The following is a 57,671-nucleotide window of genomic DNA, read 5'->3' on the forward strand; positions in this document are numbered from 1 at the left end:
CGGACGCCGCCCTTGTCGCGTACGTGACCTGCCCAAGCGGCTCGGCCGACGTCACCGCGCTGCGCGACCGGCTGGCCGAACGACTGCACGAGCGGCTGCCGCACTACATGGTTCCGGCGTTCCTGGAGATCCTGCCGGCCTTGCCGTTGATGCCCAGCGGCAAGGTAGACCGCAAGGTCCTTCCACCGCCCCAAAGCAAGCGGCTGGTCCGGGCGTCGGCCTCGCACGCCGTCCCGGAGACCGAGGGGGAGCGCAAGATCGCCGAGGTGTGGGCGCGGGTCTTCGGCGTCGACATCGCCGAACTGTCGGTGACGGCGGACTTCTTCACCGACCTCGGTGGCCATTCCCTGCTCGCCGCGCGGGCCGCGTCCGCGTTGCGGCAGACCGATTTCGCCGGATCGCTGTCGGTGGCCGATCTCTATGCGTACCCGAGCGTGCGCGAACTCGCGAAGTTGATCGACAACGCCGACGTCAAGACGGTCCGGCTGGCCAAGACGCACCTGCGCTGGCCGGGACCGCGGCACCGGCGCCGCCCCCACCGGCGCCGGGTCCTGCCGACCGGGGTGATGCAGTTGCTGATCGGCTACCTGCTCCTGTTGGTCGTCGGCACGCCGGGCGCGGCGGTGATCGGGGCGGGCGGCGGAACGGTCACCGCGTCCCAGCTGTGGGACCTGGGCGTGGTGGTGGCCGCGAGCGTGGTGGTGGGCCGGTGGGCGTTGCCGGTCGTCGGCGTCCGCCTGCTGTCCATCGGACTGCGCCCGGGGCGTTATCCACTGTGGAGCCGGACCCACCTACGGGTATGGACCATTCAGGCGCTGATGGCCGTCGCGCCGTTTTCGACGCTCAGCGGGTCGCCGATGATGGCGCCCTACCTGCGGCTGCTGGGTGCGAGAGTCGGCAAGGACTGCCACATCGCCACCGCGGCGCTGCCCACGTTGTTGCCGGCGATGCTCTACCTCGGCGACGGCGTGAGCATCGGCTACAACGCCCAGCTGCCATCGTCCTATGTGGAGCATGGCTGGGTGACCGTCAAGCCGGTCACCGTGCGCGACAACGCCTTCATCGGTGCGAACGCGGTGGTCCAGGCGGGCGCCGAACTCGGCCATGGTGCCGCGCTCGCCGATCTTTCGCTCGCCGCCGAGGACCAGATCATCCCGGCCGGTGAGCAGTGGTCCGGTTCGCCGGCCGCGCGGGCCCCGCGGGCCGACCCGTTACTCGAAGAGCTCGGCCGCCGTCCCCGGCCGGAGCGCGGCTGGTCGCTCGGTCACCGGATCGGCTTCGCGATCGGCCTGTCGGCTCTGGAGGTGCTCACCTTCGTCCTGCTCGCGCCGGGGCTGGTGTTCGGCGGCTGGGCACTGCTGGCCTACGGCCCCCTGACCGCCACGGCCGCCGTGGCGCTGACCGGGCCGGTCTATGTGGTCATGACCTGCCTGGTCGTCGCGGCAGGCAAGAAGATCGTGCTGCCCCGCACGCCCACCGGGGTCCACCCGATCGCCTCCGGCGCCGGGCTCCGCAAGTGGTTCGCGGACAAACTGTTCCAGACCAGCCTGACCACGACGAACTCGCTGTACTCGACGCTCTACGCGGCGCCCTGGCTGCGTCTGCTGGGGGCCAGGGTCGGCAAGCGGTCGGAGGTGTCCACCGCCGCGCACCTCGACCCGGATCTGCTCACCCTCGGCACCGAGAGCTTCATCGCCGACATGGCCAGCGTGGGCAGTGCGACCTATCACAACGGTCACCTGGCCACGGGCCGCACGGTGGTCGGCGACCGCTCGTTCGTCGGCAACGCCGCGCTCCTGCGTTCGGGCACCGTGATCGGCCGGTCGGCACTGCTCGGCGTGCACAGCACGGCACCGGTGGACGGTCTCCCGCACGGCACCGACTGGCTGGGGTCACCGGCGATCCGGTTGCCCCGGCGGGAGGAGAGCGAGTCCTTCGGCGACGAGCTCACCTACCGGCCGTCACGGGGGCGCGTGGCCGAGCGGCTGGTGATCGAGTTCTTCCGGATCGTGCTCCCGGGAACGATTCTGGGGTTGGCGGCCTACCTGTTCCTGCTCTCGGCCGAGATGGTCGCCGGGCGGTTCGGTGTGACCGCGGAGGTGTTCCTGGTGCCGGTGCTGGCCAGTGCCAGCGGACTCGTCGTCGTACTCACCGTCGCGGCGCTGAAGTGGTTGGTGGTCGGCCGGTACCGGCCCCGGGTGGAGCCGTTGTGGAGCCGGTTCGTCCGGCGCTCGGAGTTCATCACCGCCCTGTACGAGGCCGCCGCCGTACCGGCCATGATCGGCCCCCTCGCCGGTACTCCGTGGATCGCGCCGCTGCTGCGCCTGTTCGGGGTCCGGATCGGGAAGCGGACGTGGCTCGGCACGACGTTCCTGAGCGAGTTCGACCTCGTGCACATCGGCGACGACGTCGCGGTCGGCCCGGCCACCTCCCTGCAAACGCACCTGTTCGAGGACCGGGTGATGAAGATGTCGACCATCGACATCGAGTCCGGGGTGAGCATCGGCGCGCGCACCGTCGTGCTCTACGACACGACGGTGGGCTCCGGCGCCACGATCGACCCGCTGTCCCTGGTGATGAAGGGCGAGCACCTGCCCGCGGCGACCCGCTGGCGCGGAATCCCGAGCCGCGCGGTCCACTAGCTTCGGTAACCGGGCGCCAGGAACGAGACGTGGGCCCGCCTAAGCTGCGGATCCGAAGGGATGCCCGATACTGACCGGGCGAGTCATGACCCGGACTGGCAGCCTGGGCGTGGGCACCGCCTGCCGTCGCCCGTACCGCGGCCGCCTTGACCGCTGTCGGCGGCCTGGTGCGGCAGCTTCACGAGGCCTCCCGTGACTACGTGCCCGCCAACACCGAGTACCGTTTCCACCCGCATCCGCCACGCGCGGGGAGATCGTGTCGCACGGTGACCTCGGCCCGTGGAACACCGTCTACCGGAACGGCCTGCCGGTGGCGTTCATCGACTGGGATGCCGCCGGACCGGTCGATCCCCTGCTCGACCTCGCCGCGGCGGCATGGGCATTCGTGCCTCTAGCCCCGCCCGAGCAGCTTCGCGAGACAGGATTTCACCCTGTCCCTGATGTCCCGGCCCGGCTGCGACTGTTCGTGGACGCCTACGGCCTCAGCGACCGGCGTGCCATCCTGCTGGCCCTGCACCGCTGCACGTTGCTGGCGGCCGAACGCATCAAGTACTTCCCCGGTTACCGCCGAGGGGGCGGCCGACTTCCTTGAACACCACGCCGGCGCCTTGCGATGGCTACACGCTATGGTTCCAGAACTCGAGAGCGCACTGTGACGCGTCACTGAACGGCCATTCGTTCGTGCCCAAATGTGCGAACATAAGTTTGATAAACCGTTCGAATTCGTGGGGATTCGCGAAGAGCCGTGGAGTCCATATCGGCACGGTGGCGTTGCCGCTCCTCTACCGGTCACCGAGTTCGGTGGGGTCGAGCACGTCGACCACTTGCGACCGCTCCGCGTCCGGTTGTTTCCACCATCCGCTACAGCCACGGATACACGGATGTTCCTGTTCGCGCAGCACACCGTTCTCGTCGGGCTGCATCCATTGGATCACCCCGCTGCCCTCGCACAGGTCGCATTTGCCATCAGGCAGGGATGTCACCGATGCCGCCGCAGGTCGGACAGGCTCGTTTTCGCTCCGGGTCGCCTGGGTCGAGTCCGGATCCCAGGCAACGGGGGCACTTTCGCGTGGGTGGTCCACCACCTGTTCTCCCGGTCGGTTCTGGTAGCACATGCTCAGCCTGTCTGCCCAGGTTGATCCACTCAAGCCGGTGCTATGGGCACGATAGCGCTTTCCCGGGTGGATCGAGAACTCGCGGGTTGCGGCGTGTCCGACCGACCCCACCACGGTGGAGCCGGGATCAGCGACAAAACGTGCGGTTCGCGCGGAACTGGGGGACCCCGTGGCTCCACTTGAAGCCTCTCCTGACTTCGAAGGCCGGCCGTGGTGAGGGGAACTCCTCCCTGATCGATCCGTGGGTGAATTCGTCCTCGGACGCCGGCATAACCTGCGATCTTCCTCTGGGTACGAGGGGCGCAGGTGGCCCCATGGCTCAATTTGTCGCGGCCGGTGCCTGGGACGGCTGCCGCTACCGCATCGCCAACCCGCAGACCGGCACGGTGGAACTCGTGACCAATCGTTGACTCGTTTCGGTCGGTGCTGGGGAGAAGGATGCGCCCCCGCGCCGGCCGAAACGCGCCACGACCTTGTTTCACGTGGCATGCTTGTGGAGTTTCCGGCGGTGGTTCGGTTCCGGCGCGCCCGGTATTACCGGCATTGGGAATCGTGACCGGAGCCAGTTGTGCGCTTTCGGACAGATTGTTTGCCCTCGTGGTCATGGTGGGCCGAGTGGCTATGGGCCGCCCGCGGTGGGGCGCTAAGGTGCTCGTCGCCGTACCTGAACATGACGAGGAGCCAATCTTATGCCGGAAAACGGCTCAGGCCGGTCATCGCGCCTGATCCTGCCCGTAACCGCGATGCTCGCCGTCGCGCTGACCGCGTGTTCGGGTTCGGGCGAATCGGCGGGCGCTGATCTGCGAGCCCATTTCACCGCGGCGGCCAGTGAATTCCACGTTCCGGAAAACGTCCTGCTCGCGGTTTCCTACAACATGACGAACTGGCAGTTCAACGGGTCCGCCCCGAACGCGATGGGCGGCTATGGCCCGATGGGCCTGCTCGGCGGTGGGCCCGCCGGCGACACCGCTGACAAGAGCGGCAAGTCCCGTCCCGCCGAGGAGGTCGAGGCCAACTCGCAGCTGGCGCTGGCCGCGCGGGCACTGGGTGTGCCGACCGAGTCGGTGCGCACCGACTCGGCGCAGAACGTCCGGGCCGCCGCCGCGCTGCTGGCCTCCGACGCCAAGGACGCGTCCGGGAAGCTGCCCGGCACGACCGGCGAGTGGGCCGCGAGCCTCGCCAAATACTCCGGATCGCCTTCGGCGGCCGGCGGCCAGGCCTTCGCGGAAGACGTGCTGGGCACGCTCCACAAGGGTGCCACGGCGCGCGCCAGCGACGGTGAAACGCTGACCGTGCCGGCCGACCCGACGGTGCCGGTGCGCGCGCACACGGCCGGCACGTTCAGGGCCGCCAGTCCCACCGCGCAGGCGCCGGACTGCCCGAGCACGCTGGACTGCCGCTTCGTGCCCGCCGCCTACGACTGGTCCTCCGCCGACCACAGCGACCCGAACAACTACGGGAACTACGATCCGGCCGATCGCCCGGCGGACGGCGACGACATCCGCTACATCATCATCCACGACACCGAGTCCTCCTACGACGCGGCGATCGGGGCGTTCCAGAGCGCGGCGCACCAGGCCGCGTCCCACTACGTGATCCGGTCCTCGGACGGCCAGGTGACCCAGATGGTGCCCAACGGGGACGTCGGCTGGGACGTCGCGAACTGGACGATGAACCAGCACTCGATCAGCATCGAGCACGAGGGCTACGCCACTCAGGGCGCGAACTGGTACACCTCGGCGCAGTACCGCTCATCGGCCGCGCTGGTGCGCTACCTGGCCGCGAAGTACCACGTCCCGATCGACCGGCAGCACATCATCGCGCACGAGGACGTGGCCGGTGAGCTGACCGCCAAGCAGGCCGGGCAGCACTGGGACCCGGGTCCGTACTGGGACTGGCAGACCTACATGAAGCTGCTCGGCGCACCGATCGCGCCGACCGGTTCACCGGCGTCCGGCATCGTCACCATCAGCCCGGACTTCGCGGGCAACCAGCCGCCGGTGACCTCGTGCCAGGCCGACGGCTCGTGCGCCCCCTTGCCGGCGCAGGGCGCCAACTTCGTCTACCTCCGCACCGCACCGAACGAGAACGCTTCCCTGATCACCGATCGCCTGGTCTACCCGGACCGCTCGGCCGGGAGCACGGATGCCAGTGAGTGGACGGACAAGGCGGTGGCCGGGCATCAGTACGCGGTGGCCGGCCACGACGGTGACTGGACGGCGATCTGGTACGGCGGGCAGAAGGCCTGGTTCTTCAACCCCGGCGGGCGTAACGCCGTGCCGGCCGACGGTCGCCTGGCACGGCCGCGAGCCGGTGCGGTCGCGCTGTACGGGCGGGCGTTTCCGGACATGTCGGCCTACCCGTCGAACATCACCGTCGACCCGGCCTGGGCACCGACCCCGCTGGACACCTGGAGCTTCCCCGCCGGCCAGTCCTATGTGGTCGTCGGCAGGTTCCAGGCGAGCAACTACTACGCGCGCTTCGATCCGGTCAACGTTCCCGGCAACCACACCCTGGTTTCCGGAAAAACGGAATACCTGCTGCTCGACTACAACCACCGCTATGTGTGGGTGAAGGCGGACGACGTGTCGGTGAACTGACGCTGTCGGTCACAACGCCAGGGAAACCGGAGGTTCGAGTCCGAGCAGGACTCGGTCGTAGTCCTCTTCGGTGACGTAGGAGTTGAGGCCCTGATACCGGGTGCCGACCGACAGGTCCCGCCAGAAACGTTGCAGCGGGTTGTCGTCGGCAAAGCCGCTCGCGCCGTGCGCGTCGAGCAGGTGTTCGATCGCCTGGCGGCATTCCCGGGCGGCGGACACCAGGTGCATGCGCAGCCGTGAACGTTCACGCACGGACACGGAGTCGGTGGGGACCATGGCGTCGAGTTCCCCGGCGACGTCGAGGATCCGTCCGACGGCGGTGTCGACGAGGTGGGTGGCCTGTCCATAACGGTGCCGGGCCAACGGCGAGTCCGTGAGCCGCCGGTAGGTGGTTTGAGAGGGCGCGTAGTCACCCGCGAACAGGTCACCGGACGTGGCCGAGGATCGGTTGCCACGTAGGGGTCGACGCTGGTTCAGACCGGTGGTCGACGGGTGCCCGCGGCGGCGAGGCGAACAGCGTCAACCGTTCCCGGGGCCGCGGTGAAGAAGATGAACCGCAGATCACCGTCGTCGAAAGCCATCGTGTCGAGGTCGACGTCGATTTCGCCGACATCATGATGCCGCACGACGACCTGTTCCGCGCGGATACTCGTGCCGTCGCCCTTCATCCAGAGGGCACGGAAACGCCTGCTGCACGAGGTCAGATCGGCCACGAGGCTGCTCAAACCGACGTCCGCCGGATACTTCGCGACCGCCTTCCGCAGGTCGGCGACGACCGTGGCCTCGAACCGCTCCGTTTGCCCGGAGGAACGGAACAACGCGCCGGGCACGCCGGCGAAGAGGCGCCAGGCCACGTTGCGGTCTCGTCCCGGGCCGGGTGCCGGACCACAGCCCATCACCGAAGCCCAGGCTTCGTTCCACAGGATGACCGTCCACGCGGCGTCGCAGACGCACACCGGTATGTCGGTCAGGCGGCTGAGCAGACGCTGTGCGCCGGGACCGACGTGCTGTGGTACGGATCCGTCGGCCACCGGTGAATATCCCGCGAGGACACAGAAATACTCGTAGTCCTCACGGCTCAGCCGCAGCGCGCGGGCGAGCGCTTCCAGCACCTCACGCGACGGGCGCCCGTGCCCCTGTTCGAGGCGCCTGATGTAGTCCGCGGACACCCCCGCCAGCAGGCCCAGTTCTTCCCGCCTCAGTCCCGGAACTCGCCGTCGTCCGCCATGGCTGATTCCCGCGGTCTCCGGGGTGATGCGATCCCGCCACAGGCGGAGCACCGAGCCCAGCCCCTTGTTTTCCGACACACCCCGACCTTAACCGGGAAGCCCGTCCCCAGCCTGGCCCAAATACTCCCAGGAAGGTGATCGCCTGGTCACCGGGCGGGCAAGCGCGTTGCCCATTCCGGCATTTCCGCAGGCCGGCGCTCGGCTGGGCGGCCTGGCGAACGGTGCCGCCCCGGCTTGGCGGCGGTGCCAGTCCTTCGGGCAACCGTGCCGAAAAAGTTCCCTTGTTGGGCTTCGGTCCCTTGCCGGGGACGCGAAGACTGGATTGACTCCGGTTGGGCGGTAATATCCAGAAAGGTCGAACCCGGCTCATGTCATTCCATTCCTCTTGCGGTCGCCGTTGCGCTCGTGCGCTCACCACGGCAGCGGTCGCGTTCGTGCTGCTCGGCTTCGGCACGCAGGCCGTCGCCGCGGAGGCGGACTCCACAATGGACTCTGGGGCGATGCCGGGGATGAATCCGGCCCAGGTGAGCACCGGCAACGAACACGGCGACCAGAACCCGGCTGACCAGGACACGCCCTACGGTCCGCTGTCCCAGATCGACCGGAACCTGATCATCAATGTCCGCTGGGCGAATCTCTGGGAGGGGCCCACCAGCGGCCAGGTCGCCACGCGTTCTCCGAACGCGAAGGTGCGCGCGGTGGCCGCCCAGCTCTCGCGGGAGCACCACGAACTCGACGCGGTGACCGACGAAACCGCCGCTCGCCTGAACGTCCCGCTGCCGGGTTCGCCCACGCCGCTCCAGCAGGCGTGGATGAAGGAGATCCTTTCGAAGACCGGCGCCGACGCCGACAACGCTTTCGCCAACCTCACGCGGGAAGCGCACGGGACGATCTTCATGCTGATCTCCCAGGTGCGGGCCCAGACACGCAACGACGTCATGCGTGCCTTCGCCCAGAGCGCCAACGAAATCGTGATGCGCCATATGACCCTGCTCGAAAGCACCGGCCTGGTCCGGTCGACCTCGCTGGTCGTCGGGTCCACCGACAGTGCGCCGTATCAGGTTTTCCCCACCTGGAGCAGGGTGCTGCTCGGCATCGTCGTCGGATGTTTCGCCCTCATCGGCACAGTCGCGGTCGTCCGCGTATGTGCCCGGTACACACCGAGGACTGTTGCCGAATGAGTACGTTTGTGTTGGCCGCCGCCATCGACGCGCACGACGCCGGGGTGCGTCAGATGACGGCGATGTCGGCCCGTTTCGCCTACCTGTTCATGTGCCTGACGCTGTGCTGGGGTGTGCTGACCGCGACCGGATGGGTTCGCCGGGTCAGCGGGCACCAGGCATTGCGGGGCGGCCACATGATGCTCGCGGCGTTCACTCTCGCCGCCGCGGGCACGCACGCGCTGGCTTTCCTGTTCCTGGACGAGCGGGTGCTCAGCGGCTTCCAGATCGTCGTTCCGTTCCTGGGCGGCGCGTTCCGCCACGGGCTGGGCATCATCGCGTTCGACCTGATGGTCGCGATCACCGTGACGGCGGGGATGCACCGGTTCTTCCGGTACCGCAACTGGTTGCGGTTCCACCAGTTCGCCTACCCGGCGATCGGGCTGGGCATCGTCCACTCGTGGCTCGGCGCCTGGGCCAACTCGGACATCGACCTGCTGTGGCTGGCCGGAATCACCGTCGGCGTGCCGCCGCTGGTCTTGACCTTCCTGCGCGTCAGCCCGCCGAGGCTGCTGGTGAGCATGGGACTCATCGACGGTGAAACGGGGCCGGCCAAACGTCTCGACAAGACCGCGCCGATGCGCGTGAGTGTGGACAATCAGCGTTGCCACCGTTACGGATTCTGTCAAACCGAAGCGCCGGACGTGTTCCAGCTGCGTGAGGACGGCAGGCTGGCCTACCGGCAGCATCCGGACGTCGACCGGAACGCCGATGTCCGGTCGGCCGCTCGCGCGTGCCCGATGCGCGCCATTCAGTTGCAGGGGGCGCAAAGATGAACCGGATCGTCATCGTCGGCGCGGGCCTGGCGGGCATGCGCGCGGCGGAGCGTTTCCGCGAACTCGGCTACACCGAAGAAATCGTGATCCTGGGTGCGGAAAACGCCATGCCCTACCACCGGCCCGCGCTGTCGAAGCAGTTCCTCACCGGCACGCTGGGCGCGCCCGACCTCGAGATCGAGCCGCTCGACGAACTGGACGCCGTCTGGCGCCTCGGCACTCCGGTATCGCGTTTGGACACCGGCCGTCGCGTCCTGGATCTCCCCGGTGGGGAGGAACTCGCCTACGACGGTCTCGTCATCGCGACGGGCGTCGAAGCACGGCGGGTCAACGGCGGGCCGCACGGGCATCCTCGTGTCGTCACGATGCGCACCATCGGCGACGCCAAGCGGCTGCAGCGCGCGCTGTCCGGGAACCGCCTTCCCGTGGTGATCCTCGGCAGCGGATTCACCGGTTGCGAGATCGCCTCGAGCCTTCGGTCGATGGCGCGGGAAGTGACAATCATCGGCCGCTCGAAGAGTCTCATGGCGAACCTGCTCGGCCCCGATCTGGGCGCTCAGCTGGCCGATCTGCACCGGCATCATGACGTCGATCTCCAACTCGGCGTCACGATCGAGGACTGGGCACTGGACAGTAGCCGGAGCGTGGGAATCAAGTTGTCCAACGGGACGGTCATCGACGCCGCGGCCGTCGTCGTCGCGGTCGGCTCGGTGCCGTCGGTCTCGTGGTTGCGTGACGCCGGGGTGGAGATCGACGACGGCCTGGTCTGTGAACCGAGCTGTCACGTGGTGGGGCTGGACGACGTGGTGGCCGCGGGTGACGTGGCGCAGTGGCCGAACCTGCGGTTCGACGACCGGCCGCGGCGGACCGAGCACTGGACCAACGCGATCGAAATGGGCCGGGCGGCGGCGGAGAGCCTGCTCGCCGGGCGCGAGTCGGCGGTGCCGTTCATGCCGATCCCACGGTTCTGGTCCGAACAGCACGGTCTGCGCATCCAGGCGGCCGGCGTGCCGGCGCTCGGCAAGGAACGGGTGATGCTCGAACCCCGGTCGGGCGATCGTTCGGTGACCGGTTATGTCCGGGGGCAACAGATGATGGGGATAGTCGGGTTCGACTCGTCCTCCGCGGTGCTCTCCTACGCGGACGAACTGTTCCACCGCCGGCCGGTGGACCACCGCGATCCACCGGCCCGGCAGGCACGACACCGTCGCGTGTCGTTCCTGGAAGCGGTCCGGAGCCATTAGAAACCGGCCGGACAAGGGGCGCGGGAAAGGATGTGGGCATGAAATTGAGAGTGGTTTTGCCGCTGCTCGGCGGTCTGGGGGTCGCGGGTCTTTTCGCCCTCGAACAGTCTCCGGACGGTAACGCGGCCACAGCGGCCCGCATCGTGCAGGCTCCGCCCACTGCCGCGAACGGCAAGACCGCCGCCGGATCTGGATCGTCCACTTCGGACAGTGGGAGCCAGAACGACGGGGACCGGGTCGCGGTGGGTTTCACCACGGTCGGTGGAAAGCTCTATCTGGTCACCGCGGAGAACGCGGGTGCCACGCGGTTGTTCAGGGACACCACCGTGGCCGGCAAGCCGCTGGGCTTTCAGTGCGCGGCGGGCTCCCCGGGCGATTTCGCCGCCTGGGAATTACGGAGCTACGGCGGCAGCGGTTCCCTGCCACCGCTTTCGAAGGACGGCCGGCTGCTGACCGCTCAACCGGATGGCAGCCGGTTGCCCTGCACGCTGACCGAGGTCGAACAAAAATGAGAGCCGACCCCCGCGAGGGAGCCCACGTGAGCCCATCCGACAATCACAAGACGACTCGGCATCCGGAAGGACGAGGCGGAACCCGGTTCGGCGGGTGGTCCGACTACGGGGAATGGGCCGAGCACGACTTCCGTCCGCGGACGGCGGCCGAGGAGGGCACCGCGGGTGCCTCGTCCGTTCCGGTCGTGGAAGTCCTGACCGACCTCGCGCCCATCACGGTGCGGGAGCCGGAAGATCCGTCCGGGACCGGTTCCCGTACCTCGTGCACACTGATGCCTTCCCCGCGCGACGCCGAAGCGGGCAGGGATCCCGGCGCCGCGCACCTCGGCGAACATCTGGCGGTCATTCTCGACGACGACGTGGAGCCGATGCTGGTCCGGCCCTATGTCCGCGCCGGCGGACGGGCCGAAGCGAAACACCAGCTCGAGTTCGAAACCGTGGTGAGCTCGACCGGACTGCACGAATCCTGGCCGGGGGAACGCGAGCTCAGCGAGGATCAGCTGCTCATCTGCGAGCACTGCGACTCCCCACGGTCGGTCGCCGAAATCGCCGCGGCGATCAACGCGCCGATCGGGGTGGCCCAGGTGCTCATCGGTGACGCGATCGACCGGGGGCTGCTGGTGTTGCACGAGACCGCGCCGGTCTTCCAGGGACGGCCGCCGCTCGCGTTGCTCAAGCGGGTCCACGCCGGTATCGCGAAGCTCGCCTAGCGCGAGCGGGACGAACAGCAATCGAGTTGATGAAGGTTATGCCGAACGTGAGACGGGAAGTCACGGCCAAGGTCAGCGGCTTTGCCGGGAACGCACCCGCGTTCTTCCGCGCACTGCCGAGATGGCGTGAATGGAACATGACGGTGAAGTTCGCCGCCATGCTCGTGGTGCCGGTCGTCATCGCGCTCGTGGCGGGTGCCGGACTCCTCTGGCGCAGCGCGGACACGCGCGCCGCCGCCCGGCGGGACGAGCAGATCGTCCACATCGGACACCAGCTCGTCACGACCGTCGCCGCGGTGGAGGCCGAGCGCGCGGCGACGACCGGGGCGATGCGGCAGGGGGGCGTCTCCGGTCCGCTGGAGGACGCGCGTGCCGAGGTGAACTCCGCGATGGCGCAGCTCGGCAGTCTCCTCGGCGAGGTTTCCGGCGACCGGGCCGCGGAAGTCGCGGCCGGACAGTTGGCGCGGCTCGACGACGCGCGGAACAACGTCGACCCGGTCGCGATGAACGCGCGGTATTCCGCGATCGTCGATGCGCTGATCGACCTCGACGCCACGCTCGCGGGCAAGATCACCGACGGCGCGACGGCGGCGCATCTCACCGCCGCTCACACGCTGTCCGAGGCACGGGAATACGTTGCCCGGCAACAGTCCTTGCTCGAGATCGGGCTCACCACCGGCGGACTCGGCCACGCCGGGCTCGGCGATGCGCGCGACGCGACGGCGCTCGCGGCGAACCGGCTCGCCCGGTTCACCGCATCGGCTCCGGGCGAGGACCTGGCCGCGTATTCGGCGGCCGTGCCCGCCGACGCCATCGGCGAACGGAACAAGCTCGTCACCGCGATGCTCGGTGATGACGGTGGCTTCAAACCGTCGGTCAGCGTCCAGCAATGGCGAGCCGTCGGGCAGCCGGTGGCCGACAAACTCGGCGCGGCGGTGTCGAGGCTTTCCGATTCCGTCTCCGCCACGGCGTCGGCGAAGGTCACCGAAGCCGTTTCCGCCCAGCGAAACCTGGCCATCGCACTGGTGGCCGCGGCCCTCGCGGCAAGCACGCTGATCATTGTCATCCTGCGTTACCTGCGGGCAACAGTGCGGTCGCTGCGGGTCGCGGCGCTCGACATCGCCCAGCGGAAACTGCCGGAGACGTTGCTCGCGGTGCGCGACGGGCGTGATGGCGGCGTGGACCGGCCACGGCTGCCGGTCTTCGCGGACGACGACTTCGGGGCGCTGGCGCTGGCCTTCGACTCCGTGTGCGGCGAGGCCATCACCGCGGTGGGCGAGCAGGCGAAGATGCGTTCGGGTTATGCCGAGGTCTTCGTCAACATGTTCCGGCGGACTCAGTCGCTCGTGCAGCGGCAACTCCGGGTGCTCGAACAGCTGGAGGAGAAGGAGAGTTCCGCCGAACAGTTGTCGATGTTGTTCCAGCTCGACCATCTGGTCACCCGGATGCGCCGCAACAACGAGAACGTCCTGGTCATTTCCGGAACGGAACTCGTCCGCAAGGCGGCCAAACCGATTCCCTTGTCGAGCGTGTTCCAGGCCGCGCTTTCGGAGATCGAGGCCTACCAGCGCGTGGAGGTGCTGGACCCGCCGTCGGCGAAGATCATCGGCAACGCGGCGACCGACCTGATCCGGATGCTGGCCGAACTGCTCGACAACGCGACGTCGTTCTCCCCGCCGGAGAAGACCGTGACGATCCAGGGACAGGTCCTGCGCGACGGAAGCCTTTCGATCGCCGTCGTCGACAACGGCAGTGGCATGTCGGACGAGGAGGTCCAGCGGGTCAACGAGCGCCTCACCCAGGTCGGTTCCATGGACCTGGCCCGGTCGAGGCGGGTCGGGTTGCTGGTCGTCGGGCGGCTGGCGGGCAAGCACGGCTTCGGCGTCGAACTGCTCGGCGGAGACGCCTCGCCCGGCGTCACGGCACTGATCTCGGTGCCTTCCGAACTGGTGATCGAGGCGGAGCGGCCCGGCTGGGCGGATCGCCGGATGGCGATGAAGGCCGCTTCACAACGCGGAGCGGAGGCGACGAAGGCCGAACAACTCGCCACGGTGGGCGGGAACGGCCGGGGTTCGAGGCGGTTGGTTTCGGTCTCGAACCCCGGCGCCACCCCGGCGGTGGAAAGCGGCGTGCCCACCGGGGCCCCGGTGGGCACGCCGGACACCGTCGTGGACGAGCGCACCCGGGAACGGTTGGTGGAACAGGCACACGCGAACGTGCCGGAGGACCTTCCGGTGCGGGTTCCGAACCGGCGCATCGGCAAGGCCGGTGCGGACGGCAAAAGCGCGGCGGAACGCGCCGCGTCGGCCTGGTTCCGCGCGCGCGACACCGCGAGCCGGCCGCGCGAGGTTTCAGTGGCCCCCGAACTGGAGGGCGAGGCGCCGCCGAAGAACTGGTTGTCGGCCGCGGACGAGGGATGGAGCATCGTAGAAACCGTTTCCCAGACCGCTCGCTACACCTATACCGAAGACGGTCTTCCCATCCGGGAAAAGGGAGCGCACCTGTTGCCCGGCAGTGCCCGGTCCGGCGGGAGCGGCAAGCGCGCACCCATCGAGCGCGACCCCGCCAACACCCGGAGCCGGATTTCCAGCTTCCAGCAAGGGGTGCGGAAGGCGAAGGACTCGGACGGAAGCGCGCCCCCGAGGAAGCCGGGTGCCTGGAGGTCACTGAGCAGGAAGCAGTGACCGCCCGCGGGTCGTTCCGGCCCGAAACCACCGATCAGCGCGCGGGAAGCCCGCGGAAATCGCGGCGAGGGCGTCTCGCGAGAACCGAAAAAATGGAGGAACCATGGAATCCACGCCGTCGAACGAGAACGACTACGGCTGGCTCATCAACGACTTCACCGAGCGGGTGCCCGGCGTCGCGCACGGCGTCGCGGTGTCGTCCGACGGGTTGCTCATCGCCGCGTCGGACAGCCTGCCGGAGGACCGGGCGGACCAACTGGCCGCGGTCGCGTGCGGGCTGGTGAGCCTGACCGACGGCGCCGCGCAGTGCTTCGAAGCGGGCAACGTCAACGAGACCATTGTGGAGATGGACGAGGGAACGATGTTGCTGATGTCCATCAGCGACGGCTCGTGCCTGGCGATTCTCGCCGATTCTTCGCACGACATCGGGCAGATCGCCTACGAGATGGCCCTGCTCGTCGACCGGTTCGGCCGGATGCTGACGCCGAACGCGCGCGACGACCACGACATCCGGGCGAAGGTCGCGGCCGACCAGGGCGCCCGGGCGTGAGGGCGCCGGAGAGAAACGGAGCTTGACGACGATGAACACGTCCACGGCGGAAAAGGGAGCTGCTATGAACCCGACCGGTGATCGCCGGCGCCACAAGGCAGGCAAGTCGGTCACGTCGGTGAAGATCGTGGTCGCCGGTGGTTTCGGGGTCGGCAAGACGACGTTCGTAGGGGCGGTTTCCGACATCAAACCGCTGTCGACCGAAGCCGTCATGACCACGGCCAGCACCGGCCACGACAACACCGCGCGGGTGCCGTTGAAGTCCACCACGACGGTCGCGATGGACTTCGGCCGCGTCGAACTCGAAGACGACCTGCTGCTGTACCTGTTCGGCACACCGGGACAGGAACGGTTCTGGTTCATGTGGGACAACCTGGTGCGCGGCGCGATCGGCGCCGTCGTGCTCGCCGACACCCGGCGGCTGGCGGACGCCTTCACCTCGATCGACTTCTTCGAGAACCGGCAGATTCCCTACATCGTCGCGGTGAACACCTTCGACGGAATCCTGCACCACTCGTTGGAGAGCGTCCGGAAGGCGATGACACTCGACCCGGCCGTACCGATCTACAGCTGTGACGCCCGGGTACGGCCCGAGGTGAAGGATGTCCTGCTCCGCCTGCTCGAGTACGTGATGGCCCAGGTCGAACAGGACCAGCCGTCCCTGGTCTGAACCTCGCGTTCCGGGCCACACCACCGAAAAGATTGGTCAGCGGATATGCCGGACAGCAGTCAAGACCTGATGATCCTCTCCACGGAGCAGTTCGCGGAGGTCATCGCCGAACACGACTTCCTGATCATCAATTTCGGTGCGCGGTGGTGCGGGCCCTGCCGGGTGTTCAACCGGGTCTTCACCGACGCCGCGGGCGAAAACTTCGATGTCGCCTTCGCCGTCGTCGACGTGGAGGAACAGCCGGAGCTCGGCGCGGCCTTCGCGGTGCGGTCCGTCCCGACCATCGCGGTGTTGTGCGCCGGTGCCCTCGTGTTCTCCCACGAGGGTTCCCTGAGCGACGAAGCGCTGGAGGACGTCCTCCGCCAGGTGCGCGCGCTCGACATCAAGGCCGTCCGGCAAGCGGCGGCCGCTCAACGATGAGGTGAACATGGCTGTCGGCGTGCGTGTCCCCGTGGTCGAAACGGGCATCACGATCAACCCGAAACTCCTCACCGCGCAGACCTCGTGCGCGCCTCCGGAGCCCGATCCGCAGGCGCCGGTCAAGACCACGGCACTCCTGGCCTCCGGCGCGCTCGCGGTAACGCTGACCGCCGTCGTCTGGACGCTCCACGGCGCGCGATTCGGTGTGTACCTGACGCTGGGACTCCTGCTGGGGCTGGCCTTGTACCACTCGAGGTTCGGATTCACGACCGGCTGGCGGCAACTGGTGGCGGTGGGCAACGGCCAGAACATCCGTGCGCAGTCGGTCATGTTCGGCACGGCCGCGACGGTGATCGCCCTGGTTTCCTCGACCGGGGTGGGCTTGTTCGGTGCCACCCCGCGCCCCGCGCCCGCTCCGCTCGGGCTGGCTCTGGTCGCCGGCGCGGTGCTGTTCGCCGTCGGCATGCAACTCGCGGGATCCTGCGCGTCGGGAACCTTGTTCGCGGTCGGGACCGGCCAGTCCACGATCCTCCCGACCCTGGCCTCCTTCATCGCCGGGGCCGTGTTCTATACCTGGGCCTATCCGGTGCTCGGCAAGCTGCCGCGGGCGAACGGCATTCTGCTCGCCGACCAGGTCGGCTGGCTCGGCTCGTGGGCGGTCACGATCACGCTTCTGCTCGGCATCGTCGTCGTCACCTGGTTCGTGCAACGGCGCCGCAATCCGCCTCCGATAGCACCGGCGCCGACCGCGCACGGCTTCGCCCGGCTGTACCGGGGCTCCTGGCCGATGTTCGCGGGCGCGATCGTGATCGGCGCGCTGGCCGGGGGAGTGTTCCTCGTCTCGGGAGGCGTCTGGGGCGTCATGAACGCCTTTTCCTTGTGGGGAGCCAAGTTTCTGCAGCTTGTCGGCTTGCATCCGGAAACCTGGGAGTACTGGCGGGTCAGCGCGCAGGCACCGGCCCTGGCATCCCCGGTGCTCACGGACCGGACCAGCCTCACCGACTTCGGCATCATGATCGGCGCGGCCGTCGCCGCCGCGGCGGCCGGTGCCTGGACCCTGCACACCCGGCTGCCCCGTCGCACCCTGCTGGCCGCGGTGATCGGCGGTTTCCTCATGGGAGTGGGATCGCGGATGGCCGAAGGCTGCAACATCGGTGCCTACCTGGGCGGGGTTTCGATGGGCAGCGTGAGCGGCTGGGTGTGGGGCGTCTGCGCGCTCGGCGGGACCTGGCTCGGCGTGCGGCTACGCCCGTTGTTCGGTCTGACCAACCCGAAACCGGACAACGGTATCTGCTGAAGTCCGTACCCGTCGGAATCGCCGGCGGGCCGATTCACCGATTCATCGATTCGCTGATTCACTGATTCGCTGATCAAGGAGTGACCATGACCGTTCCCCACCGTTTGCAGGTAATCGTCGGTAGCACGCGGCCCGGCCGGGCCGCGGACCAGGTCTTCCCGTGGGTGGTCCGGCGGGCGAGCGAGCACGGGCGGTTCGAGGTCGAGTTGATCGACCTGCGTGACTGGCCGCTTCCGATGTTCCAGGAGACCATGGAGAGCGTCGGCGATTTCGCCGATCCCACCTATTCCGAGCCGATCGTCCGGGAATGGAACCGCAAGCTCGCCGAAGCCGAGGCGTACCTGTTCGTCACGACCGAGTACAACCACAGCGTTCCGGGTGTGCTCAAGAACGCGATCGACAACGTTTTCGTCAGTTACGCGATGAGGAACAAGCCGGCGGCGTTCGTGGGGTACAGCGCTTCGCTGACCGGTGGTGCGCGTGCGGTGGAGCACCTTGCCCACACGGCGATCGAGGCCGAGATGGTGCCGCTGCGCAACTCCGTGCTGATCGCTGAGGTGGGGAAGGCGATGGACGCCGAGGGCAACCCCGTCAACAGCCTCACCGACACCGCACTTTCCATCACCCTGGACGACCTCGCGTGGTGGGCGGGCGTCCTCTCGCCGGCGCGGCAGGCAGGGCAGTTGCCTCCAGGCACGCAGCGGTTCTTCGCGGCGGCGTTCGCCGGAAAGAACTAGGTGTACTGACTTGTGAGGTTGGGAACGCGGGTGGCGGGTGGGTGGCCGTCGAGTGCGGTGTGGCCGCGGTGGTGATTGTAGGTTTGTAGCCATTGTGGGAGGGCTTCGCGTCGTTCGGTTTCGGAGTGGTAGGGGCGGGTGTAGGCCCATGGCTGGTGCAGATTGTGGTGATCCACACCAAACCCGGAGGTCCTCCCTCATGCCAAGATCATCCGACTACGTGTCCCCCACGTCCACAACCTCCCGAGGCAGTACAACTAGGCCGCGTTTCATCGTCTTGACCCCTGCGGGCCTGGTGATCGACGAAGGGCGAAGGCTTTGAACGGTCCACGGCTTTAGATGGTGTCTCATGTGGCCAGTTTCTGGAGGTTCTTGAAGCAGGTGGTGGCGGCGCCGAGGGTGAGGAAGGCGAGGAAGTGGGTGGCTTTGCGTTCGTAGCGGATGGTCAGGCGGCGGTGCCCGAACAGCCAGGCGATCGACCTCTCGATCACCCAGCGGTGTTTGCCGAGCTTGTCGACGGAATCCGCCGCGTCGCCGAGTGATTCCGTTCAGGCGTCAGCGCGCCGACCGTGGCGCGAGCAGGACCAAAGCGCCCCGGTGCGGCGGCAGCGTGATGGTGTGGGTTCGTGCCCGTTCAGGGCGCCATGAACCTGGCCGCAGACCGAACCGCCGGAGAATCTCGCGCAGCACCACGACAGCCGCGGCTTGGGCGAAATGCGCCCCCAGGCAATGCCGCGCGCCACCCCCGAAGGGAGTTTGTGACGGCTGCCGTCCCAGGAAACGTTCGGGCCGGAACTCCTTCGGAAGGTGATAGATCCCAGGGTCGGAATGCGCCACGCCGATGGCGGCCAGGACCGGGGTGCCTGCGGGCAACCACCGGCCGCCGACGTCGACGGCGGTGGTCAACGTGCGAGCCGTCGGAGGGAAGACCGGATGCAACCGGATGCTCTCGTGGAACACGGCGGCAAGGTAGGCGTTGTCCCCGTCGTCACTGGCCTTCTGCGCCGCCTTCAGCACGGAAGGCCGACGGGCGATCTCGTAGAGCGCCCAGGCGACAGCCGTGCCGGTGCTGTCGTACCCGGCCAAGAAGAGCGTGACGAGTTGGTCCCGGAGATCGACGTCGGTGGCCGCCGGGTTGTCGGCGAGCATCCTGGAGAGGATGTCGTGCCGATCCGAGAGGCCGCGTTCGGCGCGACGGTCCGCGATCTCGGCGTAGAGCAACGCGTCGGTGGCGTTCATCAACGCTTCGAACCGCCGATACCGGGCAAGCCCCCGCAGGCTGGGGTACGCCCCGCAGAGCAGTGTCAGGCTGTCGACGGCAAGCATTTCGGACAGCAGGGTCCGGAGCCTGGCGCGGCGTCGTCCGGCGGCGATCCCGACTATGACCCGGAGAATGACCTCCAGGCTCAAGGCTTTCAGGCGCGGATACAGCGCGAAGGGTTCCCCGAGGGGCCAGCGCCGGACCTCCTTGGCGGTCAGCGCGCTGATGACGTCCACATAGTGAGTCAAGGCCGCGTCATGGAGAGGGAACACCTTGCCCTCTCCGGCGAAGATCTTCCGGAGGATTTCGGGATCCGAGACGACCACCGTGCGACATTTGCCGGGCGACAAGGTCAAAGTGAACATGCCGCCATATCTCGCCGTCCAGTGCGGAAACAGTTTTTCCTGGTGCCGGAGCGTCAGCAGGGTCTGACGAGCACCGGAAGCCGGGGGCCGCGCGGCAACGAACGTTCCTGCCTTGTGCGGTCATCCGCGATCCGCTGTGGACGGACTTCGAGGTCGGTCATGATCGGGACATCCTTTCTGCCCAAGCAATCCCTTTTCCGCGTCCGTCCACTTGAGCCCCCTCCGTTCGTCGCTCCCGTTGAGACGAAGTAAAGGCTCGATCGAGGGTGGTATGGCGAATTCGGGGCGCAACGCGGCCAAAGGGGGACAAGCCCTCACGAAGGCCGTTCCTCGCGCGGGCGACCGGGAGTTCCGGCCTGCGTGCTGCCTCTTCGGCTCGCGAGGGTCAGGACCCCAAAGGCGGGGGCGATTCCGGCGCGGCGACGACCATCGGGCTTCGTGCTGCGCTGAACGAGTTCGACCGGGTGGTGATGGTGCGCTCGATCGCCGCCGCGCAGTCCTTCAGGCGCGGGAGGATCACGGTGAACAGGGTGTCGTCGTCGACCTGCCCGGTGTGGGTGCCGATCGTGAGGGCGGCGACGACCGCGCCCGCGGCATCGTGGAGCGGCACCGCGACGCTGCGGACACCTCGTTCGAGCTCCTGGTCGATCAGCGCCCAGCCCCGTTCGCGGGCGTCGGCGATCCTGCGTGCCAGCTCCGTGGTGTCGGTGATGGTCGCCTCGGTGTAGGGGAGCGGTGGGAAACGTTCGAAATAGGCGGCGAGCTGGTCGGGTGTGTGCCCGGACAGGAGCGCGCGCCCCACCGCCGAGGCGGCGGCCGGCACCCGGGCTCCGGGTGCCAGCCTGATCGACATCACGCGCCGGACCGCGGCGCGGGCCAGAAAGACCGCGGTGTCGCCGTCGAGCACGGCAAGCGAACACGAATGGTCGACCGTGTGAGCCACGTCCTCGAGGTAGGGCTGCACCATCTCGGGAAAGCTCTCGGACCCGATCGTTTCGTAGCCGAGTTCGAGGACTTTCGCGGTGAGCCGGTAGCGCGAGCCGACGCAGTCGACGTAGCCGAGCGACTCCAGCGTGCGCAGCAGGCGGCGAGCGGTGGCCCGGTCGAATCCGCATTCGGACGCGACCTCCGTGACCGAGAGGTCGGGCCGCTCCGCGGAGAAACACGTCAAGACGTCGAGTCCGCGGTCGAAGGTGCGCACGAAGGGACCGAGACGCTCGGCCATGTCCTGCTCCCTTCACTCAGCGAGTCCGGGCTCATTTCATCACGGTAGGGCACCTGCCGACTTGCCGGACCGCCCGGCTCCGGTCGCCACCGGGGTCCGGTCACCGGTCTCCGGACTGGCGAAAACGGCCGTGGCGGAGACCAGAGCGGTCGCGACGATGAAGACGCCGACTCCCCAGTAAGAACCGGTCAGCGCCAGCAGGGCGGTGGCGATGAGCGGGGTGAATCCGGCGAGCGGGTCGGAGGCCGATCGAGCAAGGCTCACCCCGCTGTTGCGGACCCGAGGGTCGAACATCTCGGCGAGGTAGGCGCCGGACACCGACAGGGCGATCTCCACTCCGACGCCGAAGAGCACCACCGCGGAGACGACCAGCGCCGGGTTGCGGGTCTGGAGCAGCCAGAAGAAGGGAAATCCGAACGCCGCGACGAAGAGCAGGCCGGTCAGGAAGGCGGGTCGTCGGCCCCAGCGGTCCGCGGCGCGGCCGGCGAGCGGGATGACGACCAGGCCGACCAGATGGGCGACCGTGACGCCGGTCAGCGCGGTGACCGCGGGCATCCCGAGTTTGCTCGTGCAGTAGGAGATGACGAAGACGTTCAAGATCTGGCCGCCGACCGCGTCGGTCGAGCGCGCCAGCGCGGCGAGCACGGTGTGCTTGCGGTGGCTCTTGAGCAGTTCGCGGATCGGGCTGCGCGTTACCGTGCCTGCCTTTTTGAGCCTGGTGAACTCTGGTGACTCGTCGACCCGCAGGCGGATGTAGAGACCGACGAGAACCAGTACGAATCCGACGAGGAACGGGATCCGCCAGCCCCACGCGAGGAACGCCTGTTTCGGCAGACCGGACAGTGCGGTGAAGACGCCGGTGCCGAGCATGATCCCGAGGGAGACGCCGAAGGCGGGCGTGCTCGCCAGCAGCCCGCGCCGGCGCTCGGTGGAGTATTCGGCGCTCATCGTGATCGCGGTGCCGTACTCCGCCCCGGCGCCGATGCTCTGGAGCAGCCGCAGGAGCACCAGCAGGATCGGCGCGAGCGCGCCCACCCGGGAATAGGTGGGCAGCAGGCCGATGCAGCCGGTGGCCAGTCCCATCAGGACCAGGCAGATCACCATCACGTTCTTGCGGCCGATGGTGTCGCCCCAGCGGGCGAGCACGACACCGGCGACGGGGCGGAGCGCGAAGCCGATCGCGTAGGTGGCGAACGCGGCCAGTGTCCCGGCGAGTGCGTTGGAGGAAGGAAAGAACAGTGAGCCGAACGCGAGGGAGGTGGCGGTCCCGTAGATGTAGAAGTCGTACCACTCCAGGACGGTGCCGATCAGGTTCGAGGCGATCGCGCGGGTCCGCCCTCGGACGGGCCGACGCGCTGGGGACGAGGTGGAACTGGTCATCGTTGACCTCCAATTGCGGGCGAGGTGTCAGATCGGGGTGGCCACGGCCGATGCGGGCTGTTCGAGGTGTGGCGGGTCGACGATCGCGTCCTGGGCACGGAGTACGGCCCGGACCCGGCCGGCCGGCACTTGGCGGGGGAGTACGCCGAGATCCGCGGCGAGCGCGGCGGCGGCACCCGCCGCGTGGCCGGTGGCCATGGCCGTGCCCATGTGCCGCACCGCGCCCATCGCGGACTGGGTCGCGGAAAGGCACCGGCCGGCGACGAGCAGGCCGTCGACGTCCTTCGGCAGGAGACTGCGGTAAGGAATCGCGAACGGCGCGGGAGGCTCGACGAGCGTGAGCCCGCTCGCGTTGTCGTGCACGTCGAGCGGTCCGCCCGCTTGGGCGACGGCGTCCGGGAACTGCCGGCCCGCCAGGACGTCGGACTCGGTCAGCAGGTAGTCACCGGTGATCCGCCAGGTCTCCCGTACCCCGATCCAGGGCGCGATCGCGGAGAGGTGGGCGTTTTCGAAGCCAGGAACGGCGCGGCGCAGGAAGGCGAGCACCGAGCGCACCTGGTCTCGTCCCAGGGTTTCGGCTCGGGTGAGGTCGCGACTGTCCGAACCGTCCAAACCGGACACCCGGGTCATCAGGATGAACGCGTCGTTACCGGAGGGAGAGCTGACCAGGGAAAGGAGTTGCTGGGCGAGTTCGCCCGTCTCGACGCCCAGCCTGGCGAGCCGCCGCTTCTCGTCGCGCGCCAGACCACGAAACCGCTTTATGTCCACATCGGACAGTCTGGCCATCATGGTCATCGGCTGCCGGTCGCGACGGCCTTCCGCGGAGTTTTCCGTGTGACAGCCCGACTTGCGGCTGATGACCGCGTTGCCGGTCGCGTCGACGACGACGGAGGAACCTATCGCTTCGGGCCCGTCGAGGTTTTGCGCGATCAGCCCGCGGACCGACCCTTGAGCTGTCACGGGGGTGACGGCTTGTGCGTGCAGCCGGATTTCGACCCCGGCTTCCGCGGCCATGTCGTCCATGACCAGTTTCAGGATTTCCGGATCGAAAGGGAAGGTGCGCACGCGAAGCGGTTTCTCGCTCGCCTCGGCGAGCAGGTAGGGGGTGAAGCCGCTCGCGCCGCCCGCGTCGATCAGCCGTTGGGTGATCTCGTGGCCGATACCACCACCTACCGGCAGGTCGCGCCAGTAGAAGCCCATGAAGCTGGCGACCATCGCGCCGGTCGCGGTCCCACCGAAGAAAGGGGCACGTTCCACGAGCAGCGTGCGTGCACCGGTGCGGGCGGCCGCGATCGCGGCGCAGAACCCCGCCGGTCCCCCGCCGGCGACCACGACGTCGGCGCGAGTCGCGATGGGGAGGTCGACGGACGGCACGCTGACCGTGTTCCCGGTCGAAAGCTGCGGCAGCGAAGTCATGCGATGGTTCCTCCGGCGAATCGGTGCATCGTTTCCGCGGCGTGCCGGATGGCCAGTGCCGACCATCCGCCCTGGCCTGCCGCATCGCCGACGGCGACGACCGTCTTGCCCGGGGCGGCGGCCCGTACCCCGGTCACCGGGTTGACCGCGTCGGCGGCGTTCACGGACACCAGAACCGGACCGGAGGCGCGCAGGACGGTTCGTTCCCCGGCGGCGTCGCGAACGTGGATCAGGCCAGGCTCGATCGCCGTCACGACGGCGTTGAGCACGAGGCGAACCCGGGGATTGGTGGCGAGTCTGGCCAGGGGAAGGATCTTCGCCCTGGCGCCGACGTCGTGGGCGGGTTCCGGTTCGGTGCCGATGAGGGTGACGGCCGCGCCCGCGGCCGCGAGGTGGTCGGCGACCGCGGTGCCGTCGCGGTCCGCGCCCCACACCACGTAGTCGTCTTCGAGTTCCCGGTCGAGTCCGTCGGCGAGCCAGGCGAGAAGGTCGTGCACTCGCGCGGACAACGCGCCGGGCAGATCCGGTACCGACCGGGCCGTTCCGGTGGCGAGGACGACGATGTCCTCGGGCTGACCGGCGATGTCCGCCGGTGAGAGTTCGGTGTCGAGTTCGACGGTCACCTTCGCCTCGGCCAGCTGTGTGGCCTGCCAGTCGAGGATGCGGTGGTATTCCGGGTATTCGGCCAGCCGGGCGGCCAGTCCGAAGGCTCCGCCCAGGACCGGACGGCGCTCGACGAGCCTGGTGCGGTGTCCGTTGCGTGCCGCTGTCAGGGCTGCCTCGATCCCCGCCGGTCCCGCCCCGACGACAAGGACGTCGGGGCGCTTGGCCGGGGTCGGCACGGCCGGAAGCGAACCTGCGGCCTCGGGCCAGACCGCGCATCCGACGGGTTCCCCGGTACGCAACCGGTCGGTGCAGTAGTTGCAGGAGATACAGGGACGGGGTCGCGTTCCGTCGAGAACCTTCCGTGTCCAGGCCGGGTCGGCGTGCAGCGCGCGGCCGACCGTGACGAAATCCGCCTGCCCACGAGAAAGGATCTTGTTCGCCGTTTCCCCGTCGACGATCCGGCCCGCGACCCCCACCGGCGGGCCCAGCACGCGGAAACGCGCCGCCGCTTCCGCGTGCAGGCCGCGTGGCAGTTCGCCGGGTGGCGTGATCCATTGGCCTGCCTCGTAGCAGCCCGCGGAGACATCGATGAAGTCCAATTCGGACACTCCGGCCCGGTCGAGGATGTCCACCGTGTCCTCGATTCGGAGCCCGTCCGGCAGGCCTTCATACGCCGATACACGGATACCGAGGGCAAGCTCTGGTACTGCTTCGCGGACGGCCGCGATGACTTCCCCGAGGAAGCGCGCCGGGTCGCCGTAGGAGTCGGCGCGCCGATTCGTCCTGGGGGACAAGAATTGCGACAGGAGATAGCCGTGGGCCGCGTGGAGCGAAATCACGTCGGCTCCGGCGTCGGCGCTGCGGCGGGCCGCTTCGGCGAAGCGGACCACGAGATCGGCGATATCGTCGTGATCGAGTTCGAGTGGCAGGTCACCGTCCACCACCGTCGCGATCACGGGCGAGGGGGCCACCGGGGTGTAGCCGCTGATCGTGGCCTTGGCCAGCCGTCCGCCGTGTACCAGTTGCATGCCGAACAGGGCGCCGGCCTCGTGTGCGGCGTCGGCCAGCCTGCGCAGGCCCGGGATGGCGGAGTCCTCGTCCGCCGCGAGCTGACGCGGACGTGCCTTGCCGTCGGCACGCACGAAGGAGGCCTCGGCATACACGAGTGCCGTCCCTCCCTCGGCCACCGCGGCGATCCGCCGTACATAGTGGTCGGTCGGTGCGCCGTCGGGGCGGCAATAGTTGCGTTCCATCGGCGCCGCGACCACACGGTTGCGCAGTTCGACGGGCCCGAGCCGGAGCGGGGCCGCGACCGGCGATTCACTCACTTCCGGCCACCTCGATGAGGATCTTGCCGACGGCCGGGTCACCGTGATGCGCGAGCGCGAACGCTTCCTGCGTCCGCGCTAGCGGGAACCGATGGGTGACCAGCTCTTCGATGATGGCGTGGTGCCGCTCGGCGAACCCGATGGCCGTGGGGAACAGAGCCCGGCTGTTGCGGCTGCCGACCAGGTCGAGTTCCTTGTAGGGCACCGTGTTCATGGGCAACCGGGCTTCGGCGGCGGAGATCCCGACGGCGACCACCCGTCCCGCGGAGACGACCAGATCGAGGGCGGCGGCCAGTGCGCTCGGCGCACCCGTCGCCTCGATGACGACCGAAGGTCCCTCGTGATCGGCCCACTCGACGATCGCCGCTCGCTGATCGGGTTCCAGCCTACTGCTGGTCACCGTCGTGAACGTGGCACCGAACCGCTGAGCCCGGTCCGCCCGGGCCGGTTCGCGATCGACCGCGGCCACCCGGACACCACGGTCGGCCAGCGCCCGTGTCGCGAGAAGCCCGATAGGCCCGCATCCCAGGACGAGCGCGCGGGTACCCGCGCCGGCCTGTGACCGTTCGACGGCCTGCAGGGCGATGGCGGCCGGCTCGACCATGGCCGCGGCCGTCGTCGACAGGCGGGGCGCGAAATGCACCCGTCCGGCCGGTACCGCGATCAGCTCGCTCAGCGCGCCGTCGAGGTGAACGCCGAGGACAGCGCTGTGCGCACAGGCGTTTCTCCTCCCGATCCGGCAGGCATGGCAGTCACCACAGGAGAACGCCGGTTCGACCACGACCCGGTCGTCGCCGACCCGGCCGGCGACCTCGTGCCCCTGCACGAGAGGCAGGCGCGTGGCCGGGTATTCACCGGCCCAGATGTGGGCGTCCGTACCGCATACGCCCACCTGCTCGACGGTCACCAGCAGCTGACCTTCGCCCGCGGCGCACGCCGGACGTTCGACTATCCCGACTCTGTTCGGGCCCACCGTCACGGCTGCTTTCATCGGCTGGGCTCCCTGCGTACGAAAGTTCGCATAGTGACCGAGTATGAAGAGGTCGACAGAGAAAAGGCAAGCTGTATCGAGATTTTCTCGATCCAGCAGCGGTCGGTGAGGTGTTTCCGCACAGATGCGCGCACAGTGCTCTGACGTGCTACCGTCACCGGAGAGGGACGAGGAAAGGAACATCGTGGCGGAAACCGAAACCGAGTTGGTCACCTCCGTCGAGCGTGGCCTCGCCGTGCTGGCGGCGTTCCACCCCGACCGGCCCGCCATGACCCTCAGCGAGGTGGCCAAGGCGAGCGATCTCGACCGGGCCTCGGCCCGGCGCTTCCTGCACACCCTCCTCGCCCGGGGGTATCTGCGCGCCGACGGGCAGCTGTTCCGGCTCCACCCGGCGGTGCTCGAACTGGGCAATGCCTATCTGGCGGCTTCGCGACTGCCGCGGATCGCCCTCCCGTACCTCTCCGATTTCGTCGGCCGGCTCAACGAGTCGGCCTCCATGGCCGTGCTCCAGGGAGACCAGGCGGTCTGTGTCGCGTATGTGCCGAGCCGGCGGCTGATGACGGCGCACCTCACCGTCGGCAGCCGATTTCCCGCGCACCGGACCGCACTGGGACGAGTGCTGCTCGCCGGTAAACCCGACGAGTGGCTGGAGGGATATCTGGCGGCAGGACGATCCGGCGGCCACCCGGACCCGGCCGCGCTTCGAGCCGAGATCGCGTCAGTCCGGCGCGATGGATGGTTCACGGCGGACGAAGAGAACCTCGAAGCCGGGATCCGCGCCCTGGCGGTGCCCGTTCGGGACAGCGCAGGGGTCACGATCGCGGCCATCGGTATCTCCAGCCACGCCGATCGGCTCAGTCAAGCGACGCTTGCCGAGGCGGCGCGACCGGCCCTGACCGAAACCGCCCACCGGATCGAGCGGGCCTATCTGGCGGCGGTACCTCTTTCGGCCGTCCAGCGCCGATAACACGACCCCGGGACTCTCATGCCATTCGACTACTTGCTGGTGCACGGCGCCTATCACAACAGTGCGCACTGGGCGAAGCTGATCGCCGCGCTGTCCGCGCGCGGGGATCGCGTCGTCGCCCTTGATCTGCCCGGGCACGGCATGAACGCCCGGTTTCCCAGCGGCTACTTCGTACCCGGCCAGCCGGGTTTGTCCGGTGAGCCGTCGCCGATCAAGGACGTGACGCTGGAGGTGGCCGCCCACGCCGTGATCGACGCACTGCGGTCGTTCGGGCAAACGGCACCGGTCGTCCTGGTCGCGCACAGCATGGGCGGTGCGGTCGCCACCCTGGCCGCCGAACTCGCGCCGGAACTCGTCGATCACCTGGTCTATGTGGCCGCGTTCGTGCCGACCCGGCTGCCCACCGCGGCCGCCTACCTCACCCTCGACGAGGCCAAGACGCGCCTCGGCGGTGGTCTGCACCTCGGCGATCCCACGGTCACCGGAGCGGTGCGGATCAACCCCCGCTCCGCCGACACCGCCTACCTCGAACAGTTGCGGGCCGCCTACTACACCGATGTGTCCACAACGGACTTTCTTCCCTACCTGAACGCGCTCACGCCGGACCAGCCGATGTCTTTCGTGACGTCGCGAGCCGGCGCGACCGCGGCGCGATGGGGCGGTATTCCGCGCACCTACCTCCGGTGCGCCGCGGACCGGGCAATACCGTTGGCGCTCCAGGACGTCTTCATCTCCGATGCCGACGCGCTGACTCCGCGCAACCCGTTTCGCCTGGCGACACTCGACACCGGTCACGCCCCGTTCGCGTCCCAGCCCGGGAAGCTCGCCGAGGTTCTCCTCGCGCTACCAGCGGTTTCGGGCTGATTCATCGCCCGGGCTGGTGCCGGGTCCAGGGCGCGCCGAGGCCGGTACTCTCCTCGAAGATCAACCAGGTCCGGGTCGCGCGGACCCCTTCGACGGCCTGGATCTGTTCGAGGACGACCTCGCGGAGGGCGGTGTTGTCCGGGGTCCGGACGAGAAGGAGCACATCGAAGTCGCCGCCGACGAGGGCGATGTGTTCCACGTAGGGGATCTTCTTCAGCCCGGCTTCCATCGGGCGCCAGGCCGTCTGCTCGACGGTGATCATGATGTACGCGCTGGTGCCCAGCCCCGCCCGGGGCGGATCGATGCGGGCGGTGAACCCGGTGATCACGCCGTCGCGAGTCAGGCGTTCGAGGCGGTTGTAGGCGTTGGCGCGGGAGATGGCGACCCGCTCGGCGAGCGCTCGGATCGACACCCGCGCGTCCGCGGTGAGTTCGCCCAGTATCGCGCGATCGATGTCGTCGAGAGGCTGGGCCGGATGTCCATCCGGCGAGCCCGAGCCGTGGTCACCGCTGGACATATCGTCTCCCACAGCCCTTCTTCGTGGCCATTTGTCGCTGATTTCGGAAAAGTGTGGAGCAGCGAGTATGGCACGAGGGAACATCACCGACAAATTGATGCCGAAGGGCGGTTGGTGATGGCTGCGCAAAGACGTGCCCCGGCCGGGATGCTGCCGGCTGTCGAACCGATCCGTTTCGTGGCCGAGGACGGGACCGCGTGTGCGGCGCCGCGGGGCTTCACCGCACCCTCGGCGGAGTTGCTGCGGGAGGCCTACCGGCGGATGGTGCTGGGCCGCCGGTTCGACGCCCAGGCGACGGCGTTGACGAAACAAGGCAGGCTCGCGGTGTACCCGTCGGCGCTGGGCCAGGAGGCGTGCCAGATCGGCGCGGTGCTGTCGCTGCGCGAGGACGACTGGCTGTTCCCGACCTACCGGGATTCGATGGCGCTGGTCGCCCGTGGCCTCGAACCCGTTGCCCTGATGGAACTCCTGCGTGGCACGGGGCACTGCGGCTACGACCCGGAGGCCACCTGCACGGCGCCGCAGTGCACACCGCTGGCCACCCAGGCGCCGCACGCGGTGGGAATGGCCGACGCACTCCGGCGTCGTGGTGAGGACCGGGTTGTCATGGCGCTCATCGGGGACGGCGGCACGAGCGAGGGCGACTTCCACGAGGCGCTCAACTTCGCGGCCGTGTTCCGCGCGCCGGTCGTGTTCTTCGTGCAGAACAACAGGTTCGCGATTTCGGTACCGCTGGAGAAGCAGACCGCGGCGCCTTCCTTGGCATACAAGGGCATCGGCTACGGCATCCCCTCCGAGCAGGTCGACGGCAACGACGTGGTCGCGGTCCTCTCGGTGCTGGGCAAGGCGGTGACCCACGCAAGGGATGGTCGTGGGCCGTTCCTGGTGGAGGCCCACACCTACCGGATGGACGCGCACACCAACGCCGACGACGCGACCCGCTATCGCGACGCGGCCGAAGTCGAGCGGTGGCGCGCGGCGGATCCGGTGTCGCGTTTGGAGCGATACCTGCGCGACCGGGAAGTGCTCACCGACGCGGACATCCACGCGGACAAGGCCGCGGCGGAGGAGTTCGCCGCGTCGTTCCGTGGGCGGATGAACGCCGAACCCGAGTTGGATCCGCTCCAGTTGTTCACGCACGTCTACGCCGAGCCGACGGCTCACCTGATGGCGCAGCGCGAGGCGCTGCGCACCGAACTCGCGGGGGAGGGGGTTTGAGATGGAACCGATCACGATGGCGCAGGCGCTCAACGCCGGATTGCGTGACGCGCTGAAGGAAGACGACCGGGTCCTGGTGTTCGGTGAGGACGTCGGCACCCTGGGCGGCGTGTTCCGGGTGACCGACGGGCTCACCCGGGACTTCGGCGAGGACCGGTGTTTCGACACGCCTCTGGCGGAGTCGGGCATCGTGGGGCACGCGATCGGGCTGGCCATGGGCGGGTTCCGGCCGGTGGTGGAAATCCAGTTCGACGCGTTCGCCTACCCGGCGTTCGAGCAGATCACCTCGCACGTGGCGAAGTTGCGCAACCGCACGCGCGGCCGGGTCGAACTGCCGATGGTCATCCGCGTCCCCTACGCGGGCGGGATCGGCGGGGTCGAACACCACTGTGATTCGAGCGAGGTCTACTACACCCACACGCCGGGCTTGCGCGTCGTGACGCCCGGAACCGCTCAGGACGCCTACGACCTGATGCGGGACGCGATCGATTCCCCGGATCCGGTGGTCTTCCTGGAACCGAAATGCCGGTACTGGAGCAAGGAACCGGTCTCGTTCCGCCGGGACGGTGCGCCTTTCGATCGTGCCGTCGTTCGCCGGCCGGGCAAGGACGTCACGCTGATCGCCTACGGCCCGATGGTCGCGACCGCGCTGGAAACCGCGGAGGCCGCGCAGGCGGAAGGCTGGGACGTCGAGGTTGTCGACCTTCGCACGCTGTCCCCGTTCGACGACGACACCGTCGCCGCGTCCGTGCGGCGGACCGGGCGGGCGGTCGTCGTGCACGAGGCCGCCGGGTTCTGCGGTTACGGCGCGGAGATCGCCGCACGACTGACCGAGCGGTGCTTCCACTACCTGCACGCCCCGATCCTGCGGGTCACGGGATTCGACATTCCTTACCCCGCCCCGAAACTCGAGACACACCATCTGCCGTCTGGAGACCGGATCCTCGACGCGATCGAGGCGTTGCAGTGGGACGACCAGGTGGCGGTCGCGGGGAGCGTGCGCGGTGCCTGAGTTCCTGTTGCCCGACCTCGGTGAGGGCCTGACCGAGGCGGAGATCGTCCGGTGGCTGGTGGAAGTCGGTGAGGAGATCACCGTCGACCAGCCCGTGGTCGAGGTGGAGACGGCCAAGGCCGCGGTCGAGGTGCCCTCGCCGTTCGCCGGGACGGTCAGCGCACGCCACGGCGAAGCGGGGCAGACGCTGGCGGTGGGAGCGCCGTTGATCACCGTCGCCGAATCCGGCTTCCGCGAGCCAGGCGTGGTCAGTGCCGGAAGTGGAAACGTCCTTATCGGTTATGGCACACCCGAGCGGCGGAACCACCGGCGTCGCGGCCGTCGAGGCAGCGCCGGGACGGCGGTTCTGGACCGTCCGGTCGCGGTTCCGGAAGGCGCGAGGCCGGGGGTGATCTCGCCGCTGGTACGGAAATTCGCCCGGGACAACGGTGTGGACCTGGCGGCGGTGACCGGCAGCGGCCCGGGCGGGATCATCCGCCGCGCGGACGTGGAAGCGGCCTTGGGTGCCGTGACAGCCGTTGTCCCGGCACCGCGGGAAGGGGACCGGGACAGGCGCATTCCCTTGCAGGGCCTGCGAAAGACGGTCGCCGAGAAGCTCGCCACGTCACGCCGGGAGATCCCGGAAGCCACGGTGTGGGTGGACGCCGACGTCACCGGACTGCTCGCGGCCCGCGCGGAGATCAACGAGCGGGACCCGGAGCGCCCGGTCAGTCTGCTGTCCCTGTTCGCCCGGTTCACCGTCGCCGGGCTCCGCCGCTACCCGGAATTGAACTCCCGGGTCGAGGGCGACGAGATCGTCGTGCTCGGGGCGATTCACCTGGGCTTCGCGGCCCAGACCGAACGCGGCCTCGTGGTGCCGGTGGTGCACGACGCCGACAGGCTCAGCACGCGCGGGCTCGCGGAGCGGATCGGCGCGCGCACCGCCGCGGCACGGGACGGGAAGCTCGGACCCGGCGACCTCACCGGGGGAACCTTCACCGTGAACAACTACGGAGTGTTCGGTGTGGACGGTTCCGCCGCGATCATCAACCACCCCGAGGCCGCCATCCTCGGCATCGGCCGGATCATCGAGCGGCCCTGGGTCGTCGGCGGAGAGGTGGTTCCGCGCAAGGTCTGTCAGCTGACCCTGGCCTTCGACCATCGCGTCTGCGACGGCGGCACGGCCGGTGGTTTCCTGAGGTTCGTCGCGGACTGCGCCGAATCACCCCTGTCCGCACTCGGAGAGCTGTGAAAGTCCATTGTGGACTTTCGTCGCGTGGTCGCGTGATCAGCCGGCGGCGCGCGCGGCGCGACGGGACAGCTCGGCGAACGCCGTACGCAGCTCCGGCGGTCCGATCACCTCGATCTCGGTGTCGAAGCGGGCCAACGTGGCCGCGAGGGCGGTCCAGGACCAGGATCCCGTCGTGAGCCTGGTCCGGGCGGCGCCGAGTTCCTCGACGATGCCGTCGCCGGCGAACGGGGCCACCTCGGCCGCGGGCAGGCCGAGGATCACTTCGCCGCGGCAGGGCCAGGCGTCCGTGCTGTCGGAGCCCTTGAACCGGGCCGAGAGGAACGCGGCGACGTCACCGCCCGGCACTTCCCGGGGCGCGAACCGCGGGCCGTTCGGGACCCGTGGTGTCATCCGGTCGGCGCGGAAGGTCCGCCAGTCGCCGCGGTCGGGGTCCCAGCCGACGACGTACCAGCGCCCTGCCCGCACCACCAGATGCTGGGGCCGCACCCGGCGGGGCGGACGCGGCTCGTCGTCCTCGGGCTGTCCCGGCGAGCGGTAGTCGAACCGCAGCTCCTCGCCCGCTCGGACCGCGGCGCTCAGCGTGAGCAGGATCCCGGTGTCGACCTGGGGATCGGCGCCGTGTCCGGCCGCGCTGATTTCGAGAGCGTCGACGCGTTGCCGCAACCGCGACGGCAGCACCTGCCGCACCGTGGTCAGGGCCCGCGCGGCGGCTTCCTCGATGCCCGCGCCCGTCCCGACGGCGATCCGCAGCGCCACGGCCAGCGCGACCGCCTGCTCCTCGTCGAACAGCAGTGGCGGCATCTGACTGCCCGCTTCGAGCCGATAGCCGCCGTCGGGGCCCTTGACCGCCTGGACGGGATAACCCAGTTCGCGCAGCCGGTCGACGTCACGGCGCACGGTCCGCTCGCTGACGCGCAACCGCTCGGCGAGCAGGCTGCCTGGCCAGTCCCGGCGGGCCTGCAGCAGTGACAGCAGGGACAACAGCCGACTGGAGGTCGTCGTCGATGAGGCGCTCGGCATGGGTTCGACCCTGCCACAAATAGCGGACATTCCCTGACCGATGCTGCTGACATCGTCGTTCCTGTCGCCGGAAGCCTCCGGCATCGGAAACCACTCGCGAAGGACCCCAAACACCATGTCGCTCAACGCTGTCGCCCACCTGAACTTCCACGGCCAGGCTCGCGAAGCCCTGGAGTTCTATCAGTCGGTTTTCGGCGGGCAGCTCACCGTCAACACCTACGCCGACTTCGGGATGCCCGCCGAACTGCCCGGAGCCGCCCACGTCGTGTTCGGACAGGTCGTCGCCGACAACGGCTTCCGGGTCATGGCCTACGACGTGCCCGGCGAGCACACACCGTCCGCCCCGGACGTGCCCACCACGCGTCGCGAAAACGGCACCACGATCACCAAGGAGCCGTTCTTCCTCTCCGTCGGTGGCGAGAGCGTCGACGAAGTCACCCCGGTGTGGGAAGGCCTCGCCAAGGGCGCCACCGTGATCGAGGAGTTCGGTCCCGCCCAGTGGGCGCCCGCCTTCGGGATGCTCGCCGACCGCTTCGGTGTCACTTGGATCATCAACGTCACGGCCTGACCGTTCCCACGCGGAGTGCGGCCGGTCCCGGCCGCACTCCCTTTGTCCTGGAGGAGAAATCCATGGAAACCCGCCCACTGGGCCGGACCGGCATCCAGGTCAGCCCCTACACCCTGGGCACGATGATGTTCGGGCCGTACGGCAACCCCGACCCCGGCGACTGCGCGCGCATCGTCCACCGCGCCCTCGACGGCGGCATCAACGTCATCGACACGGCCGACGTCTACGGCGGTGACGGCGAATCCGAGAAGATCGTCGGGAAGGCGCTGCGCGGCCGCCGCGACGACGTCGTGCTGGCCACGAAGTTCAACGGCCCGATGGGATCCGGCCCCAACCAGCGCGGCAATTCCCGCCGGTGGATCGTTTCCGCTGTCGAAGGGTCGCTGCGCCGCCTGGGCGTCGACCACATCGATCTTTACCAGGCTCACCACCCCGAACCCGGCACCGACATCGAGGAAACCCTTGGCGCGCTGACCGATCTGCTGCGCGCGGGCAAGATCCGCGCGATCGGCCATTCCAACCTGCCCGCGTCGGACATCGTCGAAGCCCAGTGGGTGGCCGAACGGCGCGGGCTGGCACGCTTCCGCTCCGAACAGCCGCACTACTCGATCCTCAATCGCGGGATCGAACGCGAGATCCTGCCGGTCTGCGAGCGTTACGGGCTGGGTGTCCTGGTGTGGAGCCCGCTGGCGATGGGCCTGCTCGCCGGTCGCCTTCGCAAGGGCAGCGCGGAAAAGGCGTCGGCCGGGCGTCTGCGTTGGGCGCCGGGGCACATGACCGACGAGCGCAAGCTCGATGCCGTCGAAGCACTTGCCCGGATCGCCGGGCAGGCCGGTCTGTCGCTGCCCCACCTCGCTCTGGCGTTCGTGACCGCCCATCCGGCGGTCACCTCGGCGATCATCGGCCCGCGCACGCCGGAACAACTCGACGATCTGCTCGCGGGAGTCGGCACCCTCCTCGAGGACGACCTCCTCGACCGTATCGACGAGATCGTGCCGCCGGGAACCGACGTCGGGCCGGTCGACATCGCTTACGCCCCACCGGCTCTCGTGCGGCCGGCACTCCGCCGGCGCACGACTGAAACCCGGGTAGTGCGCCGAGGGTCCCCGCAGGGCTCGCCTGCGTGACCGGGCGGCCGTCTCACTTCCAGTCGTGGAAGCCGCGACTGGTCTTGCGGCCGAGTTCGCCCGCGATCATCAACCACCCCGAGGCCGCCATTCTCGGCATCGGCCGGATCATCGAACGGTCGTGGGGCGTTGGCGGTGAGGTAGTGCCGCGCAAGGCCTGCCAGTTGACCCTGGACCCCTGTAGCTCAGCGTGCTACGCTGGGCTACACTGGCGTGCGTGAAGGTGATCACTCAGCGGGAACTCCGCAACAACTCCGCTGCCGTCATGGACGCGGTAGAGGCGGGCGAGACGTATCACGTCACCCGCAACGGCGTTGAAGTCGCGGAGTTGCGTCCCCTCGGCCACAGGCGGCGTCTGTCCGCTGAAGAGTTGGTCGAGCGGCATCGCAAGCTGCCCCGGGTCGACTACGTGCGCCTGCGCCAGGAGGCGGATGAGTTGTTCGGTACCGAGGATCGGCTCGGTGACGATGATGTGTGGGCGCGGAACGATGGCTGAGCGTCACGAGTCCGGTGTGCTGGACACCTGCGCCTACATCGACCTTGAGGTGCTCGACCCGGTAATGCTGCCGAAGATTCCTGAGCTCACCGCGATCACGATGGCCGAGCTGCACCAAGGGGTCGCGACGGCCAAGGACACCGCGACGCGGGCAGCGCGGACCGAAATGCTCGGTGCGGCCATCGTCGAGTTCGATCCGCTGCCTTTCGACGCCGAGGCTGCGACACGGTATGGCACCTTGGTCGCGCTCGTTCTGGAGGCGAACCGTGATCCGAAGCCGCGCCGGATCGACCTGATGATCGCGGCCATCGCGTCATCCCGGGGCCTGCCTCTCTACACGCGCAACGAGAACGACTTCAAAGGCTTGGGAGACATGGTCGAGGTCATGGCTGTGTAACTCCGCACGAGGATTCCGCGGGCTTGACTCCGTAACGGTCGTTGATCGTCTCCACGTCGTCGACGAGTTCCCGAACGGCTGCGACGAAACGCTTGCCCTGCGTGCTGCGGTCCAGAAATAGTCGCAGGGGCGGGTTGCTCGTGCTCACGCCGCGAGAAGCCCTCGCGTTGGGCGACCTCGGTCACCTCGTCGACGCGGAGGTCGAAATCGGCGGCGACCTCCTCGATGGATTCGCCGGCTTTGATCATGCCGCGGACGACGTGGAGCGGGGTGCCGCCATGCGTGAAGTAGGGACGGCCGAAGTTCATTTCGGGATCGGCCGCGATGTCCGCGACCTCGTAGCGCGGCAGATGGACCCGGCGCGCGTACATCTCGTCGTACTCGATGCGCCGCAGGTACCGCTCGATCACTTCGCGGAAGACATACTGCCCGCTGCGCAGAACGATCAGGTCACGGGCGCCGGAGCGGGCCTCGTCGTCGACCCCGCCCTCCTTGCTGACTTCCCACAGCAGTTGTGCCCCGGCCACGTACAACCGCTTGGACGCGAGGGCGTGTTCTATACCGATCTTGGTCCGGACGACCTCGAGCGCGGGGCGGATCTGCTGCAGCGGTATACCAGCGCGCCGCAGAGCGGACAGAAACATGCCTTCGGCGAGGCCGATGAAGGGGATGGATGCTCCCCCACGGGCATCCGGCCGTACCGCGGTGATCAAGGGGTTTCCGACGACCGGTGGTCGATCGGGAAACTCGCGGCGGTAGCCCGTGACCCAGGTGGCGAAGGTGGTGGCGGGCACGCCGAGTTAGCGGGCCGTCTCCGCCATCGTGTAGAGCGGAATGGCGACCCGGACATCCTTCTGCGCCCCTGTGGTCACCCTCTGAGCCTACCGGCGGCTCGCGTCACGGCAGGCATGACTCGCCGTCCGTCCCGGTCCACGAGTGCTTCCGGGACGGCGTCGTGACGGGGCGGCCGTCTCACTTCCAGTCGTGGAAACCGCGACCGGTCTTGCGGCCGAGTTCGCCCGCCGCGACCTTGTCCCGCAACAGTTGTGGCGGCGCGAACCGGTCTCCCAGTGTTGTCTGCAGGTACTCGGCGACGGCCAGCCGGACATCGAGCCCGACGAGGTCGGTGGAGCGCAGCGGTCCCATCGGGTGGCGATAACCCAGTTCCATCGCGGTGTCGATCGCTTTGGCGTCCGCGACGTCCTCCTCGAGCATGCGGATTGCTTCCAGGCCGAGCAGAACGCCGAGCCTGCTGGTGGCGAAACCGGGGGAGTCGCGGACGACGACATCGGTCTTGCCCAGCGCGCGAACCCATTCCTGGGCGCGGTGCACCACCGGTTCGGCGGTGTCGGGGCCGTAGACCACCTCCACCAGCTTCGAAGCCGGGACGGGGTTGAAGAAGTGCATTCCGAGGAATCGGGACGGTGCGTCCAGCGCGGCGCCGAGTTCGCCGATTGACAACGAACTGGTGTTGCTGGCGAGCACGGCGTCTTCACCGACCACCGCTTCGGCCTTGGTGAGCACGGCGATCTTCAGATCGGCGCGTTCCGGGACGGCCTCGACGACGAGGCCGGCGTCTGCCGGGAGCTTGCCGATTTCGTCGACCACGACGATCCGGTCCAGCACGACGTCAAGGTCGGCAGCCAGTTTCCCGCGTTCGGCGGCCTTGCGCAGGGTGTCGGTCAGCCGGCTGCGGGCGGCCTCGGCCGCGGCACTGTCGCTTTCGGCGATCGACACGTGCGTGCCCTGGACGGCGAAGACCTGCGCGATCCCCGCGCCCATCCGGCCGCCGCCGATGACGGCGACCGTGGCGGGCACCTGCTGGGTGGCGTTCACGCTTCCTCCGTTTCCAGGGGCCGGATCGTCCGGCCCCGGTCCGCACCGGCCGGGTCACCCTTATTTACCGTCCATTCGGTCAGTTATCAAGCTGCCGGCCGCCGGCGAGGACGTGACCACGGATCAACCGTGCACGGTCGCGATCACGGGGAAGAAGAGGACACATTCTGGCCACTTCCTCTGCGATCGTTGGATCGCGTCAACGACCAGAGGAAACAAATGACCGTCCTGGACTCACGGGCACTCAACCGCGCGACGCTCGCCCGGCAGTTGCTGCTCGATCGCGCGGACATACCGGTACTCGACGCTGTGGCGCACCTCTGCGGCTTGCAGGCGCAGCAACCACAGGAACCGTTCGTCGGGCTCTGGTCACGTCTTCACGCCTTCGAACCGGCCATGCTCGACGACCTGCTGACCGGACGGCACGTGGTGCGGACCCATCTCATGCGCCGCACCGTCCACCTGGTCACCGCCCACGACGCCCTGGCCTGGCGAGCCCGCCACGACGCCATGTTGCGCCAGCGAGTTCTGGGCGTCTATCGCCGCGAACTCGCGGGCGTGGATCTCGACGAACTCGCCGCGGCGGGCCGCGCGGTGCTGGCCGACGGTGAACCGCGCTCGATGACCGATCTCGCCCGGGCGCTCGGCGGACGGTGGCCGGAACCCGGTCCGAGGGCGCTGGGTGAAATGCTGGTCGCCGCCCTCGTCCCGGTCGCCCAACTGCCGCCGCGCGGACTGTGGCGCGCCAAAGGGCGAGTACGCAATCTGCCGCTCTCCTCGTGGCTGGGGCGGGAAATCGACCCACCGGCCCCGGATGGTTCCGACCCCGTCGGTCAAGCGCTGGCCCGGCGCTACCTGGCCGCGTTCGGTCCCGCGGCCGTGGCCGATCTGCGGGCGTGGTGCGGCCTCGCGGGACTTCCCGGTGCGGTGACCGCGATTCGCGAGGAACTGGTCAGTTTTCGCGACGAGCGTGGCCGGGAACTGGTCGACCTCCCCGAGGCGCCGCGTCCGGACGCCGGCACACCGGCCCCGGTGCGGTTCCTGCCCGCGTTCGACAACGCGATCCTCGGTTACCACGATCGCGGCAGAATCATCGACGACGCCCACCGTGGCCTCTCGGTCGCCGGCGAGCGTGTCGTCCTCGTCGACGGTCGCGTCGCCGCCACCTGGACCGTCGAGGGGGAGGCCGTAACCGTCACCCCGCTGCGCCGCTTCTCCCGAGTCGAGCACACCGCCGTCGCCGAAGAGGGCAACGAACTATCGATGTTCCTGCGCGGTGATCGGGGATCACCGTAGTTGGTCAGAGCAGGCCCTGGAAGGGCTTCTCGCGGCGCATACGGCCGTGAGAAGCCCTTCCACAGGTCTGTCAGGAGCGCACGTCGAGAGCGGGCGTGTGCTGGGCGCGAACAGCTTGCAGGGCCTCGGGGTCGAGGCCGAGCAGGGTGAGGATGGTCGGCGCGATGCTGGTGGTTTCCACCGGCCCGCGTGCCACGCCGTGGTGGATCCCAGGGCCGCTGACCACCAAGGGCACGTTACGGTCCTGCGGGTCGTCGCCACCGTGTTCGGCGATCTTCTTGGTCTTACCGGTGTAGACCACGCCGTGCTGGGCGATGCCGATGAGGTCGGGCACCCTCGGGTCGTCCGGCGTGGTGCCGATGAACGCGGCGGCGTCGGGGCCGGCGTGGGTGCCGCTCAGTCCGGCCGCGGTGTAGGCGACCGGGGTGGTGTCGAACGCGGTGGCCTTGGCCTGACCGTCCTTGCCCGTCCCGTTCCCCGCGTAGGCGCGGAGGAAGTTCTCGGCGAAGGCGTCGGCGATCGGGGTGCGGTCGCCGTCGGTGAACCACAGCAACATGCCATCGTCGTCGGCGGAAGCCGCGACCAGCGGTTGCGGCGCGGCCGGATACCGCTTCTGCCAGGCCGCGTTGAGGGCATCGATCACGGCGCCGTCGTCGATCCGCTTCAGCGAGCGGCTGTCCATGGGCGACTGGCCGTGCTTGGCCGACAGGATGATCGTCGTGTCCCCGTAGCGACCGGACTTCTTCAGTTCCGCGATCATCGCGCCGAGTTCACCGTCGACGTAGTCGAGCGCCTTGCTCACCACGGGTCCGGGCGTGGTCCCGGTGCTGTCGTAGCCGCCCGGCTCACCCGAGGAGACCGGCAGTTTCTGGGCGGTGGACACCGACTGGAAGTTCATGCCGAAGATCGCCGGGGTGCTCCTCCGGTCGCGGCCGCTGTGGTCGTAGCCGTCGATCTCGTGGAGCACCGCTTGGACCTTGTCGTGGTCGTAGGCCTGGGTCAGCGCGTTCACGCTGGTCCAGTCATGACCCGCGGCGTCGGCGGTGCTGTTGATCTCGGGCGTGAACAGATCGTCCAGGCCGTCGCCCGAGGGGCCGGAGAGGATCTCGTAGGCGGGGTGCTTGTCCGACCACGCGGTGCGCAGGCCGTGGGCCTTGGCGACCTCGAAGACGGTGTTCACCTTGAGGTAGGAGTGCGGATACACGCGCGAGCAGGTGCGGGGGTCGATCGGCAGCGCCGCCGGGTTGATCACGGTCCGGGGGTCGCCGGTCATTTCCAGGATGTCGCCCGGCAGATTCGGCAGTCCCTGGCCGGCGTCCAGCCTGGTGTTGTCGCGGTCGATGCTTTCGTCGTAGGCCACGTTCGCTCCGGGCGCGGTTTGGCCGCACACCGCCTGTTCCGGAACCACGGCGGCACTCGCACTCGGGTCGATGAGGGCGTGGTTGTAGGTGACGTCGTAGTAGATGCCGGTGGTCTTCGGGTCACCGCCGGTCACCTGGCCGACCATGCCGGGGAAGGAATCGGAAGGAAACGGTGTGCTCGCGGCGGTGAACTGAGTGCCGCCGGAAGCCAGTCCGGCGAGCGCGGACCGCGGATGGGTCCGGACGTAGGCCGCCAGATCGGCCTGGTGCATGCCGTCCACGGACAACAGCAGGACGTGTCGCGTGTGGACAGTTCCGTCGGAGGCCGCGGCGGGACCGGTCATCACGCCGATCAGACCGGTGATTCCCGCGGCGGCCAAAGGCCAGGCTCTCCGAAATGTCCGGGTGCGCATCACCCGACTCCTCTCCAGGCCGGTACCACACCGGTCTTCGCACACCGTTCTAAGTGGACAAAGGAAACGCCGGATGGCCGGGAGATGGCCGGGGACTTCGGATGTCGTGAGGCTCACGCGGCCTCCGGTGGGTTTCGGAGGCGTAATCCCTTTTGTCCCACCGGCGGCATCGGGGTATGCCGTGCCGGCATATGCCGAAGGCATGGCACTCTGGAGTGGTGGGGTTCGATATCGATCTCAAGCATTTGCGCTACCTGGTCGCGGTGGCCGACGAGGGCTCCTTCACTCGGGGCGCCGAGGCGCTGGGCATGACGCAGCCCGCGCTTTCCCGGGCCATCAAGGCTTTGGAGGAGGCGCTGGGGACGCCGTTGTTCGTTCGCGCCCAGCACCGTCTCGAACTGACCGAGGCCGGCCGGATGCTCACGCAGGAGGCGCGCACCCTGCTCGAGACCGCCAACGCCGCGCTGGCGCGGGTGGCGAGGCTCGGCAGGGAGGGGCCGCGGTTACGGGTCACGGCACGGGGGTGCGACATCGACGTGCTGCAGAAGTTGGTGGCGTCCTACAACGAGCGGTTCCCGGGTGAGCTGCCCGCGCGCGGCATGATGGTGGACTGGCGGGTTCAGGCCGGGCAGGTGCGCACAGGCGAGGCCGACGTGACGCTGCTGCGCGCGCCGTTCGAATCCCGCGGCCTGGACAGCGACCTGATCCGCGCCGACCCTCGGGTCGTGATGCTGCCCGAAAGCCACCCCCTGGCCGGGCGCGAGTCGATCCACCGTCGTGAACTCGCCGGCGAAGCCTTCCCGCTATGGCCGGACCTCACCCCGGCCGAGAAGGACTACTGGCTCGGCGTCGACCTCGCCGACCACGATTGGAAGCCCGGCCCGCTCGTGCGGGACGCCGCCCAACTCGTCGGCAGCATCAGGCTCGGCGACGGCATCGGGTTCATCGCGCTTTCGCACGTGCCCGCCCCGCTGCCTGCCGGGATCAGCGTGGTCCCGGTGGAAGGCCTGTCGGCAAGTCAGCTGCGAATCGCCTGGGCGGCCTCGATGACATCGCCCGACGTGGCGAGATTTGTCCGGCACGCCACGGAGCACGCCGTGGCGGTGGCCTGATCAGGTCCTGCCTGAAGCGGAGGCAAGATCCGGAATGAGAACCGGTCCTGGATAGGATCCTCCTCGGCACCCGGTGGTTTCGGCGAGGGGAGACGGGGAGTGTCCGAGGATCTCGGCCGCGCGCGCGAGACATTGGCGTCGAGCCTTGACCGGCCCAGCACGGGACGGGTGTACGACTTCTACCTGGGCGGCGACCACAACTACGCGATCGACCGCGACTTCGGGCAGCGGATGGTCGACCTGATGCCCGAAGCCCGGATCTTCGCCCGCGAGAACCGGGGGTTCGTGCGCCGGGCCGTGCGGTACGCCCGGACCGAACACGGGATCACGCAGTTCGTCGACATCGGGTCGGGTCTGCCCACGCAGGGCAACGTGCACGAGATCGCCGATGAAAGCGGTCGTGACGCCCGCGTGGTGTATGTCGACAATGACCCGGTGGCGCGGGCGCACGCCCAGATCCTGCTCTCCGACACCGCCGACCCCCAGCGGCATTTCGCCATCGATGCCGACTTCCTCGACGGGGCCGAGTTGTGGGAACGGGTCATCGAACTGGGCGGGCTGGACCCTGACCAGCCGATCTGCCTGCTGGTTTCCGCCCTGCTGCACTTCATCGTGCCCGAGCAGCGGCCCGAAGAGATGTTGGCCTTGTACCGCGACCTGTTGCCCCCTGGGTCGCTGCTCGTGCTCAGTCACTGCACGGACGAAGACACCACGCCGGCCCTGCAGGAGGTCGCCGCCCGCTACATGGTCACGACCAGCAACGCCCACCTCCGTGGCCGGAGCGAGGTGCGGGCGTTCTTCGGTGACTTCGAACTGGTCGAGCCGGGTGTGGTCTGGACCCCGCAATGGCGTCCGGAACTCGCCGCCGCCCACGAGCCGCCCTTCGACGGTGATCCCGCGAGCACCCTGGCCATCGCCGGAGTCGGCCGCAAACGCTGAGCGACCACCCCACCCCCAGCGAGGTGGTCGCCGCCTGGTCGATGCCAGGCCTTTCCAATCGGGCCGGATCCCGGTGACCACACGGACCATTGTGGGCGGCATCCCTGGAACGAACCTTGAATCAACCTTGTATCCCCTGCTGGGGCGCGGTATCCAAGGTTGTGGGAAGTTGAGCGTTGTCCGGCGCTGGGGGGCGAGGTGAACGATTTCCGGGAGTGACCGGTGAGGGGTGACGATGACGGTCGAGTTCCGTCTGCTCGGGGAGGTCGAAGCCCGTGTCGATGGCCGGCCGGTCGATCTGGGACATCTCAGGCAGCGGTTGGTGCTGATCACCCTGCTGGTCGAGGCCAATCGGATCGTGCCTGTCGACCAACTGCTCGAGCGGGTCTGGGCGGGGCGGCCGCCGCAACGCGCACGGGACACGCTCTACGGCTATGTGCACAGACTGCGCAAGGCTTTGGCCGTCATGGCGGGGGTGGACATCCTCCGAAAACCCGGTGGTTACCTGCTCTCGGCCGATGAGGCCCTGATCGATGTGTACCGGTTCCGTGAGCTGGTACGGCAAGCCCGCGCGGCGGACGACGACTCGACCGCGATGGCGTCGTTCGACGAAGCGTTGACGTTGTGGCGGGGCGAACCGTTCTCGGGCGTGGACACGCCCTGGCTGGACGGTGTCCGCGACGTCCTGGAGAAGGAGCGGTTCGCGGCCGAACTCGACTTCACCGACCTGCGGCTGGCGCACGGCCGGCACACGGAGCTGGTACCCGAACTGGTCAGCCGGGCCGGCGAACATCAGTGGGACGAACGGCTGGCCGCGCAGCTGATGCTCGCCCTCTACCGGTCCGGCCGGCAGGCCGACGCCCTTGCCCACTACGAACAGACTCGGACGCGGTTGGCCGAGGAACTCGGCCTCGACCCCGGTCCCGCCCTCCGGCAGCTGCACCGGCGGATCCTGACCTCGGACCCGAGCCTGGCCACCCCGGGGCCGCGCGCCGCCCCCGCCGTCGCCGAAGAACCCACTCCGGAGACTCAACTCGATCGCGCGGCCCGGGAGCTGGCTACCGCGGTGACCCGGCAGTGGACGGCGGAAGCCGAGATCCGCTCCTTACACCGGCCGGCGCCGGTACGCCTACGGTGGTCGACCACGGGCAGGCCGGTGACAGGCGCCGGCGAGGTTCTCCGCGGTGACATCTCCGACGTGGCCGGGAAGTTCCGCGCACTTCCGGTACGGCAGCTGGTGGTGCTCGGCGAGCCGGGGTCGGGCAAGACCGTGCTGGCGATCCTGCTGACGCTCGGGCTGCTGGCCGACCGCGCGCCGGGCGATCCGACGCCGGTATTGCTGTCGATGACGTCCTGGAATCCCCGCCGGGACCACCTGCACACCTGGTTGGCGCGCAGGCTGTCGGAGGAGTACCCCGGCTTGGGCAACACCAAGGCGTACGGACCCGATGCCGCGACCCGCCTGGTGACCGATGAGCGGGTGATACCGGTGCTCGACGGCTTCGACGAGATACCACCGGGTCTGCACGCCGACGCGATCGACGCCCTCGACCAAGCGATAGCAGGCGGCCGTCCGGTCGTCGTGACCTGCCGCGCCACCGAGTACGAGGACGCGGTCCGCCACGGCGGCATCCTCGCCGGCGCGATGGTGGTGGAAATCGAACCCGTCGAACTCGACGACGCCATCACCTTTCTCACCGCGCGCCATCACCCCGGCGACACCCGCTGGCAGTCCGTCGTCGCGCACCTGCGCCGCCACCGCGACGGTCCACTCGCACAGGCGCTGTCGACCCCGTTGATGGTCGAACTCGCCCGGACGGCCTACCGCGACTCCGGAAGTGACCCGACGGAACTCCTTGATCCGCGACGGTTCCCGGACCGGGCCACGATCGAGGAGCATCTGCTCGACGCGTTCCTCCCCGCCGCTTACGCCGAACGTCCCCGGCCACCGGGATTGCCGCCCGCGGCGGTGCCGACCTACGGTCCGGATCAAGCCCAACGATGGCTGTCGTTCCTCGCCCGCCACCTACGGCACCTGCAGACCCGTGACTTCGCCTGGTGGCACCTGGTCCGCGCGATACCCCGGCCCGTGAGAGGACTTGTCTTCAGCCTGCCGGCGGCCTGCCTGTTCGCCATCGCCGGCCTCCTGGCCAGAGGCCCCGACCTGGCCTGGGTCTACGGGCTCTCCACCGCGGTAGGCGGTTGTGCCGCGCAGGGCTGGGGAACACGGTCAGGACCGCTGCGGGTCGAGGTTCGCTTCCGGGGCACAGCATTGCCCTTTCTCGGCCGATTCGCGGTCGGAGCGGCCATCGGCGTCGTGATCGGTGTGGTCTGGTCACTTCCGATCGGGCCGGTGGTCGTGCTCGTATCGGCTTTCGGATCGGGGATGGGACTCCATGCCTGGCTGGAAGTGCCGACCGAGGCGAACCACGCTTCCAGTCCGGCGACGACCTATGCGCAGGACCGAGTGGCAACGCTCGCCTTCGCGCTGTCGGTGGCCCTGTCGATCGGGCTGTTCTACGCGTTCGCGATCGCCGCCAGCCAGCCGCACTCCAATCTCGGCGCGGTCGCGGACCCCTTTCACTTCACCCGGGCGCTGCCGGCCGGACTCGTCTCGGCCTTGTTCGGCTGGTTCGCGTTCCGGTACGTCGGCGCCGTGAGTTATGGGATCGCCGGCTTCGTCCTCGGCGGCGAAGCGATGGCCCACCACATCCCGTTGAGCCTCGGTCTCGCGGCGGGAGCGGTTTTCGGGCTCGCCATCGGACTCACCACGGCACTGTCCCGATCGTGGGGTGTCTATCTGATCAGCCGCGCCTGGCTGGCGCTTCGCGGGCAGACACCCCTGCGGTTGAACCGGTTCCTCGAGGACGCACACCGGCGCGGCGTGCTGCGCCAGGCCGGCGCGCTCTACCAGTTCCGCCACGCCCGCCTGCACGACCGTCTCGCCCAGGACCTTCCCGCCAGACGGCGTATCGAGTCGCGCACGGGGTGATTTCGGAGCTACCGTCGGTTCGTGGGGTCACATCGCCGAAGTGCCTGCCGGTCCTCCGGCGGAGAGGGATGATCATGCGACTGCCGCGCGGTGCCGGTTCGGCCGTCTCGGTTGTACTGCTGGCTGCTTCCACCCTGGTGGCGGGGGCCCTACCGAGCGCGGCGGCGCCGGTGGCAGCCAAGCAGCCGGTCGCGGAAGGGTATTTCGGCGCGGTGGTTTCGGATACCGCGGAGTCGACGCAGGCCGGTATCGACGTGCTCCGCCGGGGCGGTACGGCGGCGGACGCGGCGGTCGCGGTGGCCGCGACGCTGGGGGTGACCGACCCGTACGTCGCCGGCCTGGGAGGCGGCGGTTACCTGGTCTACTACGACGCCCGAGCCCATCGTGTGTCCACAATAGACGGACGTGAGACGGCGCCGGCGGCCGATGGCGAGAACATGTTCGTCGACCCGGCCACCGGCAAGCCGTACGCGTTCCCGACGGCGGTCACCAGCGGACTTTCCGTCGGTGTGCCCGGAAACCTGGCCACCTGGCAGCGCGCGCTGCACCGCTGGGGCCGGTTCGGCCTGGCCGAGGACCTGCGGCCGGCCGAGCAGGTCGCCGACCGGGGATTCACCGTCGACGCGACCTTCCAGGAGCAGACGAGGGAGAACGCCGGCCGGTTCGCGCGGTTCTCTTCGACCGCCCAGCAGTTCCTGCCGGGCGGTCAGCTGCCGGTGGTCGGTTCCACGATGCGCAACCCCGACCTGGCCGCCACCTACCGGGAGATCGGACGCGAGGGCGCCGGCGCGTTCTACGGCGGCGAGATCGGTCGCGATGTCGTCGACGCCGTGGGGAACCCGCCGCTGGCCCCGGGGGCCACCTTGAAGCCGATCAGCGGCCCGATGCGCCTGTCCGACCTCCGCGCCTACCGTGCGCTGGATACCGAACCGGCGCAGGTGAACTACCGCGGTTACGACGTTTACGGCATGGCCCCGTCCTCCAGCGGTGGCATCACCGTCGGTGAGGCGCTGAACATCCTGTCGAACTTCGACCTGGCGCGGATGGACCGGGTGCAGGCGCTGCACCACTACCTGGAGGCCAGCCGGCTGGCGTTCGCCGACCGCAACCGCTACATCGGCGACTCGCGCTACGTGAAGGTCCCGCAGCGGCAACTGCTGTCGGCGTCCTTCGGTGCGAGCAGGGCCTGTCTGATCGACCCGGCGAAGGCCGCCACCAGCCCGGTGAGCCCGGGCGACCCGGCGGCCCCGGGCGGCTGCGCCACCGCGTCGGCGGCCTCGGCTTCGGGCCAGGAGAACCACACCAACCACTTCGTGGTCTCCGACGCCTACGGCAACGTGGCCTCCTACACCAACACCATCGAGCAACTGGGTGGCAGCGGCATCGTGGTGCCCGGCCGTGGTTTCCTGCTCAACAACGAGCTGACCGACTTCAACTTCGCCCCGACCCAGGGCAGCGCGCCGGACCCGAACCTGCCCGCTCCGGGCAAACGGCCACGGTCGAGCATGTCGCCCACCATCGTGCTCTCGCACGGCAAACCGTTCCTGGCTCTCGGGTCCCCCGGCGGTTCCACCATCGTCACCACGGTGCTGCAGATCTTGCTGAACCGGCTCGACTTCGGCATGAACCTGGAAGACGCGATCGCCGCGCCGCGAGCCTCGCAACGCAACACGGCGACCACGACGGCGGAACCCGCCTTCCTCGATCAGCCGACCACCACCGGGTTGCGGGCGCTCGGTCAAAGCTTCACGGTCAACGACACCTCGGCGCTGGATCCGACGATCAAGATCCCGCCCACCATCGGGGTCGCCTCCGGCCTCGAGTTCCTGGGCCACGGCAAGGTTCTCGCCGCGGGTGAGCCGACCCGGCGCGGGGGCAGCGCCGCCGCCGTGGTCCGTCCCTGAGCGGAGGCTGTCGGGCCCGACCAGGTCCGGGCCGCCGAGTTGCCGGTGACCAATTTCGGGTTCAAGCCTGTGCTCGGCCGTTCGTTCGGTAGCGATGATTGTGCCGCTCGGTGATGTCATAAGGATCAGTCGGGTGAAATTACCGAATTCCGGGTTCGTTGATTGCGAATTATGCGCCGATCGGGTGACCAAGGTTGACCGATTGCTTCGATGGCTGGTGTACTTCTCACGTCGATCCGCTAACGAGAAAAGATCTGGGGGCCGGTCGTATATGGCGACGACGATTTTGTCTTTTCATGGACAATATGCGGCCGCCACGCTGTTGCCCTGATGGTGGCTGGAAAACCGGCCGCCTGGGCTTTTTTGCCCGTGTTGTGGTGTGGCGTCCCCGGGCGTCACAGAGTTCGCGGGAACGCGTCCCGCCGTGGTTTCTTCGATCCTGTCCTGGCTCGATGCGTTGACGGACCGACAGGCCACCAATCAGTCTGAAAACTGTTCTTCGAACGCGCGCTGCGGTGTTCTTTTCCGAATAACGACGGGCGATCCGGTTTTGCCGAATTCGGGACGGGGTTCGCTATCGCGCGCCGCCGCGCCTGGCCGTTCGGTCCGCGCAGCCCCGCCTCGGCCCTTGAGGGAGACGAGAAAATGACCCAGCACACCATATCCGGCGAAGACCTGGTCCGACGCTACTACGAACTGGTCGACAACCGGGACGTGGACAACCTGGTCGTTCTGTTCGGGACGGAGGCCGTCTACCACCGTCCCGGCTACGATCCGCTGCGCGGCCGGGACCAGTTGAAGCGCTTCTACCTCGAACAGCGCGTGATCCGCGAAGGCAAACACACCCTGGACGCGGTCATCGTGTCCGGCCCCCAGGTGGCGGTCCAAGGTTCCTTCCACGGCGTGCTCCGCGACGGCAAGATCGTGGACGCCCGGTTCGCCGACTTCTTCACCGTCAGCCGTGACGGAACCTTTTCCCGGCGAGACACCTTCTTCTTCGCACCCTTGATCTGACGGTCTCCGCCCTCCGGGTCGAGGTGACCCGAGTCGCGTCCCGTTCGCGCGCACCCGCGGTCGTTCGAGGCGCCGGCGCACGAATAGGAGCGCCCGAGTGTTTCACGCCGACATGGGGCCACGTCGGCGGACTCGTTCGGAGAACTCCGACCAGGTATTGGCGCACTCGGCGGCCATCGTCGCGACCAGTTCCGTGCAGTGCGCGGGGAGTTTGTTTACCATTTGGTCCCATTGTTCGGCGGTGAGAGCGTGGAGTTGGAGCAGCCGCAGCAGACTGCGTCCGGCTTCGGTGAAGCGTAGGGAAGGGTCGCTGCGCAAGGAATCCAGGATGTCCTCTCGGTGAGGGTCGTTCGCGGCGGGAGCGGACTCGACCGAATCGGACCGTGTGCGGGGTTCGGGGACAGCCGGTCTGTGCTCGGATCCGGTTTCCTCGGAGAGGGTCGTCGTCCGGTGCGGGTTTCCCAGTTCGGGATTTTCACGCCGGCCCAGCCGCCGTCGTACGTCTTGCGCGGTGCCGAGTGAAATGTCGGCTCGGCGGGCGATTTCACGCAGGGTGGAGTGCGGGTTGGCGCGCATGAGCTCTTCCGCGTGTTGACGCCGGCGCTCGCGGTCGAGTGGGCGGACTCGCCCGTCGAGGCCGATCCGGCCGGCGATGGTGGTGCCGCCGGGAGTGTCGCGGGCCACTCGGCGGCGGAGCGACGCGACGGTGTTCGGTGCGATACCGGAGATGGACGCGATCGCACGGTCCGACCAGTGCGGGTGGGAAACGATGATGCGTCGTGCGGCGGCCGTGCGTTCACCGAGCGAAAGTGGCAGTCCATGGGTGACGTTGGAGCGCACCGCGAGGACGAATGCGTCGCGGTCTTCGCCATGGAAAAATCGTACGTTGATGGTGGTATCGCCGCGGAGCTGGCTGGCCTGTAACCGGTGCATACCGTCGATGACGCGCATTGTCGGGCGGTGCACGAGGATAGGCGGCAGCTCATTGCCTGATTCGGCCAGCAGTCGGACGTGTTCGATGTTCTCGCCATCGAGGCGGGGCGAGTCACCCGGATTAAGCAATGCGATCGCGACCTGCGTGACAGCTTCCTCCGAGTCGGCTAGGTCTCCACTTTTGGGCGTGCTCATGTGTCCCCCATGGTCGTCCCATCGACCCCCGTGCATGGCCGGGCGCCGTCGTCCCAGCACGAGGTGAATGGAGCCGCGGTATAGGGCGCGTATCGAGCGCGCGACCCGTTTCCGGGGAGTGTGGTACCGAGCCCTTCGTCCCGTGCAACGTGATACTAACGCCAATTGCTCACGGGTTGCCAGCCCTTATGGTTAACCGCTCAGACGACCCTGCTCACGCCGTCTTGGCCGCGGTTTCCGCTGGTAGGGGTGGTCAGCGGGCCGCACGAACGCCCGGCGGGAAGGGGACTCGCGGAGGATCCTTCGGCGATCCCCGTCCGCATGCGATTGTTGGCGTAACGTCAATTAGATCGATGGACACGGTCGGGGCGCATCGACCGCCGGTATGTCGAACGGGGCCTCCGGGTACCAGGGTCTTCGGTTCGGCCGTCGTGTCCGGCGGGCAATCCGCCAGAAATATCATGATGCCTCGTAGGGGTGGATTACGGAAGGTCGGTGTTCGGCTTAATGAGCCGATCCCGGCGAGTTTCCGGTGGGTCGGGCCAAGATGTTCGACTGCGCAAATTGTGCAGTCGAACATCGGCTTCGGGCCGGCCGAAGGTCTCTCCTGGGCGGCCGGGAGCAAGCCCGGCGGCGTGCCACCGGTTCGGGCCTTGCCGATCATCTCCGGCGACGATACGTTGCTGATGGTTCCTTTCGAATCCGCACTCTGGGGGTCCACTGCCAGGACATGAGCGCGGAACCAGTGCCGAAGTCGTGACTACCGAGGTCATCGAGCGGATCACCTGACCATCGCCCATCCAGGAGTAATACCTCGTGAAAACAATCGGACTTCTCGGCGGCCTGAGCTGGGAGTCGTCTCTCGAATATTATCGGGTACTCAACCGGGCAGCGCGTGCCAGATTCGGCGGAAGCGAGTCCGCCTACTGTGTCCTGCAATCGTTGAATTTCGGCGAGATCGAAGACCTCTTTCATGCCGAACGGTACGACGATATAGCCGAGCTGATGATCGCCGGTGCCCGCACGCTGGAGCGGGCCGGCGCCGAGTTCATGGTGATCTGCAGCAATACCAGTCATTTCTGGGCCGAGAAGATCGCCGCATCGGTCGACATGCCGGTCCTCAACATCGTCGACGTCGCGGCTGCGGCGGTGAAGAGCGCGGGCATCGACAAGGTGGGTTTGATCGGGACCGAGCTCACCATGGAACAGGGCTTCTATCGTGATCGGCTGCTTGAGCGGCACGGTGTGAGTGTGGTGACCCCGGCCAAGTCCGAGCGGGCGGACATCGAAGGCGTCATCTTCGGCGAACTGGTGAGGGGGGCGTTCCGGAGTGAATCCCGCCGCAGGTACCTCGAAATCATCGAAAATCTCGTCGACCGTGGCGCGCAGGGGGTGATCCTCGGCTGTACGGAAATAGAGCTTCTCGTCCCGCCCGACGAAGTGGGGCACTTGGTTTCCGTGCCCTTGTTCCCCACCACCAGGCTCCACGCGCTGGCCGCCTTCGCGTGCTCGATCGGCGAGTATGTCGCCGAGTACCAGTCGGCGTAGGGGGTGAGCCGGAGGAACGGCCGAAAGTACAGGTGGCCGAACTTGGGGACGATCGAGACGGAATCGACCTGGACCAGTCTGCGCTCGATGCCCGCGGCGGTCTGGCTGCTCTATCTTGCGGCGCTGATCAACCGATTCGGAAACTCCGCCATCGTGTTCCTGGTGTTCCATCTGCGGGCGATCGGGCTGTCCGCGGGGCAGGCGGGGTTCGTACTCACCGCCTACGGCCTCGGCGGGCTCGGTTCGAGCGTGGTCGGCGGGCACCTCGCGGACAAGATCTCCCGGCAGCGGGTCATCTCCGGGTCCGCGGTCTTCGCCTGCGTCGGGTTTCTCGCACTCGGCCAGGTGCACGGCTATCGGGTACTGGTCCTGGTGTCCGTCTGCACGGGACTCATGGCCGAGATGTACCGGCCTGCGGCCAACGCGCTCGTGGCCGACCTGGTCCCTCCCGGGAAACGGGTTACCGCGTTCGCGGGTTACCGGCTTTTCACCAATGCCGGATTCGCGGTGGGACCGATGATCGGCGGCCTGCTGAGCCGGGAGGGCACCGGGTACGTGTTCGGAATCGCCGCCGCGTGTTGCCTGTGCTACGCGGCACTCGTGCTGTTCGGCGTCCGCGGGCCCGCCTCACCGGTGCGCGGCCGAGCGCGCGCCGGGCGGCGGAGCGCCCTGTCGACGGTAACCCGCGACAGGCGGTTCCTGACCTTCCTGGCCGCCTATTTCCTGGTGATGTTGGTGCTGATGCAGTACCAGTCCACGTTCGCGCTCTTCACCGACAGAATAGGACTCTCCCAGCGTGAATTCGGAATACTGGTCGGACTGAACGGCATGTTGGTGGTCATACTGAGTCTCCCGGCCTCCGCGGTGACCGCGACGCTCCGTTCGGGAATCGCGATCGCCCTGGGCTTCCTGCTGACGGGAGTCGGTTTCGGTCTGAATCTGTTCGCGACGGACGTACTCCTGGTGGTCGTCGCGGTCGTCGTGGCGACCATGGGCGAGGTGATCTTCATTCCGCGTGGTGCCGCCTATGTGGCGGAAATCGCGCCGGTCGAGATGCGGGCACGATACATGTCCGCACTCGAAAGCGCCTGGTCGTTGTCACTGGTGGTCTCGCCGGTGCTCGGGATCGCCGCGTACGAAGCGGCCGGGCGATCGTTCTGGATCATTTGCGCGTCCGTGGGAGCTGTGGCCGCGGCCGCCATGCTGGTGAGCCATCGCCCGCCGGGCGGAACCGTCCTCGGTGAGGAACGCGCTCCGGCGGCCACGACCATCGGCTGACCGGAACCAGTGGACGGACACCCCTTCCTCCACCGGAGGGCCGGCCACGACGAACTCGCAATGACAAAAGGGAAGGATTCGCATGGAACGCGTGGACACCCCGCCCTGTTATCCGTCGACGAAGGACCACGTCGCGACGAAAGCCGGTCGCGACACCTGGTCCGTCTTTTCGGGCGCGCGCACGCTCGTGTCGATGGCGTGACGATGGCTGTTGCCTCGAAGACGATTCCCTGGACCAGGAAGCTGCTGCCGGCTTCGCACCGGATCCCCGATGCGGAGCTGGCCGCGAGGACCACGCTGCCGGTGTTCGGTGAGGTGCTCACCGAACACATGGTGTCGGTGCGGTGGTCGGCCACCCGTGGCTGGCATGACGCCGAGGTGGTGCCCTACGCGCCGTTGACGATGGACCCGGCGATGGTCGGCCTGCACTACGGCCAGATCGTGTTCGAGGGTCTGAAAGCCTACCGGCAGCCGGATGGTTCGATCGCCGCGTTCCGCGCGGCGGACCACGCCCGCAGGTTACAGCGCTCTGCGGCTCGGCTCGCCATGCCCGAACCGCCGGTGGAACTGTTCCTCGACGCGCTCGCCGAACTGGCCGCGGCGGACCGGCGCTGGGCGCCTTCGGTGGAGTCGCAAAGCCTTTACCTCCGGCCGATCCTGTACGCGACAGAAACAACTCTCGCCCTGCGGCCCGCCACCGAGTACCGGTTCCTGGCACTCGCGATGGTCACCGAGGCGTTCTTCGGTGAAGGTGCACCGCCCGTATCGGTCTGGGCCGGCACCCGGTGGGTGCGCGCGGCCACCGGTGGCACCGGTGAGGCCAAGTGTGCCGGCAACTACGCGGCAGGACTTGCCGCCCAGGTGGAGGCCGGGGCACACGGCTGCCGTCAGGTCGTGTGGCTGGACGCTGCCGAGCATCGATGGGTGGAGGAGATGGGGGGCATGAACATCTTTTTCGTCTACGGGGATCGCTTGGTCACCCCACCGCTGTCGGGAACGATCCTGCCGGGAGTGACCCGGGCTTCGGTTCTGGCACTCGCCCCGGAACTGGGCCTGACCGTCGAGGAGAGACAGGTTACGCTCGCGCAGTGGCAGGCCGACTGCCGCAGTGGCGCGATGACCGAGGCGTTCGCCTGCGGCACCGCCGCACTCATCACCTCGATCGGACGGGTGGTCACCGAGTCCGGTGAAATCCCTGTGGGCGAAACGAGCGGGCCCGTCGCGAACCGGCTGGGGGTGGCTCTGGCGGACATCCAGCGGGGTCGGGTGCCCGACCGGCATGGCTGGCGGCACCAGCTCACCGGTCCTGGCCGGTAGCCGAAGCCCGACGTCAGCCACTCGCTCGGTTCTGTGTCCCAGTTGACGCTGCCGGTTTCGTGCCATGCCGCGAGACCGAAGTGAGGAAATTCCCGGGCGTCGCGACAGCGGTTCGATGACGCTTTTCCTCCGTTCTTGGTTCCTGATTCTCGCTGCTTGCGATGACGATGCGAAGAGGTTGTTGATTTCAGTGACGAGCGAGCCGCTTTCCACTTCCAAGGGCACCACCTGGTCCGACGACCGCTGTCTGCACGAACTGTTCGCCGAGTGGGCGGTCAGGACACCGAACGCGGTCGCGTTGGTTTTCGGAGCCGACCGGCTGACCTATGCCGAACTCGACGCACGAGCGAACCAGGTGGCCCAGCGCCTTCGGCGGCACGAGGTCGGCCCGCATTCCCTGGTCGGGCTGTGCGTGGAGCGCGGGATCGAGTTCGTGGTGGGTCTCTTGGGCATTCTCAAGGCCGGTGCCGCTTATGTTCCGCTGGATCCCGCCTATCCCGCCGGGCGCCTGGCGGTGGTGCTCGCCGACGCCGCGCCCTCGGTCGTGGTGACGATGGCGTCGCTGGAGGGGCGGCTGCCCCTTGGCACCATGACGCTGGTCCGGCTGGACTCCGACTGGACAGACATCGCGGAATTGCCCGCGACCCAACCGGAATCGGCGGTGACAGCGGACAGTTTGGCTTGCGTGCTGTACACCTCGGGATCGACGGGCACCCCGAAAGGGGTGCAAACGACACATCGGGCGACCACGCGCGTTGTGAAGGGCAGCGATTTCGTCGACTTCGGGGCCTGGCACACCTGGCTGCAGGCGGCGCCGATTTCCTGGGACGCCGCCGTTTTCGAGCTGTGGGCCGCGCTGGCCAACGGCGGAGTCTGTGTGCTCCAGCAGGGCCAGCGTCCGGACCCGGACCGGATCGTCGAACTGGTCGACGAGCACCGGGTGACGGCGGTGTTCCTGTCGACGAGTTTGTTCAACCTGATGATCGACGAGTATTCGTCGGTCTTCGCCCGGCTGAGGCGGGTCGTCTTCGGCGGAGAGGTCGCGTCGGGCGAGCATCTGCGCAAGGCGCTGGCCACGTTTCCCCGCCTGCGCATGGTGAACGCTTACGGGCCGGTGGAGAGCATGATCTTCGCTGCCACGCAGGAAATCGGCGAGGACGATCTCGATGGTGATCAGGTCCCCATCGGCAGGGCGATCGCGAACACCCGGCTGCATGTGCTGAACGATCTGCTGGAGCCTGTTCCCCCTGGGACCACGGGTGAGCTGTTCATCGGTGGCGACGGGTTGGCCATGGGTTACTGCGGCCGGCCAGAGGCTACAGCCGAGCGTTTTGTCGCCAGTCCCTTCCATCCGGGCGAACGTCTTTACCGCACAGGAGATCTGGCGTTGTCGCGCGCTGACGGTGTGCTGGTCGTCGCCGGCCGCGTGGACGACCAGGTGAAGATCCGCGGATTCCGGGTCGAACCGGGCGAGGTCGAGGCCGCGCTGACCCGCCACGCCGCGGTGGCCAGGGTCGCGGTCGTGCCCAGACGGGACGGCGGTCACCGGCGATTGGTGGCCTATGTGGTGCCGAGCGCCGCGAAGACGGACCTCGATGCCGGGCAGTTGCGGGCCTTCCTCGGCGAAAGCCTGCCGGACTACATGATCCCCTCGGCGATCGTCACGGTGGACCGGCTTCCCCTGACGCCGACGGGAAAGCTGGACCGGGCGGCACTGCCCGCCGTCGATGTCGGCACTCAGGTTTCGGCCGACTATCTCGCCCCGCGCACGCCGACAGAGCGGGTCCTTGCGCGTGTTCTCGCGGAGATCCTTGACGTGGAACGGGTTGGTGTCCACGACAACTTCTTCGAACTGGGCGGTGACTCCATCACCGCGATGCTGGCGAACGCGAGGTTGCAGCGCACGTCGGATATCCGAGTGTCCTTTCAAGACTTCTTTTCCGCGCCCACCGTCGCCGGTCTGGCGGCGACGGCGCGCGGCAACGCCGAGCGAAAGGCGGACTGGGATCTGGCCGGTGCGGCACCGCGCCTGCCATCCGGCGAAGACGAACCGGCACCGATGTCCTTCGCCCAGCAACGTCTGTGGTACCTCGCCGAACTGCATCCCGGTGATGTCACCTACCACGTCCCACTCGCCCTGCGGCTCGATGGCGACGTGCACCAGGCCGCCCTGGGCGCGGCTTTGACTCGGTTGGTGGCGCGGCACGAGTCTCTGCGCACCACGTTCGACGGCATCAAGGGCCGCGGAGTGCAGGTGGTCGGGGCGCCGTTCGAGGTCCCGATCCGAAAGGTCGAGTTGTCCGGGCAGGAGGGGCTCGACGAGGTACTGCACGCCGAGATCGACCAGCCATTCGACCTCCGCGGCGGGCCGTTGGTGCGGGCGTTGCTCGTCCGCCAGGCGCCGCGAACATGGTTGTTGCTGCTGACGATGCACCACATCATCACCGACGGCTGGTCGATGGGTGTGCTCGCCGAAGAGCTCGGCACGCTGTACAACGCCGCCGCCCGTGACCTCACCGGCCCAGCGCCGGTGCTGCCGGAACTGCCGGTGCGGTACAAGGACTTCGCGATGTGGCAGCGGGACCGGCTGGCCGATCCGGCACGGGACACCCAGCTCGAGTACTGGCGGCGGAAACTGGCCGGCCTGACGCCCCTGGCGCTGCCGACCGACCGGGCGCGCCCGGCGGTCTGGACCTCGGCAGGCGCAGAACACCGGTTCACGATCCCCCCGGACCTCACCGATGCGCTGCGGGAACTCGCCCGCACGCAGGAAAGCACCCTGTTCGCCGTTCTGGTCGCCGCCGCCGACGTGGTGCTGGCAAGGCTCTCCGGGCAGGACGACGTGGCGGTAGGGACGGTCGTCGCCGGCCGTGACCGGCCTGACCTGCAACGCCTCGTCGGCTTCTTCGCCAACACCGTCATCCTGCGATCGCGGGTCGACCCGTCATTGCCCTTCTCCGGTTTCCTCAGCGAGGTGACCGCCACGGTGCGCGGCGCCTTGGCGCACAGTGACACGCCGTTCGACCGGGTGGTGCAAGCGCTGCGGCCCGAACGCGCTCCGGGCCACAACCCGCTGGTGCAGGTGGTGGTGGTCCAGCAGAACGCGCCGATGCGACCGCCGGAATTCGCCGGCCTGCG

Annotated in this window: 49 protein-coding genes and 2 pseudogenes (2 of these 51 only partly in view); 34 read left to right on the forward strand and 17 right to left on the reverse strand. The window is 68.4% G+C overall.

Annotated elements, in window-relative coordinates; translation table 11 throughout:
• Nucleotides 1-2,642 carry the 3' portion of a Pls/PosA family non-ribosomal peptide synthetase gene (locus ACFSXZ_RS29600; RefSeq protein ID WP_378268570.1) on the forward strand. 1,429 nt of this gene lie to the left of the window's left edge, so the window shows 2,642 of its 4,071 coding nt (coding positions 1,430-4,071); the start codon falls outside the window, past its left edge; the stop codon is at nt 2,640-2,642.
• Between the two features lie 256 nt (nt 2,643-2,898).
• Nucleotides 2,899-3,234, forward strand: a complete 336-nt coding sequence (locus tag ACFSXZ_RS29605) for a phosphotransferase (RefSeq protein ID WP_378268571.1) — start codon at nt 2,899-2,901, stop codon at nt 3,232-3,234.
• Between the two features lie 190 nt (nt 3,235-3,424).
• Here the strand turns inward: ACFSXZ_RS29605 and ACFSXZ_RS29610 are convergent, their stop codons facing one another.
• Nucleotides 3,425-3,625: a hypothetical protein gene (locus ACFSXZ_RS29610; protein WP_378268573.1), complete on the reverse strand. Its 201-nt coding sequence runs from the start codon at nt 3,623-3,625 to the stop codon at nt 3,425-3,427.
• Nucleotides 3,626-4,446: 821 nt separating this feature from the next.
• Between ACFSXZ_RS29610 and ACFSXZ_RS29615 the strand changes: the two genes are divergently transcribed.
• Nucleotides 4,447-6,357 (forward strand): N-acetylmuramoyl-L-alanine amidase, encoded by a 1,911-nt coding sequence (locus tag ACFSXZ_RS29615; protein WP_378268575.1) that lies wholly within the window; start codon nt 4,447-4,449, stop codon nt 6,355-6,357.
• Between the two features lie 9 nt (nt 6,358-6,366).
• Here the strand turns inward: ACFSXZ_RS29615 and ACFSXZ_RS29620 are convergent, their stop codons facing one another.
• Both ACFSXZ_RS29620 and ACFSXZ_RS29625 read right to left on the reverse strand, forming a co-directional pair.
• Nucleotides 6,367-6,834 (reverse strand): acyl-CoA dehydrogenase family protein, encoded by a 468-nt coding sequence (locus ACFSXZ_RS29620; protein ID WP_378268678.1) that lies wholly within the window; start codon nt 6,832-6,834, stop codon nt 6,367-6,369.
• Nucleotides 6,831-7,664: a helix-turn-helix domain-containing protein gene (locus tag ACFSXZ_RS29625; RefSeq protein ID WP_378268577.1), complete on the reverse strand. Its 834-nt coding sequence runs from the start codon at nt 7,662-7,664 to the stop codon at nt 6,831-6,833. The genes ACFSXZ_RS29620 and ACFSXZ_RS29625 overlap by 4 nt, the downstream gene beginning before the upstream one ends.
• 290 nt (nt 7,665-7,954) lie before the next feature.
• Here ACFSXZ_RS29625 and ACFSXZ_RS29630 point away from each other — a divergent pair, with 290 nt between their 5' ends.
• The 11 genes from ACFSXZ_RS29630 to ACFSXZ_RS29680 all read left to right on the forward strand — a co-directional run bounded on the left by ACFSXZ_RS29630 (nt 7,955) and on the right by ACFSXZ_RS29680 (nt 18,406).
• The gene (locus tag ACFSXZ_RS29630; protein ID WP_378268579.1) at nt 7,955-8,767 is read left to right on the forward strand and encodes a DUF4142 domain-containing protein; all 813 of its coding nucleotides are present in this window, start codon (nt 7,955-7,957) and stop codon (nt 8,765-8,767) included.
• Nucleotides 8,764-9,582 carry a ferredoxin gene (locus tag ACFSXZ_RS29635; RefSeq protein ID WP_378268580.1) on the forward strand — a complete coding sequence of 273 codons (819 nt, stop codon included), beginning with the start codon at nt 8,764-8,766 and terminating at the stop codon, nt 9,580-9,582. Before ACFSXZ_RS29630 ends, ACFSXZ_RS29635 begins: the two co-directional genes overlap by 4 nt.
• A complete protein-coding gene (locus ACFSXZ_RS29640) occupies nt 9,579-10,826 on the forward strand; it encodes an NAD(P)/FAD-dependent oxidoreductase (protein WP_378268581.1) in 1,248 nt (415 codons plus the stop codon). The genes ACFSXZ_RS29635 and ACFSXZ_RS29640 overlap by 4 nt, the downstream gene beginning before the upstream one ends.
• A gap of 38 nt (nt 10,827-10,864) precedes the next feature.
• Nucleotides 10,865-11,338: a hypothetical protein gene (locus tag ACFSXZ_RS29645; RefSeq protein ID WP_378268583.1), complete on the forward strand. Its 474-nt coding sequence runs from the start codon at nt 10,865-10,867 to the stop codon at nt 11,336-11,338.
• A 26-nt stretch (nt 11,339-11,364) separates the two neighbouring features.
• Nucleotides 11,365-12,048 carry a DUF742 domain-containing protein gene (locus ACFSXZ_RS29650; RefSeq protein ID WP_378268585.1) on the forward strand — a complete coding sequence of 228 codons (684 nt, stop codon included), beginning with the start codon at nt 11,365-11,367 and terminating at the stop codon, nt 12,046-12,048.
• A 47-nt stretch (nt 12,049-12,095) separates the two neighbouring features.
• Nucleotides 12,096-14,732: a sensor histidine kinase gene (locus tag ACFSXZ_RS29655; protein WP_378268587.1), complete on the forward strand. Its 2,637-nt coding sequence runs from the start codon at nt 12,096-12,098 to the stop codon at nt 14,730-14,732.
• A 103-nt stretch (nt 14,733-14,835) separates the two neighbouring features.
• Nucleotides 14,836-15,282, forward strand: coding sequence for a roadblock/LC7 domain-containing protein (locus tag ACFSXZ_RS29660; protein ID WP_378268588.1), 447 nt, complete (start codon nt 14,836-14,838; stop codon nt 15,280-15,282).
• Nucleotides 15,283-15,346: 64 nt separating this feature from the next.
• Nucleotides 15,347-15,952, forward strand: coding sequence for a GTP-binding protein (locus ACFSXZ_RS29665; protein WP_378268590.1), 606 nt, complete (start codon nt 15,347-15,349; stop codon nt 15,950-15,952).
• Nucleotides 15,953-16,021: 69 nt separating this feature from the next.
• Nucleotides 16,022-16,372 (forward strand): thioredoxin family protein, encoded by a 351-nt coding sequence (locus ACFSXZ_RS29670; protein ID WP_378268591.1) that lies wholly within the window; start codon nt 16,022-16,024, stop codon nt 16,370-16,372.
• Nucleotides 16,373-16,379: 7 nt separating this feature from the next.
• On the forward strand, nt 16,380-17,669 hold the full coding sequence (locus tag ACFSXZ_RS29675) for a YeeE/YedE family protein (protein WP_378268593.1): 1,290 nt from the start codon (nt 16,380-16,382) through the stop codon (nt 17,667-17,669).
• An 86-nt stretch (nt 17,670-17,755) separates the two neighbouring features.
• Nucleotides 17,756-18,406: an NADPH-dependent FMN reductase gene (locus ACFSXZ_RS29680; protein WP_378268594.1), complete on the forward strand. Its 651-nt coding sequence runs from the start codon at nt 17,756-17,758 to the stop codon at nt 18,404-18,406.
• Here ACFSXZ_RS29680 and ACFSXZ_RS29685 read toward each other — a convergent pair.
• From ACFSXZ_RS29685 to ACFSXZ_RS29720, 8 genes and pseudogenes are all read right to left on the reverse strand, one after another.
• Nucleotides 18,403-18,561: pseudogene (locus ACFSXZ_RS29685) on the reverse strand (IS481 family transposase); the annotation flags it as partial. The gene ACFSXZ_RS29680 and the pseudogene ACFSXZ_RS29685 sit on opposite strands and share 4 nt — an antisense overlap.
• Before the next feature lie 192 nt (nt 18,562-18,753).
• Nucleotides 18,754-18,930 (reverse strand): annotated as a pseudogene (locus tag ACFSXZ_RS29690) (IS5/IS1182 family transposase); the annotation flags it as partial.
• Nucleotides 18,931-18,961: 31 nt separating this feature from the next.
• Nucleotides 18,962-20,032 (reverse strand): cytochrome P450, encoded by a 1,071-nt coding sequence (locus ACFSXZ_RS29695; protein ID WP_378268596.1) that lies wholly within the window; start codon nt 20,030-20,032, stop codon nt 18,962-18,964.
• 385 nt (nt 20,033-20,417) lie between these two features.
• Nucleotides 20,418-21,257, reverse strand: a complete 840-nt coding sequence (locus ACFSXZ_RS29700; protein WP_378268597.1) for an IclR family transcriptional regulator domain-containing protein — start codon at nt 21,255-21,257, stop codon at nt 20,418-20,420.
• Nucleotides 21,258-21,296: 39 nt separating this feature from the next.
• Nucleotides 21,297-22,637 carry an MFS transporter gene (locus ACFSXZ_RS29705; RefSeq protein WP_378268599.1) on the reverse strand — a complete coding sequence of 447 codons (1,341 nt, stop codon included), beginning with the start codon at nt 22,635-22,637 and terminating at the stop codon, nt 21,297-21,299.
• Between the two features lie 27 nt (nt 22,638-22,664).
• Nucleotides 22,665-24,053 (reverse strand): FAD-dependent oxidoreductase, encoded by a 1,389-nt coding sequence (locus ACFSXZ_RS29710; RefSeq protein WP_378268601.1) that lies wholly within the window; start codon nt 24,051-24,053, stop codon nt 22,665-22,667.
• The gene (locus tag ACFSXZ_RS29715; RefSeq protein ID WP_378268603.1) at nt 24,050-25,987 is read right to left on the reverse strand and encodes an oxidoreductase; all 1,938 of its coding nucleotides are present in this window, start codon (nt 25,985-25,987) and stop codon (nt 24,050-24,052) included. Before ACFSXZ_RS29715 ends, ACFSXZ_RS29710 begins: the two co-directional genes overlap by 4 nt.
• Nucleotides 25,980-26,978, reverse strand: a complete 999-nt coding sequence (locus ACFSXZ_RS29720; RefSeq protein WP_378268605.1) for a zinc-binding dehydrogenase — start codon at nt 26,976-26,978, stop codon at nt 25,980-25,982. Before ACFSXZ_RS29720 ends, ACFSXZ_RS29715 begins: the two co-directional genes overlap by 8 nt.
• Nucleotides 26,979-27,162: 184 nt before the next feature.
• Between ACFSXZ_RS29720 and ACFSXZ_RS29725 the strand changes: the two genes are divergently transcribed.
• Nucleotides 27,163-27,945, forward strand: a complete 783-nt coding sequence (locus ACFSXZ_RS29725) for an IclR family transcriptional regulator domain-containing protein (RefSeq protein ID WP_378268607.1) — start codon at nt 27,163-27,165, stop codon at nt 27,943-27,945.
• 18 nt (nt 27,946-27,963) lie between these two features.
• Entirely contained in the window at nt 27,964-28,809 is an 846-nt protein-coding gene (locus ACFSXZ_RS29730; protein ID WP_378268608.1) for an alpha/beta fold hydrolase, read from the forward strand.
• 1 nt (nt 28,810) lies between these two features.
• Here ACFSXZ_RS29730 and ACFSXZ_RS29735 read toward each other — a convergent pair whose 3' ends face one another.
• Nucleotides 28,811-29,326, reverse strand: a complete 516-nt coding sequence (locus tag ACFSXZ_RS29735; protein WP_378268610.1) for an Lrp/AsnC family transcriptional regulator — start codon at nt 29,324-29,326, stop codon at nt 28,811-28,813.
• Nucleotides 29,327-29,443: 117 nt separating this feature from the next.
• On the opposite strand from ACFSXZ_RS29735, the gene pdhA reads away from it, so the two are divergent.
• Genes pdhA through ACFSXZ_RS29750 form a run of 3 tightly spaced genes read left to right on the forward strand, consistent with a single transcriptional unit; the run spans nt 29,444 to nt 32,787 of the window.
• A complete protein-coding gene (gene pdhA / locus ACFSXZ_RS29740) occupies nt 29,444-30,544 on the forward strand; it encodes a pyruvate dehydrogenase (acetyl-transferring) E1 component subunit alpha (protein ID WP_378268612.1) in 1,101 nt (366 codons plus the stop codon).
• Nucleotide 30,545: 1 nt separating this feature from the next.
• Nucleotides 30,546-31,556 (forward strand): alpha-ketoacid dehydrogenase subunit beta, encoded by a 1,011-nt coding sequence (locus tag ACFSXZ_RS29745; RefSeq protein WP_378268613.1) that lies wholly within the window; start codon nt 30,546-30,548, stop codon nt 31,554-31,556.
• Entirely contained in the window at nt 31,549-32,787 is a 1,239-nt protein-coding gene (locus ACFSXZ_RS29750) for a dihydrolipoamide acetyltransferase family protein (protein WP_378268614.1), read from the forward strand. Before ACFSXZ_RS29745 ends, ACFSXZ_RS29750 begins: the two co-directional genes overlap by 8 nt.
• 36 nt (nt 32,788-32,823) lie before the next feature.
• On the opposite strand, the gene ACFSXZ_RS29755 is transcribed toward ACFSXZ_RS29750, so the two are convergent.
• Complete coding sequence (locus tag ACFSXZ_RS29755; protein WP_378268615.1) at nt 32,824-33,807, reverse strand: helix-turn-helix transcriptional regulator; 984 nt, start codon at nt 33,805-33,807, stop codon at nt 32,824-32,826.
• A 115-nt stretch (nt 33,808-33,922) separates the two neighbouring features.
• Between ACFSXZ_RS29755 and ACFSXZ_RS29760 the strand changes: the two genes are divergently transcribed.
• The 5 genes from ACFSXZ_RS29760 to ACFSXZ_RS29780 all read left to right on the forward strand — a co-directional run bounded on the left by ACFSXZ_RS29760 (nt 33,923) and on the right by ACFSXZ_RS29780 (nt 36,395).
• Nucleotides 33,923-34,375, forward strand: a complete 453-nt coding sequence (locus tag ACFSXZ_RS29760) for a VOC family protein (protein WP_378268616.1) — start codon at nt 33,923-33,925, stop codon at nt 34,373-34,375.
• Nucleotides 34,376-34,437: 62 nt separating this feature from the next.
• A complete protein-coding gene (locus ACFSXZ_RS29765; protein ID WP_378268618.1) occupies nt 34,438-35,502 on the forward strand; it encodes an aldo/keto reductase in 1,065 nt (354 codons plus the stop codon).
• Between the two features lie 110 nt (nt 35,503-35,612).
• Complete coding sequence (locus ACFSXZ_RS29770) at nt 35,613-35,723, forward strand: hypothetical protein (RefSeq protein ID WP_378268680.1); 111 nt, start codon at nt 35,613-35,615, stop codon at nt 35,721-35,723.
• Nucleotides 35,720-35,998, forward strand: coding sequence for a type II toxin-antitoxin system Phd/YefM family antitoxin (locus ACFSXZ_RS29775; RefSeq protein WP_378268620.1), 279 nt, complete (start codon nt 35,720-35,722; stop codon nt 35,996-35,998). Before ACFSXZ_RS29770 ends, ACFSXZ_RS29775 begins: the two co-directional genes overlap by 4 nt.
• Nucleotides 35,991-36,395 (forward strand): type II toxin-antitoxin system VapC family toxin, encoded by a 405-nt coding sequence (locus ACFSXZ_RS29780; RefSeq protein WP_378268621.1) that lies wholly within the window; start codon nt 35,991-35,993, stop codon nt 36,393-36,395. Before ACFSXZ_RS29775 ends, ACFSXZ_RS29780 begins: the two co-directional genes overlap by 8 nt.
• Here ACFSXZ_RS29780 and ACFSXZ_RS29785 read toward each other — a convergent pair.
• Both ACFSXZ_RS29785 and ACFSXZ_RS29790 read right to left on the reverse strand, forming a co-directional pair.
• Entirely contained in the window at nt 36,332-37,189 is an 858-nt protein-coding gene (locus ACFSXZ_RS29785) for a DUF433 domain-containing protein (protein WP_378268623.1), read from the reverse strand. The genes ACFSXZ_RS29780 and ACFSXZ_RS29785 overlap by 64 nt on opposite strands.
• 178 nt (nt 37,190-37,367) lie before the next feature.
• Nucleotides 37,368-38,231, reverse strand: a complete 864-nt coding sequence (locus tag ACFSXZ_RS29790) for a 3-hydroxyacyl-CoA dehydrogenase family protein (protein WP_378268625.1) — start codon at nt 38,229-38,231, stop codon at nt 37,368-37,370.
• A 219-nt stretch (nt 38,232-38,450) separates the two neighbouring features.
• On the opposite strand from ACFSXZ_RS29790, the gene ACFSXZ_RS29795 reads away from it, so the two are divergent.
• Nucleotides 38,451-39,527, forward strand: coding sequence for a winged helix DNA-binding domain-containing protein (locus tag ACFSXZ_RS29795; protein ID WP_378268627.1), 1,077 nt, complete (start codon nt 38,451-38,453; stop codon nt 39,525-39,527).
• Nucleotides 39,528-39,597: 70 nt separating this feature from the next.
• Here the strand turns inward: ACFSXZ_RS29795 and ACFSXZ_RS29800 are convergent, their stop codons facing one another.
• Nucleotides 39,598-41,301, reverse strand: coding sequence for an alkaline phosphatase family protein (locus tag ACFSXZ_RS29800; protein WP_378268629.1), 1,704 nt, complete (start codon nt 41,299-41,301; stop codon nt 39,598-39,600).
• A 218-nt stretch (nt 41,302-41,519) separates the two neighbouring features.
• Here ACFSXZ_RS29800 and ACFSXZ_RS29805 point away from each other — a divergent pair, with 218 nt between their 5' ends.
• The 5 genes from ACFSXZ_RS29805 (at nt 41,520) to ACFSXZ_RS29825 (ending at nt 49,262) form a co-directional block, all read left to right on the forward strand.
• Nucleotides 41,520-42,413, forward strand: coding sequence for a LysR family transcriptional regulator (locus ACFSXZ_RS29805; protein WP_378268631.1), 894 nt, complete (start codon nt 41,520-41,522; stop codon nt 42,411-42,413).
• A gap of 99 nt (nt 42,414-42,512) precedes the next feature.
• Entirely contained in the window at nt 42,513-43,352 is an 840-nt protein-coding gene (locus ACFSXZ_RS29810) for an SAM-dependent methyltransferase (RefSeq protein ID WP_378268633.1), read from the forward strand.
• Between the two features lie 235 nt (nt 43,353-43,587).
• Nucleotides 43,588-46,344, forward strand: a complete 2,757-nt coding sequence (locus ACFSXZ_RS29815) for a BTAD domain-containing putative transcriptional regulator (RefSeq protein ID WP_378268635.1) — start codon at nt 43,588-43,590, stop codon at nt 46,342-46,344.
• Between the two features lie 74 nt (nt 46,345-46,418).
• Nucleotides 46,419-48,248 (forward strand): gamma-glutamyltransferase, encoded by a 1,830-nt coding sequence (gene ggt, locus ACFSXZ_RS29820; protein WP_378268637.1) that lies wholly within the window; start codon nt 46,419-46,421, stop codon nt 48,246-48,248.
• A 645-nt stretch (nt 48,249-48,893) separates the two neighbouring features.
• Nucleotides 48,894-49,262, forward strand: coding sequence for a nuclear transport factor 2 family protein (locus ACFSXZ_RS29825; RefSeq protein WP_378268639.1), 369 nt, complete (start codon nt 48,894-48,896; stop codon nt 49,260-49,262).
• A gap of 102 nt (nt 49,263-49,364) precedes the next feature.
• Here ACFSXZ_RS29825 and ACFSXZ_RS29830 read toward each other — a convergent pair whose 3' ends face one another.
• Nucleotides 49,365-50,390, reverse strand: coding sequence for a ParB/RepB/Spo0J family partition protein (locus ACFSXZ_RS29830; protein ID WP_378268641.1), 1,026 nt, complete (start codon nt 50,388-50,390; stop codon nt 49,365-49,367).
• Between the two features lie 816 nt (nt 50,391-51,206).
• Here ACFSXZ_RS29830 and ACFSXZ_RS29835 point away from each other — a divergent pair.
• The 4 genes from ACFSXZ_RS29835 to ACFSXZ_RS29850 form a co-directional block, all read left to right on the forward strand.
• Nucleotides 51,207-51,938, forward strand: a complete 732-nt coding sequence (locus ACFSXZ_RS29835) for an aspartate/glutamate racemase family protein (RefSeq protein ID WP_378268642.1) — start codon at nt 51,207-51,209, stop codon at nt 51,936-51,938.
• Between the two features lie 42 nt (nt 51,939-51,980).
• Nucleotides 51,981-53,216 (forward strand): MFS transporter, encoded by a 1,236-nt coding sequence (locus ACFSXZ_RS29840; RefSeq protein ID WP_378268644.1) that lies wholly within the window; start codon nt 51,981-51,983, stop codon nt 53,214-53,216.
• Nucleotides 53,217-53,420: 204 nt separating this feature from the next.
• On the forward strand, nt 53,421-54,533 hold the full coding sequence (locus tag ACFSXZ_RS29845; protein ID WP_378268682.1) for a branched-chain amino acid aminotransferase: 1,113 nt from the start codon (nt 53,421-53,423) through the stop codon (nt 54,531-54,533).
• Nucleotides 54,534-54,723: 190 nt separating this feature from the next.
• Nucleotides 54,724-57,671, forward strand: the 5' portion of a protein-coding gene (locus ACFSXZ_RS29850; protein WP_378268645.1) for a non-ribosomal peptide synthase/polyketide synthase. 18,748 nt of this gene lie beyond the right edge of the window; the window shows 2,948 of its 21,696 coding nt (coding positions 1-2,948); its start codon is at nt 54,724-54,726; the stop codon falls past the right edge of the window.

The sequence above is a fragment of the Amycolatopsis pigmentata genome (assembly GCF_042684065.1).
Taxonomy (GTDB): Bacteria; Actinomycetota; Actinomycetes; order Mycobacteriales; family Pseudonocardiaceae; genus Amycolatopsis_E; species Amycolatopsis_E pigmentata.

Bases quoted from the DNA above. Each gene is read 5' to 3' on its own strand.
- ACFSXZ_RS29615 (WP_378268575.1), top strand. From the start codon at position 4,447: ATGCCGGAAAACGGCTCAGGCCGGTCATCGCGCCTGATCCTGCCCGTA.
- ACFSXZ_RS29630 (WP_378268579.1), top strand. From the start codon at position 7,955: ATGTCATTCCATTCCTCTTGCGGTCGCCGTTGCGCTCGTGCGCTCACC.
- ACFSXZ_RS29635 (WP_378268580.1), top strand. From the start codon at position 8,764: ATGAGTACGTTTGTGTTGGCCGCCGCCATCGACGCGCACGACGCCGGG.
- ACFSXZ_RS29640 (WP_378268581.1), top strand. From the start codon at position 9,579: ATGAACCGGATCGTCATCGTCGGCGCGGGCCTGGCGGGCATGCGCGCG.
- ACFSXZ_RS29645 (WP_378268583.1), top strand. From the start codon at position 10,865: ATGAAATTGAGAGTGGTTTTGCCGCTGCTCGGCGGTCTGGGGGTCGCG.
- ACFSXZ_RS29660 (WP_378268588.1), top strand. From the start codon at position 14,836: ATGGAATCCACGCCGTCGAACGAGAACGACTACGGCTGGCTCATCAAC.
- ACFSXZ_RS29665 (WP_378268590.1), top strand. From the start codon at position 15,347: ATGAACCCGACCGGTGATCGCCGGCGCCACAAGGCAGGCAAGTCGGTC.
- ACFSXZ_RS29670 (WP_378268591.1), top strand. From the start codon at position 16,022: ATGATCCTCTCCACGGAGCAGTTCGCGGAGGTCATCGCCGAACACGAC.
- ACFSXZ_RS29675 (WP_378268593.1), top strand. From the start codon at position 16,380: ATGGCTGTCGGCGTGCGTGTCCCCGTGGTCGAAACGGGCATCACGATC.
- ACFSXZ_RS29680 (WP_378268594.1), top strand. From the start codon at position 17,756: ATGACCGTTCCCCACCGTTTGCAGGTAATCGTCGGTAGCACGCGGCCC.
- ACFSXZ_RS29695 (WP_378268596.1), bottom strand. From the start codon at position 20,032: ATGTTCACTTTGACCTTGTCGCCCGGCAAATGTCGCACGGTGGTCGTC.
- ACFSXZ_RS29700 (WP_378268597.1), bottom strand. From the start codon at position 21,257: ATGGCCGAGCGTCTCGGTCCCTTCGTGCGCACCTTCGACCGCGGACTC.
- ACFSXZ_RS29705 (WP_378268599.1), bottom strand. From the start codon at position 22,637: ATGACCAGTTCCACCTCGTCCCCAGCGCGTCGGCCCGTCCGAGGGCGG.
- ACFSXZ_RS29710 (WP_378268601.1), bottom strand. From the start codon at position 24,053: ATGACTTCGCTGCCGCAGCTTTCGACCGGGAACACGGTCAGCGTGCCG.
- ACFSXZ_RS29720 (WP_378268605.1), bottom strand. From the start codon at position 26,978: ATGAAAGCAGCCGTGACGGTGGGCCCGAACAGAGTCGGGATAGTCGAA.
- ACFSXZ_RS29730 (WP_378268608.1), top strand. From the start codon at position 27,964: ATGCCATTCGACTACTTGCTGGTGCACGGCGCCTATCACAACAGTGCG.
- ACFSXZ_RS29735 (WP_378268610.1), bottom strand. From the start codon at position 29,326: ATGTCCAGCGGTGACCACGGCTCGGGCTCGCCGGATGGACATCCGGCC.
- pdhA (WP_378268612.1), top strand. From the start codon at position 29,444: ATGGCTGCGCAAAGACGTGCCCCGGCCGGGATGCTGCCGGCTGTCGAA.
- ACFSXZ_RS29745 (WP_378268613.1), top strand. From the start codon at position 30,546: ATGGAACCGATCACGATGGCGCAGGCGCTCAACGCCGGATTGCGTGAC.
- ACFSXZ_RS29755 (WP_378268615.1), bottom strand. From the start codon at position 33,807: ATGCCGAGCGCCTCATCGACGACGACCTCCAGTCGGCTGTTGTCCCTG.
- ACFSXZ_RS29760 (WP_378268616.1), top strand. From the start codon at position 33,923: ATGTCGCTCAACGCTGTCGCCCACCTGAACTTCCACGGCCAGGCTCGC.
- ACFSXZ_RS29765 (WP_378268618.1), top strand. From the start codon at position 34,438: ATGGAAACCCGCCCACTGGGCCGGACCGGCATCCAGGTCAGCCCCTAC.
- ACFSXZ_RS29780 (WP_378268621.1), top strand. From the start codon at position 35,991: ATGGCTGAGCGTCACGAGTCCGGTGTGCTGGACACCTGCGCCTACATC.
- ACFSXZ_RS29795 (WP_378268627.1), top strand. From the start codon at position 38,451: ATGACCGTCCTGGACTCACGGGCACTCAACCGCGCGACGCTCGCCCGG.
- ACFSXZ_RS29800 (WP_378268629.1), bottom strand. From the start codon at position 41,301: ATGCGCACCCGGACATTTCGGAGAGCCTGGCCTTTGGCCGCCGCGGGA.
- ACFSXZ_RS29815 (WP_378268635.1), top strand. From the start codon at position 43,588: ATGACGGTCGAGTTCCGTCTGCTCGGGGAGGTCGAAGCCCGTGTCGAT.
- ggt (WP_378268637.1), top strand. From the start codon at position 46,419: ATGCGACTGCCGCGCGGTGCCGGTTCGGCCGTCTCGGTTGTACTGCTG.
- ACFSXZ_RS29825 (WP_378268639.1), top strand. From the start codon at position 48,894: ATGACCCAGCACACCATATCCGGCGAAGACCTGGTCCGACGCTACTAC.
- ACFSXZ_RS29830 (WP_378268641.1), bottom strand. From the start codon at position 50,390: ATGAGCACGCCCAAAAGTGGAGACCTAGCCGACTCGGAGGAAGCTGTC.
- ACFSXZ_RS29845 (WP_378268682.1), top strand. From the start codon at position 53,421: ATGGCTGTTGCCTCGAAGACGATTCCCTGGACCAGGAAGCTGCTGCCG.